At 40.3% G+C, this 40,594-nt stretch carries 34 protein-coding genes and 1 pseudogene (1 of these 35 running past the window's edge); 20 read left to right on the plus strand and 15 right to left on the minus strand.

What is annotated here, in order from left to right; genetic code table 11:
• Window positions 1–535: the 5' portion of a pirin family protein gene (locus FTV11_RS07975; RefSeq protein WP_180007676.1), read on the minus strand. Its footprint begins 317 nt before the window's first position; 535 of the gene's 852 nt are visible here — the first part of the coding sequence; the start codon lies at window positions 533–535; its stop codon lies beyond the left edge, outside the window.
• 102 nt (window positions 536–637) lie between these two features.
• Here FTV11_RS07975 and FTV11_RS07980 point away from each other — a divergent pair, with 102 nt between their 5' ends.
• Complete coding sequence (locus FTV11_RS07980) at window positions 638–1,549, plus strand: LysR substrate-binding domain-containing protein (protein ID WP_180007677.1); 912 nt, start codon at window positions 638–640, stop codon at window positions 1,547–1,549.
• Between the two features lie 107 nt (window positions 1,550–1,656).
• On the opposite strand, the gene FTV11_RS07985 is transcribed toward FTV11_RS07980, so the two are convergent.
• The 4 genes from FTV11_RS07985 to FTV11_RS07995 all read right to left on the minus strand — a co-directional run bounded on the left by FTV11_RS07985 (window position 1,657) and on the right by FTV11_RS07995 (window position 5,493).
• The gene (locus FTV11_RS07985) at window positions 1,657–2,613 is read right to left on the minus strand and encodes a TauD/TfdA family dioxygenase (RefSeq protein ID WP_180073766.1); all 957 of its coding nucleotides are present in this window, start codon (window positions 2,611–2,613) and stop codon (window positions 1,657–1,659) included.
• 221 nt (window positions 2,614–2,834) lie between these two features.
• Complete coding sequence (locus FTV11_RS17090) at window positions 2,835–2,969, minus strand: hypothetical protein (RefSeq protein WP_257221407.1); 135 nt, start codon at window positions 2,967–2,969, stop codon at window positions 2,835–2,837.
• Window positions 2,962–4,173 (minus strand): MFS transporter, encoded by a 1,212-nt coding sequence (locus FTV11_RS07990; protein WP_180007678.1) that lies wholly within the window; start codon window positions 4,171–4,173, stop codon window positions 2,962–2,964. Before FTV11_RS07990 ends, FTV11_RS17090 begins: the two co-directional genes overlap by 8 nt.
• Before the next feature lie 243 nt (window positions 4,174–4,416).
• Entirely contained in the window at window positions 4,417–5,493 is a 1,077-nt protein-coding gene (locus FTV11_RS07995) for an OmpW family protein (RefSeq protein ID WP_180007679.1), read from the minus strand.
• Between the two features lie 444 nt (window positions 5,494–5,937).
• Between FTV11_RS07995 and FTV11_RS08000 the strand changes: the two genes are divergently transcribed.
• Window positions 5,938–6,117 carry a hypothetical protein gene (locus tag FTV11_RS08000; RefSeq protein WP_078190224.1) on the plus strand — a complete coding sequence of 60 codons (180 nt, stop codon included), beginning with the start codon at window positions 5,938–5,940 and terminating at the stop codon, window positions 6,115–6,117.
• A gap of 60 nt (window positions 6,118–6,177) precedes the next feature.
• Here the strand turns inward: FTV11_RS08000 and FTV11_RS08005 are convergent.
• Together FTV11_RS08005 and FTV11_RS08010 are read right to left on the minus strand one after the other, a co-directional pair.
• Window positions 6,178–7,637 (minus strand): annotated as a pseudogene (locus FTV11_RS08005) (diguanylate cyclase domain-containing protein).
• A gap of 198 nt (window positions 7,638–7,835) precedes the next feature.
• On the minus strand, window positions 7,836–8,624 hold the full coding sequence (locus FTV11_RS08010; RefSeq protein ID WP_180073767.1) for a hypothetical protein: 789 nt from the start codon (window positions 8,622–8,624) through the stop codon (window positions 7,836–7,838).
• A 295-nt stretch (window positions 8,625–8,919) separates the two neighbouring features.
• Between FTV11_RS08010 and uvrB the strand changes: the two genes are divergently transcribed.
• The 7 genes from uvrB (at window position 8,920) to FTV11_RS17095 (ending at window position 18,067) form a co-directional block, all read left to right on the plus strand.
• Complete coding sequence (gene uvrB, locus FTV11_RS08015; protein WP_180073768.1) at window positions 8,920–10,941, plus strand: excinuclease ABC subunit UvrB; 2,022 nt, start codon at window positions 8,920–8,922, stop codon at window positions 10,939–10,941.
• A 155-nt stretch (window positions 10,942–11,096) separates the two neighbouring features.
• A complete protein-coding gene (locus FTV11_RS08020; protein ID WP_180073769.1) occupies window positions 11,097–11,693 on the plus strand; it encodes a lipocalin family protein in 597 nt (198 codons plus the stop codon).
• A 127-nt stretch (window positions 11,694–11,820) separates the two neighbouring features.
• Entirely contained in the window at window positions 11,821–12,753 is a 933-nt protein-coding gene (gene rarD, locus FTV11_RS08025) for an EamA family transporter RarD (RefSeq protein ID WP_180073770.1), read from the plus strand.
• Window positions 12,754–12,971: 218 nt separating this feature from the next.
• Window positions 12,972–14,651: a hypothetical protein gene (locus FTV11_RS08030; RefSeq protein ID WP_180073771.1), complete on the plus strand. Its 1,680-nt coding sequence runs from the start codon at window positions 12,972–12,974 to the stop codon at window positions 14,649–14,651.
• 711 nt (window positions 14,652–15,362) lie between these two features.
• Window positions 15,363–16,820 (plus strand): glyceraldehyde-3-phosphate dehydrogenase, encoded by a 1,458-nt coding sequence (locus tag FTV11_RS08035; protein WP_180073772.1) that lies wholly within the window; start codon window positions 15,363–15,365, stop codon window positions 16,818–16,820.
• 210 nt (window positions 16,821–17,030) lie between these two features.
• Window positions 17,031–17,405: a helix-turn-helix domain-containing protein gene (locus FTV11_RS08040; protein WP_125278388.1), complete on the plus strand. Its 375-nt coding sequence runs from the start codon at window positions 17,031–17,033 to the stop codon at window positions 17,403–17,405.
• A gap of 29 nt (window positions 17,406–17,434) precedes the next feature.
• The gene (locus FTV11_RS17095; protein ID WP_257218977.1) at window positions 17,435–18,067 is read left to right on the plus strand and encodes a hypothetical protein; all 633 of its coding nucleotides are present in this window, start codon (window positions 17,435–17,437) and stop codon (window positions 18,065–18,067) included.
• 50 nt (window positions 18,068–18,117) lie between these two features.
• On the opposite strand, the gene FTV11_RS08050 is transcribed toward FTV11_RS17095, so the two are convergent.
• Entirely contained in the window at window positions 18,118–19,314 is a 1,197-nt protein-coding gene (locus tag FTV11_RS08050) for an MFS transporter (protein ID WP_180073773.1), read from the minus strand.
• A 266-nt stretch (window positions 19,315–19,580) separates the two neighbouring features.
• Between FTV11_RS08050 and cgtA the strand changes: the two genes are divergently transcribed.
• The 3 genes from cgtA to FTV11_RS08065 all read left to right on the plus strand — a co-directional run bounded on the left by cgtA (window position 19,581) and on the right by FTV11_RS08065 (window position 22,579).
• The gene (cgtA, locus tag FTV11_RS08055; protein ID WP_078190204.1) at window positions 19,581–20,795 is read left to right on the plus strand and encodes an Obg family GTPase CgtA; all 1,215 of its coding nucleotides are present in this window, start codon (window positions 19,581–19,583) and stop codon (window positions 20,793–20,795) included.
• 40 nt (window positions 20,796–20,835) lie between these two features.
• Window positions 20,836–21,969, plus strand: a complete 1,134-nt coding sequence (proB, locus tag FTV11_RS08060) for a glutamate 5-kinase (RefSeq protein ID WP_078190202.1) — start codon at window positions 20,836–20,838, stop codon at window positions 21,967–21,969.
• Between the two features lie 91 nt (window positions 21,970–22,060).
• Entirely contained in the window at window positions 22,061–22,579 is a 519-nt protein-coding gene (locus FTV11_RS08065) for a GNAT family N-acetyltransferase (RefSeq protein WP_180073774.1), read from the plus strand.
• A gap of 57 nt (window positions 22,580–22,636) precedes the next feature.
• Here FTV11_RS08065 and arsH read toward each other — a convergent pair whose 3' ends face one another.
• The 6 genes from arsH to FTV11_RS08095 all read right to left on the minus strand — a co-directional run bounded on the left by arsH (window position 22,637) and on the right by FTV11_RS08095 (window position 28,379).
• Window positions 22,637–23,341, minus strand: coding sequence for an arsenical resistance protein ArsH (arsH, locus tag FTV11_RS08070; RefSeq protein WP_180026316.1), 705 nt, complete (start codon window positions 23,339–23,341; stop codon window positions 22,637–22,639).
• A gap of 1 nt (window position 23,342) precedes the next feature.
• A complete protein-coding gene (arsB, locus tag FTV11_RS08075; RefSeq protein ID WP_180073775.1) occupies window positions 23,343–24,383 on the minus strand; it encodes an ACR3 family arsenite efflux transporter in 1,041 nt (346 codons plus the stop codon).
• Window positions 24,383–24,856, minus strand: a complete 474-nt coding sequence (locus tag FTV11_RS08080; RefSeq protein WP_180026314.1) for an arsenate reductase ArsC — start codon at window positions 24,854–24,856, stop codon at window positions 24,383–24,385. The genes arsB and FTV11_RS08080 overlap by 1 nt, the downstream gene beginning before the upstream one ends.
• Complete coding sequence (locus tag FTV11_RS08085) at window positions 24,853–25,182, minus strand: metalloregulator ArsR/SmtB family transcription factor (RefSeq protein ID WP_180026313.1); 330 nt, start codon at window positions 25,180–25,182, stop codon at window positions 24,853–24,855. The genes FTV11_RS08080 and FTV11_RS08085 overlap by 4 nt, the downstream gene beginning before the upstream one ends.
• 113 nt (window positions 25,183–25,295) lie before the next feature.
• Window positions 25,296–27,413, minus strand: a complete 2,118-nt coding sequence (locus FTV11_RS08090) for a TonB-dependent receptor family protein (RefSeq protein WP_373685411.1) — start codon at window positions 27,411–27,413, stop codon at window positions 25,296–25,298.
• Between the two features lie 264 nt (window positions 27,414–27,677).
• Window positions 27,678–28,379: an SIMPL domain-containing protein gene (locus tag FTV11_RS08095; RefSeq protein ID WP_180026311.1), complete on the minus strand. Its 702-nt coding sequence runs from the start codon at window positions 28,377–28,379 to the stop codon at window positions 27,678–27,680.
• A gap of 484 nt (window positions 28,380–28,863) precedes the next feature.
• Here FTV11_RS08095 and FTV11_RS08100 point away from each other — a divergent pair, with 484 nt between their 5' ends.
• Window positions 28,864–30,237 (plus strand): diaminobutyrate--2-oxoglutarate transaminase, encoded by a 1,374-nt coding sequence (locus FTV11_RS08100; RefSeq protein WP_180073776.1) that lies wholly within the window; start codon window positions 28,864–28,866, stop codon window positions 30,235–30,237.
• Window positions 30,238–30,239: 2 nt separating this feature from the next.
• Window positions 30,240–31,772, plus strand: a complete 1,533-nt coding sequence (locus FTV11_RS08105; RefSeq protein ID WP_180073777.1) for an aspartate aminotransferase family protein — start codon at window positions 30,240–30,242, stop codon at window positions 31,770–31,772.
• Window positions 31,773–32,131: 359 nt separating this feature from the next.
• Here the strand turns inward: FTV11_RS08105 and FTV11_RS08110 are convergent, their stop codons facing one another.
• Window positions 32,132–33,184 carry a Rieske 2Fe-2S domain-containing protein gene (locus tag FTV11_RS08110; protein ID WP_180073778.1) on the minus strand — a complete coding sequence of 351 codons (1,053 nt, stop codon included), beginning with the start codon at window positions 33,182–33,184 and terminating at the stop codon, window positions 32,132–32,134.
• Between the two features lie 411 nt (window positions 33,185–33,595).
• On the opposite strand from FTV11_RS08110, the gene FTV11_RS08115 reads away from it, so the two are divergent.
• From FTV11_RS08115 to FTV11_RS08140, 6 genes are all read left to right on the plus strand, one after another.
• A complete protein-coding gene (locus FTV11_RS08115; protein WP_180022798.1) occupies window positions 33,596–34,624 on the plus strand; it encodes a substrate-binding domain-containing protein in 1,029 nt (342 codons plus the stop codon).
• A 99-nt stretch (window positions 34,625–34,723) separates the two neighbouring features.
• Window positions 34,724–36,103, plus strand: a complete 1,380-nt coding sequence (pstC, locus tag FTV11_RS08120; RefSeq protein ID WP_168379200.1) for a phosphate ABC transporter permease subunit PstC — start codon at window positions 34,724–34,726, stop codon at window positions 36,101–36,103.
• Window positions 36,100–37,491, plus strand: coding sequence for a phosphate ABC transporter permease PstA (gene pstA, locus FTV11_RS08125; protein ID WP_180073779.1), 1,392 nt, complete (start codon window positions 36,100–36,102; stop codon window positions 37,489–37,491). The genes pstC and pstA overlap by 4 nt, the downstream gene beginning before the upstream one ends.
• A 13-nt stretch (window positions 37,492–37,504) precedes the next feature.
• Window positions 37,505–38,428 carry a phosphate ABC transporter ATP-binding protein PstB gene (pstB, locus tag FTV11_RS08130; RefSeq protein WP_218950494.1) on the plus strand — a complete coding sequence of 308 codons (924 nt, stop codon included), beginning with the start codon at window positions 37,505–37,507 and terminating at the stop codon, window positions 38,426–38,428.
• A gap of 189 nt (window positions 38,429–38,617) precedes the next feature.
• Window positions 38,618–39,580, plus strand: a complete 963-nt coding sequence (sohB, locus tag FTV11_RS08135) for a protease SohB (RefSeq protein ID WP_078190186.1) — start codon at window positions 38,618–38,620, stop codon at window positions 39,578–39,580.
• Window positions 39,581–39,685: 105 nt separating this feature from the next.
• A complete protein-coding gene (locus FTV11_RS08140) occupies window positions 39,686–40,111 on the plus strand; it encodes a hypothetical protein (protein ID WP_252725857.1) in 426 nt (141 codons plus the stop codon).
• Window positions 40,112–40,594 lie beyond the last annotated feature (483 nt).

Consider the following 40,594-nt stretch of genomic DNA (forward strand, 5'->3'; position numbering starts at 1 on the left):
GGCTAAAGGTTTCAGCGGCGCCCAATGTATCTTCAAATTGGCCAGCAATGACGCGTACCACGCCTGCATTTTGTGCAAGCTTTACTTCAGCAATATTGGCTGTTGTCAGTTCTTGATAGCGAGGTTCAGTCATTTTGGCATGACTAGGTAAATTGACCCAAAGTTGTACCATGTCTAAATTTCCGCCAGTTTTGGCAAAATCTTTAGAATGGTGTTCTTCATGCATAATGCCTCGACCCGCAGTCATCCATTGCACTTCGTCTTTGGCAATGCTGCCGTGATTTCCTTTAGAGTCAAAATGCTCCAATTCACCTTCATAAACAATGGTCACTGTTTCAAAGCCACGGTGTGGATGTGATCCAACACCACGTTGATGGTGACTTGGAGAGAAATGATATTGGCCGGTATAGCCCATAACGAGGAATGGACTGGTTTGATTGCCCATTTCTTGCATAGGGAGCATAGAGTTTGTTGGGAAGCCATCGCCCACCCAAGTCCTACGATCACTATGATAAACACGTTTGATTGAATTCATAATTCAGCCCTCAATTTAATGCTTCTGTGATCTATTATTGAGGTATAGTGAGGGAATGACAGGGCGAAAAACTCAACAGATTATTCTAAAAATGAAACAATCATGCAAAATTTAAATGACTATTACTACTTCGTGCAAGTGGTGAAATACCAAGGTTATACCAAAGCCAGTGAAGCATTGGGTATTACAAAGTCTAAACTATCACGCCGTATTACAGAATTAGAGACCCGTTTGGGTGTACGTCTGATTCAACGTAATACGCGAAAATTTACTGTGACTGAAATAGGACAACAGTTCTATTTACACTGCTTAAAAATTTTAGAGGAAGTCAGCGAAACGGAAAACTTTGTGCTCAGTACGTTGAACGATCAACTCTGTGGCCAAATTAAAATCTCTTGTCCTGTGGCTTTGGTGGAAATGCCTGTTGCAAAAATGGTCACCGATTTTATGCAGCAATATCCTGAGGTCAGTGTGCATCTCATGGCGACCAATCATCGGGTTGATGTCATTGAGGAAGGCGTAGATTTAGCAATTCGTGTTCGTAATATGCCTTTAATGGATAGTGATTTGATCGTTCGAGATTTAGATGCTTGGGATCATGTTTTGGTGGCATCGCCACAACTTTTCTTCGAGCGTGAAATACCACAGCAATTGGCTGAGATTCAAAATTTTCCGTGTATTGGTTTTGATCGGCCTAAACATTTTTGGGATTTCCGACATCGTGAAAAAAGTGAAACTCAACAAATTGAATTTCATCCACGCTTAAGAACTGACAGTTTTAGTGCGATGATTTCTGCTGCTCTTTCTGGCGTGGGAATCGCTTCTTTGCCCAAAGTGTTTGTACGTGATGCTTTAAAAAGTGGTGAGTTAATTGAACTGTTTCCTGAATGGCAATTGCCGCAAGGGGCAATTCATGTTGCATACGCGACACGACAAGGCATGCTGCCGGGTGTGCGTGCGATGTTAGATCATTTAATTTCAGGTTTTAAGGCATTAGATATAGATCATCCGTAATTTGAGCAGTGTTCTTATTGTTTTAAAATTTTAATTATTTGGAGTTATTGCTTAAACACGGATTTTACTGGGTTATTTATTTTTTATTGTTGGCATGAAGTTCAACATTAGTATGGTCGTCCTCCTGCTAGGCTAATTCGCTTTAATAAGCGGCGTTGGTCTGAAGGGAAAGGGCGGCGTGAGTGTAAAGTGGCTTGGTTATCCCAAAATACAATGTCACCTTCTTCCCATTGATGTTCATATCGAAACTCAGGTTTCAATAAATGTTCACGTAAGGATGCAATCAATTCACTGCCTGACTGATCATCGTAGTGAACCAATTCCACTTCAGATCGTTCATTTAACCACAGACCTTTACGGCCACTTTCTGGATGGGTACGTACAAGCGGATGTGGATAGGCATGTCCAACAATCGGTTGGTCTTTGAAACGGTAAAGAGGTGTAGCGCCATATCCCGTTGTGCCTTTATTATTTTTGGCACGGACAAATGGGTTATAGGTAATGAGTTGAAGTTCGTCTAAATGTTTTTGTGTCGCTTCATCTAAAGCTTCATAGGCTTTAATGGTGTTATACCATGAGGTTTGTCCACCGTCTTGCGGTAGTTCAATGGCATAGAGTAATGAGCCAAAAGATGGCAGCGGAGTCCACTGATGATCTGCATGCGCAGCCAATTCACCATGTCCAGTATAGTCACCTTTGCCGACTGCATTTGAAACGGGTACCACGTCTGGTGGTGTACCGGTATCATCTTGTGACGCTAGCACAGGAATATCTGCACCAGGACGGAAAATTGAACCGAAGTAGCTTGCAAACGCGAGATACTGTAAATCATCTAGACTTTGATGTTTAAAAATTAAAATCAAGTGTTCTGCCAGTGCTTGTTTTAAACGGTAGATGGTTTCCCCAGACTGTGCTTTACGCGCATCTAAACCATAAACCACAGCCCCCAAAGCTTGGTCATGTTGCGCTTCAATACGAATTTCATTGCCATCTTGAAATTGTTCTGCTTGATGCCAACGTGGAGCATCATGGATGGCTTGCGAAAGTTGAGTTAATGCAGTCATTTCATAAGTTCTCAAATTGTTCTTTATTGAGACTTAATCTATGGAAGAAAGCACAGGATGGAAAATTAAAAAATAAGCTAAGTTTATGAAAAAACGTATTATTAATACTAATATGCTGAAAATGCAGCTTTTATTGAATCGTGTAGTAAATAGCTAAAAAACTGCTGTTGTAGTGTTGATAAAACAGCAGTTTGAATTGGAATTAAGGTTTCTATGCGTCTTTAATGTGCACAAAACGCTTGGTTAAAGTATTCGAATAATTCAGGCGTTTGGCTCCATAAGCCGATGGATAAAGCCAACAAGGCCAGAATACTGATAGCAATACTGAGTCGGAACCATAATGTTGAATTAGTCATGAATGACACTTTCCTCATTAACCATGAAATGTACCAATACCCCAAAAATACTCAGGACAATCGAAAAAATCCAAATGGCATCATAGTTACCGGTCATATCGTGGTTCACACCACCCAACCAGCCACCAAAAAATGAACCGACTTGGTGTGTAAAGAACACGATACCGCTGAGCATACTGAGATATTTAACGCCAAACATATTGGCCACAATACCGTTGGTGAGTGGTACGGTAGAAAGCCATAATAGTCCCATAATGACGCCAAATGCATAGATTGTCCATGTGCTTAAAGGCAGCAAAAGAAAGGAAATAATGGCAATGCCACGTAAACCATACAGTCCCATCAACAGCTTTGGTTTGGAATATTTGCCACCGAGCCAACCAGCTGTGTAGGTGCCGACAATATTAAATAGTCCAACGAGCGCGAGGAAAATAGTGCCCGTAGTGGCATTAAAGCCATGATCGATTAAATATCCCGGAAGATGGATGCCAATAAACACCACTTGGAAGCCACAGACAAAGAAACCGAGTGCTAGAAACCAAAAGGGTTTATGCTCCCAAGCCAATTGCAAAATTTGTTTAAAAGTCAGAGAGGCTTCATGCGTATTAGTTGCATTTGGTGCAACATACATTGGTGCTTTTAGCATCCAAGCTAAAGGAATAATAAGCGCAATTAAAATGGCGCTGACCACCAAAGCCGAAGACCAACCCAATTTTTGCAATAGCAGTAATGTAGAGGGCAGCATAATGAACTGACCAAAAGAACCTGCTGCACTGGCAATACCCATGGCTAAACTACGTTTGTCTGGATGCGCTGCACGTCCTACGGCAGAAAGTAATACTGGAAATGATGTGGCTGAGAGAGCCAAACCCAGGATTAAACCTGCGCTTAAATTAAGAAGTAAACCGGTAGAGCTGATGGCCATGAGTAATAGCCCTAGGGCATATAATGCACCCCCGACGGCGACCACGATCTTACTGCCATATTTATCTGCAAAAGCCCCAGTAATTGGCTGTACAGCACCCCAAATTAAGTTTTGCATGGCAATGGCAAGGCTAAAAACGTTATGTCCCCAACCAAATTCATCACTCATCGGCACGAGATAGAGGCCAAATGCATGACGCACCCCTAAAGACAATGCCAAAATAATAGCACTGCCAATGAGCATGTAAATCAGGGGCTTTGAGAAACGAGTATCAGACATACAGCAGGCTACATTCTTTAAATTTAATCCAATGGTATTCGAATAAACGCAGAGTTGCGATTAAATTTAATTCACCAAACAATAAATTTTTTTTATAGGTAACTATGGATGAATAAAGGAAATTGACACAGCAGAAATTCAAAAGTGTCTAAATGAGATTGAAAAGATATCTCAGAATAAAAGACCATATGTAGCCTAATAAAAAAGACGGCTGTAGCCGTCTTTTTATATTTAGGTTATTAATTAGAAACGCATACCGATACCTGCATACGCAAGAATTGGATTTACTTCAATATCGGCTTTAGATTTGATCAGTTCACCATGTGTCGCATCTGTAACGGTAATGGTGGTTTCATTCTGTAGGTGTGCATAGCTGACAGAACCTACAGCAAACCATTTGTCGTTGAAGTCATAAGTAAAACCAGCTGTCACAACAGGAGCAAAAGCATCAGAAGCTTCTAACTCAACTTTTGGCTTAGCTTTACTTGGTTTACCGTCAAGTGCGGCACCAGCATTGCCTTCTTTAATATTGGCAATCATATGTCCAGCAGCAATCAGGTCTTTTTCTGTACGTGGATTAATTTCTAGTTCATTAAAGTATGCATACATTACGCCTAGACCCACATAGGGACGGAATTTATTGACGCCAGTTTTACCGAAGTGATATTGGATTTCTGCAGCGGGGGTCCATGCACGAGCAGATGCCGCTGGGCCGTAGGCTTCTAAATCTGTAATCAGCAAACTATTCTTCATTGCGATTTCAGGTAGGTCGATAATACCTAACTCAGGTGTCGCAATAGCTGCAAATGGCGCATAAATTTTTCCTTTGCCGTTTAGGTCTACCTCAGGTGGGATACCGGCTTTCATTTCTAAAGAAATGTTATCAGTAAAGAAATAGTTGGTCATGATGCCTAGTGTGGTTACATCATCGGCTTCAAGGCCAGTACCTTGGTTATCCCAACTTTGTAGGCCATTAATTTCAGCAGTACCGCTTAGCCCTGCTGGTAAGGTACTCGTACCTAATTTATCGAGCAAACCGACAAACCAAGTAGAAATGTTTGGATCCATAGCAGGATCCATATTGGCTTTTACTGCGTCAATTGAAATATCACCAACTTTGGCTGTTTCACCATTTTTTACTGATGTATCAACATGGAATGGTTGTGCTTTACCTTGTGGCATAACATGTAGAGCACCAACAGAGACAGAAAAACGTTTGAAGCCATCGCCATCTTTTAAACTAAAATATGGTGAGTCTGCATGACTGAGCATAGGTAGGGCAGCCATAGAAGCAGCAATGCACAATACACTTTTTTTCATTTTAAAGGACTCCATGTCCGTAAATTGATAATAATTTTTCTAAGTGCTCATTATTCAAAATTAGTGCGTAAAAAATGTTATAGAAAACAAGAATAAACGTAATAATCCTGTAACATTTTTGATGATTTGTATTATTTGAGGGCTTTAATTAGGTATTTGTGTAAAAAAATCGAACTTTTTTGAAATTTAGAAATGCTTCTATCTATTTGTAAATACTCAATATTTATTGACATAAATGACAGTACTTTGGTTGGTTTGGGTCAATAAAATAGTTTAAAACGACCATATTCAAAGCACTTTTTTGTGCTGTTGTCCTCTATAGATATAAAAATTCATAGCTAATCATTGGGTCTTTATATGCCAATCGAGGCTAATCACTCAAAGCCTTTTACACCAAAACCATTTTTTTTGTACAATAGCGCCAGATTCAATTGAGTTATTCGTATGAGTACGCAAAACCCTCCCAAGAAAAAGGCTTTAGTCAATTTGCCTTTTCCGATTAAAAAAGCTGAAGATAATGCTTCGGATGAAATCTTTGAAGATATGCGTCCAAAACCTCAGCGTTATGCTGACCGTACTTGGATGCCACCACGCGGTACACGTCGTTCGATGGGTAAGCGTTAAGAGATTTAAATAAAAAAGCCATGGTTCAAACCATGGCTTTTTTATTGCAAATTATTGATGTTAATTACGTATTTCAGACTGAATTCTGCGGTCTTTATTGAGATAATACTTTTTCTTCTGATGATACATGTCCAAATCGGCACGTTTAAGCATATCGTCCATCCGCTCATTCAGCCCATTGGTGGCACAGCCAATCGAGATACTCATCGGTTGATTAGAATAAAATTGGTTATCGACCAATAACAACTCATTCAAACTTTGTAAGCAGTTTTGCAGCGCTGCATCATCTGCACCCGGTAATAGAATGACAAATTCATCACCGCCAATGCGCGAAGCAGAATAGGGCGTATGCTGAATAAGTTGGTTTAAAATGTTGCCCAGACGTCTGAGGATACTGTCACCAGCATCGTGCCCAATACTGTCATTGAGTTCTTTTAGTCCATTTAAATCAATAAAAATACAAGAAACAGGACGTAATTGATTGCGTTCGAGACGATTGAGTTCTGCGATATAAAATGAACGGTTATAGAGTTTGGTCAGGACGTCATGTTTACCTAAATATTCAAGATAATTTTCAGCCTTTTTACGTGCGGTAATATCAGTCAGAGCAACCTGCACGGTGCTCCAGTCGTCGAGATAATCAGGAAATACAGTAAATTGTAGTAAGACGTGGCGAATACTGCCATCAAGTGCATAATTTATAGCTTCACGTTGATGATGTAAATTACCATTCCAAAGTTCAATCAACTGTTCTTTAAATGTTTGAAGCATCTCTTTGGCAAATACTTTATGTACATTTTTGAGCAATATTTCTTTGTTCGGAGCGCCAAACAAATCAAGGGTGGCCTGATTAACATCAACGATCAGTATTTCCTTGATACACTCTTGTACAAAATCGGGGTGAACATCCAAAAATGTCACAAAATCTTCTATACCTAAAGCGCGAAGTTGATCTAATTTTATTTTAATCCGGCTGAAATCTTCTACCCAAAGTGAGGTTGGCGAATAATGGAAACGCGCTTCTGCTAAATGACGACTTTGTTCTTGTAAACGGCAAGCTTCGGTATAAGACGTGATATCTTCAGTTGTAATTAAAACAGCTGATAAATCCTGCTCATGATTTGGTAGGACGATGCCTTTGAGTTGAATGTCTAAACGTTGCCCACTGAGCGGTATAGTTCACGGCAGAATGGGAAAAATGTGTTTCACCATTCCATAATGCAACCAATTCTCTAATATGTGTTTGACACATCTCCGCCTGAAAAACTAAATCAAGGTTTTGACATAAATGTTCAATATTACGCGCTTGATACAGTTCTAACGTTTTTGTGTTGACCTGTAAGATTTTTATTTTTCTTGCACATTGCAGAATACGTGATTCATCTTGTTGAAGAAAAGTGGAGAGATCCTGCACACCTTGCTGACGCCAGAGATCAAATTGTTTTTTGACTTCACTGTAATCTTCAAGCCACATGGCAATGGGGGATAGCTCAAAAAAAAGGAGAATCTAGCATGTCTATTTTATGTGCTCGTCATTCTTCATGATAATTACAGCATGTAGTATAAGACGAAAAAAATGATATTAAAATAATGTGATATGTAAAATAAGTTTTATTTTTAATGTGACTTAAGTCACTAAAAACCATTAAACAACCGTAGAAAAAAAGCCAATATAAATATTGGCTTTTTGGATGCTTTAACTGTGGTGAAAAGAGCCTTTAGCGGTTGGCTTTACGGGCTTTATTTTCAGGCTTTGGTGCAGCGATTTCACGTTCAGCTTTCCAAACATCAATGAAATCTTTTTCATTGATATTATAAAGTTCAAGTAGGGCTAAAATAACGCCGCCAAACATCATCGGGCCTTCAGAGTTGCTTTGAAATTCAAATATTTTCCCATTCAGCGCATGCAAAATATCTTCAATTTCAAAAATACGGTCACGACCATTACTGTCTGTTGGGTACATTTGGGTATTCAGGACAATTTTCGCAAGACTTTTTTCATTATCCGTTAAGGCCAGTACATCGACCAACTCATCTGTTGAAGGCGCGAAAATAACCGAATCTCGATAAATCGTATGTAAAAGTTTCGAGGTCAGTTTGGGTAATGCTTTTTCAACAAATGGACGGAAAGAAATTGGAAAAATCACATTGCTGGAAATGCCCTTAAACATCGGGGCAATTTCTTCAACTTTATAGCCAGCGACACCACAACCGATCGAGGTAATGAAGTATTTAGTCTTCGGATGATTCTTGGTGTAGATTTTAAAATCATCGACATAGTGTTGAATTTGCGACAACGGCATTTGTTGTAAATGCTCATTCATGGTTGGAATAGCAAAACTTTGACCTGCCCATCCACGACCAATACCATTCATTGCGCCAAAATGCTCTAGTGCGGTACGCGCTGCACCGCCAGCATGTTGACCTGCCATATTGCTGCCAAAAACAAAAATGGTATCTTCAGCTAAGTTTTTAACAATACTTTCGTCATGATATTGATAAGTCATAAAGTTTGATCTGTGGCGTCCTTTTGTCCATGTTGCAGGTGAAATTTACCTAGGTCAAGTATCAATAAGGGATAAATGAACGCTTTATTCTTGAGTTTTTTTAGAGCCAAGAGTTTCCTCAAGAAAAACATGCGAAATCAGGCGAATTATTTTTCAAACATGAGAAAAATCTATGGGTTTATGTTGAATTATAATTTTACAGTCCGTACACGCCTCTGGTATTTACATAAATTTAGCGTTGTTTTGTGCAACTTTGCCCTCATAATAAAGCCATATAAAACTGTTGAAGAAGAGTGTGATGCAGGAACAGCCTTTTGAACTGGTAACACAATATCAGCCGGCAGGTGATCAGCCTCAAGCGATTGAGAAATTGGTGAAGGGGATTGAAAAAGGAATGCATGATCAGTTGCTCTTAGGGGTAACAGGTTCAGGTAAAACCTATACCATGGCAAATGTGATAGCACGCACGCAACGTCCAACGATTATTATGGCGCATAATAAAACTTTGGCTGCGCAGCTTTATGGCGAGTTTAAAGCCTTCTTTCCGCATAATGCCGTGGAATACTTCGTCAGTTATTATGACTATTATCAACCCGAAGCCTATGTGCCATCTTCAGATACTTTTATTGAAAAAGATTCATCGATTAATGATCACATTGACCAAATGCGTCTTTCGGCAACACGGGCATTATTAGAGCGACGTGATGCAATTATCGTAGCGTCAGTTTCAGCTATTTATGGTCTGGGTGATCCCAATGCTTATATGAGTATGCTTCTGCATATCGTGGAAGGTGATCGTATCAGCCGTGATGACATCATTCGTCGTTTGGTGGAAATGCAATACACCCGAAATGAACTCGAATTTTTACGGGGCACATACCGTATTCGTGGTGAAATTATTGATATTTTTCCTGCTGAATCTGATCAAAATGCCATTCGAATAGAGTTATTTGATGATGAAGTTGATTCAGTTCGATGGTTTGATCCATTGACAGGCAGAATGGTGCGTAAAGTGCCACGGATTACGATTTACCCAAAAAGCCATTATGTAACACCTAAAGATAATTTACAGCGTGCAATTGGAACGATTCGTGAAGAACTCGCAGAACGACTAGGATTCTTTCGTGCAAATGATAAATTACTCGAAGCACAGCGTATCGAACAACGTACACGTTATGATTTAGAGATGATGCAGCAGCTTGGCTATACCAACGGTATTGAAAACTATTCACGCCACTTGTCTGGCCGTCCTTCTGGTGAAGCACCTCCGACTTTGTTTGATTATGTACCTGATGATGCTTTATTAATCATTGATGAATCGCACGTTACCGTTCCGCAAATTGGGGCTATGTATAAAGGTGACCGTTCACGTAAAGAAAATTTGGTCAATTACGGTTTTCGTTTACCAAGTGCGCTTGATAACCGCCCAATGAAATTTGAAGAATGGGAGCGGATTATTCCTTCGACGATTTATGTCAGTGCAACGCCTGCACATTATGAAATGGAAAAGTCTGAACAAGTCGTTGAGCAAGTGGTTCGACCCACAGGTTTGGTCGACCCTGAAATTGAAATTCGTCCAGTGTTAACGCAAGTGGATGATGTATTGTCAGAAATTAATAATCGTAAAAGCTTAAATGAGCGTGTATTGGTTACGACATTAACCAAACGTATGGCAGAAGATTTAACTTCATATTTGAAAGAATATGGTATTAAGGTCGCTTATTTACATTCTGATATTGACACTGTTGAACGAACTAAAATTATTCATGAATTGCGTTCAGGTGTATACGATGCAATCGTTGGGATTAACTTACTGCGCGAAGGCTTAGATATGCCTGAAGTGTCTCTAGTAGCCATTTTAGATGCAGACAAAGAAGGTTTCTTACGTTCTGAGCGTTCTTTGATTCAAACCATTGGACGTGCAGCGCGTAACTTAAACGGTAAAGCAATTTTATATGCAGATCGTATGACCGACTCCATGCAAAAGGCTATTGATGAAACGGATCGTCGTCGTAATTTACAGATCGCATTTAATCTTGAGCATGGCATTACGCCACGCAGTGCAGTGCGTCAAAACGTCAATGATATTGATACTGGTGAAGTGCTGACAGATGATGAAATCGATGCAAAAATTTCAGATCAGGCTAAGGCATTAACTGCAGATGAAAGTCATTTGATGTCTGATCCAAAACTTTTAGCAAAACATATGAACAAGCTGGAAAAAGAAATGCTAAAAGCGTCTAAGGATTTACAGTTCGAACAAGCCGCTCGATTACGCGATGAAATCTTGCGTTTAAAAGCACAGATGATTTCATAATTTTGTTAGACAAGATGCGGAATATTGTCTGAATGACATACATAATTCAGACAAGAAAATGATTTTTAGAGCAATTTTTTCCGCTAGAGTAAAAACACGAGAGAAAGAATTACTTAATTTTCATCGAATGTTTTGCATCGAAATGAGGCATAAAAATGACAACAACGAATCTTCCGAAAGCTGGTTTTAAACTCGCAAAAATTGCACTTGGTGCAGCAGTGTTAATTGGTTTGGGTGCAGCCACAATGGCCTATGCACAGGCGAAACCGTTACAGACTGTGGAAAAAGTCGAGCTCGATCGTTATTTAGGTATGTGGTATGAAGTAGCTCGTAAGCCTATGGTTTTTCAAAAAAGCTGTGACCGTGATGTGATTGCGGTTTACACGCTAAATGAAAATGGCAACATTAATGTAAATAATCGCTGTGTATCTAAAGATGGTACCAAGAAGCAATCAATAGGCGAGGCATTTGTACAAAATGCACCGTTTAACTCGAAATTAAAAGTTAGTTTCTTACCAGAAGCCATTCGTTGGTTGCCTGTGGGGCGTGGTGATTATTGGGTACTCAAAGCCGATGAAGACTATCAAACAGTTTTGGTGGGTGAGCCACGTCGTAAATATATGTGGGTTCTTTCTCGTTCGGCTCATCCAGATCAGGAAGTGATTCAGGAATATTTAAATTATGCGCAATCTGTTGGTTATGATTTATCAGATATTATTCATACCAAGCAGACAGTGAAACCTAAAACCTAAATATTTGAACAAATGCTAAAAAACCATGCCTGTGCATGGTTTTTTATTTGCTAGAATGTCCAGATGAAAAGCTTGATTCATCAAGCAAAATATCAAATTTATGGTGTATTTTGGACTGGAGTGGAAGATGTATAAAGGCGTTGCATTGTCTGTATTGGCATCGGTCACTTTTGGTATTTTGTATTTCTTTACCATCTTTTTAAAACCTCTAGATAGCGAGCAAACATTTGCATGGCGCATGTTAGCGACCTTGCCATTTTTAACTTTATTTATGTGGTGGATGAAAGATTTAAACAAAGTTAGTGAAATTTTTTGGCGTGTGGTCAAGCAACCGATCTTTCTCATTTGGTTAATCATTAGTTCATTTTTATGTACTACACAGCTTTGGTTGTTTTTGTGGGGACCAATTAATGGCCGAGGGCTAGAAGTATCTTTAGGGTATTTTCTATTGCCCTTAGTGATGGTTCTGGTTGGATGTGTACTGTATAAAGAAAAGCTGTCTAAATGGCAGATGGCTGCCGTGGCATTGGCAATTTTAGGGGTCGGCCACGAAATTTGGCGTATTGGCAGTATCGCGTGGGAAACTGTCTATGTCGCTGTGGCTTATCCAATTTATTTCTTTTTTCGTCGTACCTTTAAAACCGATCATTTGGGTGGTTTTTGGTGGGATCTTTGCTTAATTCTGCCTGTAGCATTTTATTTAGGATTTATTCATAGCGATAGTTTAGCGCTGATGTCGTTATTCCCGCATCTGATTTTGGCGGTTTTAGGACTTGGTTTTCTGAGTGCGCTTGGCTTAGGTAGCTATATGTTGGCGAGTCGTTATCTGCCATTTGTGATTTTTGGTTTGTTGAGTTATTTAGAACCTGTGTTGTTAGCATTTGCATCGATCGCATTGGGAGAGCGAGTAGAAGCCGAAGAATGGCTGACCTATATTCCAATTTGGGGTGCAGTGTTGTTATTGGTGATAGAAGGCATCTTGCATCTGTTTAAACAAAAGCAAAATGAACGTGCGTTAGCTAAAAATGTAAAAGCGTTAAATGATCGAATCGATTCTTAGACTGAAAATATTGGTACGATAAATTGATCAGTTCACAATTAACACTTGCTGTTTTTTAAGAAAATCTTAAACTTAGAAAACTAAAACACGCCATGATTCAATTCATTGTTTAGGAAGAACAGTATTGAATGATGGTGTACAAAAATATTTATTTTAGATAAAAATAAACTGAAATCGATAAAAGATTGATTAAAAAACCAAGATACAGGAAGCAGTCAGTGGTTGTCCCATTTCATCTAAGCGCTAAACTTTTACAGCTAGAGCCTGTGTTGGATCAGCATTGGCGGAGTATTGTGTCTGAAGTATGCACTGATCTTGATCAATCCAATTTAGCGCAGATACAGCAGGTGTTATTGCCAAAAGGTATTCGTTGGGAGTCTTCATCACGGTCGTATCAACTTGATGTGCCGATGAATTTGGGCATGTTGATGAAAGTATTAAAATATGATGTCATGCGTGAGCATGCACAGTATTTGGCAACACAGCTCGAAGAACTTCGAACATTGACAATGAGTATTCAAGTTGCGCAAAAATTAGAAGAAAACCTAGCCTATATCAATAAAATAGATGCCGAAGAAGATTTTGAATTACAGCATGAAAAAAACGTATTACATCGGCATTTCATTTTAAATGCTGCACAAATCATCCGTGAAATGGATTTGATTGCGCCGAGTGATGCACGTGAACTCACTGCCCAGCAAGTCAAAATTTTCTTGATCGAAATTTTCTTAAAGTCACATATGTTGGGGCAATTTTTTGATGCCACTATCCCGAAATCGTCTGAGATTTGGCAACATCCGATTTTTAAATACTATTTAAAGCGTGAACAAAAAACGAGATATTTACAAATCGTACAAACATCTGAGTTTATTTATATTTTGTCGCCTGATTTAGATTGGACGACGCACTATTCCGCTACACGGTTTTTATCGACAAAGCACAATGACGCTTTAGCAGACGACGTTTTTGATGGGGTGGCCATAGATTTAACTACTGCTTTAGAGAATCAGCAAATAGAACAATTAAAAATTCAAGTGTCAAAGCTAGCATCCATTGCAGGTTTTATACATTTAGATCTACAAAATTTAATGCAGCAACTCCATATACGGGTAGATAAGCATCTACTTTTGATGCTGCATGTAGAGGATGCCACTCAACAATTGGCGACGGTTTTACCTGCTTTTGAGCAGCAGTTCAATGAATTGATTTTGAAGCCATTACATCAGACTGTTCAATTTCAACTAAGTGAGCAGATACAGCATGATTTTGTCTTTTTTCATTGCATGCAAATATCTCAAAAGCTCATCACGAGTCTAAATGTCTTGAGTAGTTGCCCTAAGTTTGAGGCAAGTTTGGAGTTGAAACGACTGCGACTTCAACTACAGGCTTGGCAAGTACTGTTGTTGAAACGGTGTACGCACATTTTTAATGTTCAAAACGAAGATGAGTGGGAGTTTCATCATCATCAGTCACAGCAAATTCATACGGCGCTGAAGGCGCTCTTGCAGTCGGTCGATGATCAACAGAAGATCTTTGCTACAGAAGCAACTGTAGAAAATATGGGTACCCATGGCGCGCATGTTGGATTTTCCAAACGCATGACGAAAACAGGGGATTATGAAAGCCTTGAAGCCGATGCTTTAAAAGCGCAGCAGCAAAAAAAACGACAAACTTATATGCAGGTTTTAATGTTGCTGAAGGAACATGCGTCACAGCTCGTCAATCTCGATTTTGAGCCATGTGAAAATGCCTTAAACGTGCGATCTTTTAGTGATCAGAGATATTTTGCGATTAGTGCTGGAGAGAATAGTTTAAATGCACTTCCGAAAATATTAGAGCTGAGTGCAAATTTCTTTGATTTTAATCTGGAAAAGTTTGCTGAGAATCTGAAAAATTAACAGAATTTTAAATATTGATCTGACTTTAAAACTAATGTTAGGCAGTAACATTAGAGGCGTAATTTGATTCAAATAAAAGAACGATACGCGGTAATGTCATCCGCAATTGTCTGAGATAAGGTTACTTCTAATAAAAAATGTTTTTGCGATACTTTGAATAAATTGACGGTAGTGAACGAGTTTTGCGGTGAGGAGCATTGCTCCGCAAGATTGTTTCCTTACGAAGCATGCTTCTCATTTTGCCAAATGAGAAACAACGTTTCGTAAGAGTACCTCCAGCTGAAGGCTAAACCCTTGATTCAAACCTCAGATGTAAGACTCCGTCGAATAGTTTTAAAAATCATTTAAAAATGTGAAATTATTATTACGAGCTTAACATCAGTAAAAATACTATAAATTGAGCAAAATAAAAAAACAGCACAATTTGAAAAATATAAATATTCGTTCATCTTTGAGCTAAATGTGCTGAGATCTGGTTGATAAAACTACATTTGAAATTTTGTGACAAAAATCTGCGAAAAAGCCGGTTTTTCAACTTTCGGCTATAAAATCATAATACTAATCATGATTATTTTGAAAATTGATAGTGAATATATAACAAAATAACCTTGTCCAAATCTGCTTTTAGATTCATTAATTTTCAGTTTTCCATTACAATTGTGGGGTTTTGAAATTTATGCTTAGATTTACAATTAATTAGAGGACGTATCTGTGAGCAAAGACACTATCGTTGCCCTACATGCAGAGCACCAAGGTCGCTGGAAAAACCGTGAAGAAATCGCGGAACGTATGATTGCCCTAGTGGGTCAGTTATATCGTGAAAAAAACATCGTAGCTACAGTATACGGTCGTTCTTTAATTAACCGTTCGGTTATCCAAATTCTTAAAGCGCATCGTCGTACTCGCGTACTTGACGTTGAACTTTCAGTTGTGAACACTTTCCCAATTCTTGAAGCTTTAGCGAAAATCGAAAACATCGGTACTGCTGAAATTGATCTTGGCAAACTTGCTGTTGAGTTCAAAGAAAAAGGCGGTGATGTTGACGCATTCGTTGCTGACGCTGTTAAATCACTTGAAGGCAATGCAACTAACGTTGAAAACCGTGATGTTGTACTTTACGGTTTCGGTCGTATTGGTCGTATCCTTGCACGTTTGATGATCAGCCAATCTGGTTTAGGCCGTGGTCTTAACCTTAAAGCAATCGTTGTTCGTAAATCATCTGACGGTGACTTAGAAAAACGTGCGTCTTTGTTACGTCGTGACTCTATTCATGGTCCATTCGCAGGTACGATTTCTGTTGATGAAGAAAACGAAGCAATCATTGCTAACGGTAACTTCATCAAAGTGATCTATGCGTCTAACCCATCTGAAGTTGATTACACTGCTTACGGTATTAACAATGCACTTGTAATCGATAACACAGGTAAATGGCGTGATTCTGAAGGTCTTGCACAGCACCTTAAATGCGCTGGCGCTGCACGTGTAATTCTAACTGCACCTGGTAAAGGTGACATGAAGAACGTTGTATACGGTGTGAACCAAGCTGACATCCTTGATGAAGATCAAATCATCTCTGCTGCAAGCTGTACAACAAACGCGATCACACCAACACTTAAAGTGTTAAATGACAAGTACACAGTGATCAATGGTCACGTTGAAACAGTTCACTCGTTCACAAACGACCAAAACTTGATCGACAACTACCATAAAGCTGACCGTCGTGGTCGTGCTGCTACTTTAAACATGGTAATCACTGAAACTGGTGCTGCTAAAGCTGTTGCTAAAGCACTTCCTGCTCTTCAAGGTAAATTGACTGGTAACTCAGTACGTGTACCTACTCCAAACGTATCTCTTGCAATTTTGAACCTTACTTTAGGTCAAGATGTTGATCGTGAAGAAGTGAATGAATACATTCGCCAAATTTCAATCAACTCTAACCTTCAAGGTCAAATCGGTTATACAAACTCAACTGAAGTTGTATCGTCTGACTTTATCGGTTCACGTACCGCAGGTGTATTTGACGCTCAAGCGACAATCACTTCTGGTAACCGTTTAACTGCTTATGTTTGGTACGATAACGAAGTAGGTTATAGCTGCCAAGTATTGCGTATTGCTGAGCAAATGGGCGGCGTAAGCTATCCAAAAGTTCCTGCTGAAACTAATGCTTAATTAGTTCGCGCTGTAAAAAAAGGGCCTCATTTGAGGCTCTTTTTTATTGTGGAAAATAAAGTTGGCCAATCAGCTTAATAAAATCATATACATTAATTGATGGAAAATTCACCTTGATACGCTCATATGAATCTGTTAGCTTACAAATGGTAAGTACATTAAAAATAGTAAGTAATAACTAAAAACCGTGATCAAGAAAGGAACTCTTCAATGACCAAGTATGCAATCAGTCCATTGTTGGGACAGGTGCTATCTAATGAATGCCCATCCCGTGAAATACTGGAACATCTCACCAATAAATGGTCAGTGCTAGTATTGCGCTGTTTAAGTGAAGGTGTACATCGCTTTAGTGAGCTGAAACAGCGAATTGAAGGGGTCAGTGAAAAAATGCTGGCGCAAACCTTAAAAATGCTGGAGCAAGATGGTTTTATTTTAAGAACGGTGTATCCGGTTGTGCCACCCAAAGTGGAATATCAATTGACCATTACCGGTTCGCAAGCAGCAGAAAAAATAAACTATTTGATTGGCTGGGTAGAGCGCAGTTTGCCAGAGATTTTGGAAAATAAAGAGCGTGTTACTAAATAAAAATTAAATTGCTTTTGGGGAAGCAATAGATGAAAAAATCAGAAAATTTGATTGCGACAGTGTTAGCAGTCTACGCAATTATCTTAACCTTATGCATCGCTATTTATGCAATTTTTAAAAGTTTAGAAGTTGATATTACTTTAGCGACAAATCTTTTGCTTTGGTCGGCGGGGATATTTGCTCCAATAGCGGTCTTAATGACTTACACGAATTGGCGAGAGCAAAAAGGCAGTGAATTAATTGCTGCTCAATCTAAAGATTTAATAATTTATTTAAAGGAATATAAAGCTCAAACTAATAAGCTTCTAGCGCTTGTACTTAATAACTATTTAAATGAATTAGATAATGAAATGATAAAAAAATTTTTAGGTCCTAAAATCGAGCCATGTGAAATCAGAAGGATATGGGGTTCTTTAAGTCCCCTAAGGCAAAATATAAATGATGCTTTGAGTTTTATAAATTTTAATCAAGATAATAAAAAATTAGGAAAACTGATCGACGAATATCGTGAGCTTGCTAGCAAAATTGACTCGCATATATATGGAATAAATAATGAGGAAATCTATCATCAGTTTTTTAGGATAGCATTTTCTGAAAAACTTGATGAATTGATTGAGGAGATGTACGAATATGCGTTATATCGAAAAACATTAAATTTTTAATTAGTAATGAGAAAAGGAATAAACCATTCGATTTATTCCTCATAAAACACTTAATTTTTAACCATCTTATTAAAATCCCACCGATCAATCAGTAAAATTCCAATCGAAAAAACCAAAGCTAGAATCACACAACCCATCCAACCAAAATGCTGCCAGGCATATACTGCACCGAGTGAACCTATAGCTGCACCAGTAAAGTAAATCGTCATATACACCGCATTAATTCGCGAACGGGATTTAAGATCAATCCGATAGACCAAATTTTGATTGAGCACGTGAAATGCTGTTAAACCAAAATATGCCATGAGTACGCCAATCGCATAAATCACGATATTTTGCTGGGCAAAAAATAGAGGGATAGTTGAGAAAAACATCAAAGCAATACAGAGTTTTGCTACAAAGTTTTCTCTACCTTGTCCCACAATTTTACCCGACCAACTTGATGAATAAATCCCGATCACACCAAGCAAGCCAAACAGACCAATTTCAAAATCAGTAAAGTAATATGGCGCACTGCCTAAGACAAAAGTCATAGAGGTAAAAATCATCGACAAAATACCAAAACCCAAAGCACCAGCACAGGCACGACGAATCAGATGTGGATTATTTTGAGCAATGATAAACAACGAGCGGTAAATTCCTATCATTGTTAAACCTGCTTGCGGCGTCGTGTTCGGAAGTTTTTTCCACATGATCATCGCAAAACCTAAAGTGATGATACCACTGGTGAAATACACAGCATTCCAGGACCAATAGGTCGATACAAAGCCTGCAAATGTTCGCGATAAAATGATGCCCATGACCAAGCCGCTCATGAGTTTACCTACAGTGGCTGCGCTGGATTCGGGTGGGCTAATACTCGATGCAAAAGGAATTAGGACTTGTGCCGAAATTGCGCCAAACGTCGCACAAAGGGTAAATAGATACAGCGTGCTTAAGTTGCTACTTAACGATAATAAAATCTGAGAAAGAGCAGCAAAGACCATTAAGCTAACAATGAGTTTGCGCTTATTTAAAAAGTCACCTAGTGGGACCAAGCGCATTAAACCTAAAACATAGCCAATTTGTGCAATCACTACAGTCAAACCAGCTTCACTGGTGCTAATGCCTAAACCTTTTTCAATCGAATAGATAAGCGGTTGATTAAAATATGCTGATCCTGCGCATAGACCACAAGCAAGTGCCATCAATAAAACAAATTGTGATGACAATGGACTGATAGTATTCCTTTCCTTAGGATTTGACATAACAAAAACTCTGATTGCAAGAATTGCACTATATGAAGATGTTACGACAAGCAGAAATAACAAAAAACAACCAACTTAGCGTTGCGAGCTATATGTACATCAGACGATCAATTCAAGCTGGATTGTAATTTTAAAATTTTGATACAAGCTCAAAAAAAATCTGCTTGAAATGCATGATCTTCATGGAATAGTGAATAAATATAGTCGAGAAATTCTTTCAAATATGGCAGAATAGGCGGTTTTAAAGTTTTTAGAGGATTGGCAATATGCGCTTTGTTGATGAAGCAGTCATTACCGTAGAGGCTGGCGACGGTGGCAATGGCGTAGCCAGTTTTCGCCGTGAAAAGTTCGTACCATTTGGTGGTCCAGATGGTGGTGATGGTGGTCGTGGCGGTAACGTATACGTTCAAGCCGACAACGACACAAGTACCCTAGTAGATTATCGTTATACACGTAAATTCCGTGCAGAACGTGCTAAAAATGGTCGTGGAGCGAACTGCTCAGGCCGTGGCGGTGAAGATACCGTATTGCTCGTTCCAGTGGGCACAACAATTGTAGATACAGAATCTGGCGATATCATCGGCGACTTAGTGGCTGACGGTCAGCGTGTGTTAGTGGCAGCAGGTGGTGAAGGTGGTTTGGGTAATACTCACTTCAAATCTTCAACCAACCGTTCTCCACGTAAATGTACACACGGCTCAAAAGGCGAATATCGTGAAATTCGTCTTGAATTAAAAGTACTCGCAGACGTTGGTTTGTTGGGTATGCCAAATGCAGGTAAATCAACCTTTATCCGTGCAGTTTCAGCAGCAAAACCAAAAGTTGCAGATTATCCATTTACCACTATGGTGCCAAACCTAGGTGTGGTTGATGCCGATAGTCACCGCTCATTTGTAATGGCGGATATTCCGGGTCTAATCGAAGGTGCTGCAGAAGGTGCAGGTCTAGGTATTCGATTCCTGAAACACTTGGCACGTACACGTATTTTATTACACATCGTAGATGTTCAACCGATTGATGGTTCTGACCCTGCGTACAATGCAAAAGCAATTTTGGAAGAGTTGAAAAAATTCTCCCCAACGCTTTCAAAATTACCTGTTGTATTGGTACTCAATAAAGTAGACCAATTGGCGGCTGAAACGCGTGATGAATGGTGTGATCACATTCTCGAAGAGTTGCAGTGGAAAGGCCCTGTATTCAAAACTTCAGGTTTAACGTTTGAAGGTACTAAAGACGTTGTGTACTACCTGATGGATCAAATTGAAGAACAGCGCGAACGCGAAACTGAAGATCCTGAATATGCAGCAGAAGTTAAAGCGTTCCGTGATCAGCTTGAAGCTGAAACACGTGAGCAAACGCTTGCTGCGAAAGAAGCATATCGTGAAATGCGTCGTCAACAACGTCTGGCAGGTCAAGGTGAAGACTTTGATGATGAATTTGAAGACGGTGATGATGAGGCAGAATCGTACTACGTACGTTAATTGCTGAATAAGTGTCAAAGCAAACAAGTCTGAGGACAAGATGATAGAAGTGGTAGATGGGCAACGTCAGCTCAAGGGTTGTAAACGTATCGTTGTTAAAATCGGATCATCACTACTCACAGCAAACGGAAAAGGGTTAGATCTGGATGCAATCTCGCATTGGGCGGGACAAATTGCAGAACTACACAATGCAGGACACGAGATCATTCTTGTGTCTTCCGGTGCTGTGGCTGAAGGGATGGTTCGTATGAATTTGGACAACCGACCCACAGATCTACCCAGTCTACAGGCTTGTGCTGCCATTGGACAAATGGGCTTAATTCATACTTGGTCTAGCGTATTAGAACAACGTTCGATTCGCACAGCACAAGTTTTGTTAACGCATGATGACTTGGCAGACCGTCGTCGCTATTTGAACTCTTGTGATGCTTTGCAGCATTTGATTGATTGGCGTGTGATTCCTGTGATCAATGAAAATGACACAGTGTCGACTGACGAAATCCGCTTTGGCGATAACGATACTTTGGCTGCGATGGTGGCTGGACAGGTTCATGCAGACCTCTTGGTGATTCTAACTGACCAAGAAGGCATGTTTGACTCTGACCCTCGTTCCAATCCAGATGCAAAACTGTTCCATACAGTACGCGCAATGGATGAATCATTATTCGATATGGCTGGCGGCGGCGGTAAATTCGGTCGTGGTGGTATGTTGACCAAAGTTCGTGCGGCACGTTTGGCAGCCAAGTCAGGTTGCCCAACAGTCATTGCGAGCGGCGATAGCGACAATGTGCTTTCACGTGTGATGGCCGGTGAATTACTCGGTACCTTATTCATTACGGATAATGACCGTGTCACAGCCCATCAACAATGGTTAGCTGCACATTTACAAACAGCTGGACGTTTGGTGATTGATGATGGTGCAGTCAAAGCCATTCGTGATAATCACCGCAGTTTATTACCTGTCGGTGTGAAAGCAGTTGAAGGGCATTTTGAACGTGGTGATGTGGTGGAATGTGTCGATACACAAGGTCATCGTGTTGCCGTTGGTCGTGTAAACTTCAGTTCACGTTCGGCAGAAATCGTCAAAGGTTTGGCCTCCGATAAAGTTCATCAAGTTTTAGGGGAAGCCCGATCACTTGAAATGATCCATCGCAATCATATGTCAATTTACTAAATTGAAAGATCAAAATCCTGCTTCCGAGCGGGATTTTTTATGGCATGTCATTTGAATATAGCGATAAAAATAGTAATAAGAGGAGAAGAATATGAGCGAAATTCAATATTTAAACATTCAAGATCTAAAAGATGAGCAGGCTCAACTGTGTGAATTATTGGCACAATGCGTGCAAGATGGTGCATCACTGGGTTTTTTAGCTAAAGAATCTAAGTCGCACTATGATGAATATTGGTCTGCTGTGACAAAGGATATTCAAAAGCATAAAACCTTTTTGTGGGCGGCGCTACAAAGCGGTGAAATTGTGGGCACAGTACAATTGGTTCGTGCCACCAAAGCCAATGCACTGCATCCTGCTGAGATTGAAAAACTTATGGTGCATCCAAAGGCACGTCAAAAAGGCATTGCTCATCAACTATTCACACTTGCAGAAGATCAAGCAAAACATTTGAACTTGAAATTACTTGTACTTGATACGCGTACAGGCGATGTCTCTGAAAAGCTATATGAAAAATTTAACTTTATAAAAGCTGGGATCATTCCGCAATTTGCATTGAGCCATACAGGTACAATAGATTCAACGACGTTATTTTATAAATTATTAGTTTAAGTTGAAACGGATGGATATTTTAGACCAAAACTCCTGTACAGATGCAGGAGTTTTTCATTAAAGGTTCTTTTGATTAACTCGTTTAGAGAGTTCTTCCGCACTTTCAACTCGTTCAGAATAGCGATCTGTGAGGTAGGCAGATTGACCACGTGTGAGTAGGGTAAATTTGTATAATTCCTCCATCACATCGACAATGCGAATGTAATAGGAGGAAGGTTTCATGCGATCATTTTCATCAAACTCTAAAAATGCTTTTGCAACGGAAGATTGATTTGGAATCGTGATCATCCGCATCCAACGCCCAAGGATGCGCATTTGGTTAACAGCATTGAAGGATTGAGAACCGCCACTGACTTGCATTAACGCCAGCGTTTTACCTTGAGTAGCACGAATGGCACCTGCCGCTAAAGGAATCCAATCAATTTGTGCTTTCAATATAGAGCTCATCGCACCATGTCGTTCTGGCGAACACCAAACCATGCCTTCTGACCATGTAAGCAATTCATGTAATTCCTGAACTTTGGGATGTGATGTTTCAGCATCTTCAGGCAGAGGAAGACCTTTAGGATGAAAGATTTTGACTTCTGCACCAAAATGTTCAAGGATTCGACCCGCCTCCAATACCGTTAAACGGCTAAATGAGCGTTCACGGTTAGAGCCATATAGCAGCAGAATGCGTGGCGGATGTTCAAGTGCTTTAGCTTGAACTTGTTCAAAACGCGGTGTTTCAAGTAGATCTAGTTGAATATTGGGGAGCTTCATTTTAGTTCTCTTTATACCATTTGCATTTTAACCATAGCGATACACTCACTAATGCAATAAGCACAGGCACTTCAACCAATGGGCCAATAATCGTGGTAAATGCAATCGGAGATGCAATGCCAAAGGTGGCGATGGCAACAGCGAGGGCAAGTTCAAAATTATTACCCGCTGCGGTAAAGGATATGGCAGTGGTTTTGGCGTAATTATTACCCATCCATTTGCTCATCAAAAAGCTAATGAAAAACATCACCACAAAGTAGATCGTGAGGGGAATGCCAATACGCAGTACATCCATTGGAAGGCTCAAGACATCTGCACCTTTGAGGCTAAACATCACCACAATGGTAAAGAGTAATGCCATTAAACTGATGGGGCTGATTTTGGGTATAAATTGATTTTTATACCAAGCCAGACCTTTTTGTTTTACCAATATGGCACGCGTCAGGAAACCGAGCAGGAAGGGAATACCTAGATACACCAATACTGCATGTGTGATGGTCCAAAAGCTGACTTGGATCACTTGTGCTTCTATACCAAAATAAGGCGGTAAAAAACTCAAAAAGAACCATGCGTAGGTATTAAAAAATGCAATTTGGAAAATACTGTTAAAGGCCACTAAAGCCGCTACGTATTGGTTATCCCCACAAGCGAGATCATTCCAAACCAGAACCATTGCAATGCAACGTGCTAAACCAATCAGAATCAAACCGGTCATGTATTCAGGGTAGTGTTGTAAAAACACGATCGCCAAAATAAACATCAGGCAAGGTGCGATTAACCAATTTTGAACCAGTGATAGGTATAAGGTACGTTTATCTTTAAACACTTCAGGCAGCGCTTTGTAATCCACTTTGGCCAAAGGCGGATACATCATCAGGATTAAACCAATGGCAATCGCAATATTGACATCACCGATATTGAGTTGATTTAAAGCTCTTGAAGCACTTGGAATATAGACGCCAATCGCAATGCCTAGCCCCATTGCGATAAAAATCCATAGCGTTAGATTGCGGTCTAGAAATGACAGTTTTGCAGCAGCCATTATTGGATCTCTGAAATTTTTTGGATTTCTAGGTTGAGTTCTTCACGACTTAATTGCGTAAAATCGAGTGCAAATAAAGCATCTAAACGGCGGTTAATATGCGCCACGGTATCAAGAAATGCTGCAAGTTTTATTTCATCTACAAGCTCTAAATGGGAAGGATCTTCTAAGCCCCAGTGGGCTTTGATGGCAGAGCCTAAGTAAATTGGGCAAGCTTCTTGAGCGGCAGAACCACAGACGGTAATTACCACATCGGGTTGGTATTGTTCACATGCTGCGATGGTTTTACTCGACAAACCCTCAGTCGGTAGATTGAGGTTTTGTAGGGTTTTCAAGGTAAACGGGTGGACTTGTCCTGAAGGTTTACTGCCTGCGCTATAGGCACGGAAACCTTCAGGGGTACGCTGGTTAAAAAGAACTTCGGATAAAATGCTGCGGCAGCTATTGCCAGTACATAGAAATAAAAAATTCATAGGGTGTCACACAATGTTGTCGTGTTTTTTGGGAAATTCAAATCGAGGTCTTTAAATCGTTCTTGGTGACGCATGACATCAATTATTTGTGTACACCAAGTAGGCAGTGCAGGGTGAATGGAGTAATAAACCCATTGACCTTTACGCTGATCACTCAGCACACCTGATGAACGCAGTAAAGCCAAATGACGTGAAATTTTGGGTTGGCTTAATTCAAGGTACTCAGTGAGTTCACAGACGCAGAGTTCACCTTTACATGCCAACAGCATGATGATGTTCAGACGAGTCTCATCTGCAAGTAATTTGAAAAATTCAGTCTGTTCCATGTTTATCTGCTTATATGGATTTACATATATCTTCACATATGAATATGTGGATGTCCATATGTATTGTTCAATAAAAATCCCACACGAGGTGGGATTTTGATATTTAGACCAGTTTAAAAGTCGAATGAAGTTTGTAAAAAGAAAGTACGTGGCTGACCAATATATTTACCACCGGTTGCATCTGATGAACGGGTGAAATACTGTTTATCAAATACATTCTTGATGCCAGCGGCAACTTTAACCCCTTGCAGCGAACCGCCAAAGTCATAGCCTGTACGTACAGCAAAAGTTGAATAGCCTGGAATATCGCCCAATTTACCATTTGCCGTTTCTTCAGTTTGGTAGATGCCAGAATCTTGGTTACCTGGGGCACGCTGTTTAGATTGTGCATACATGTCGGCATTGATTGACCAAGCATCATATTTATAGCCTAAGCCAAAGTTTGCGACATTTTGTGAGTAGAATGGCAAATCTTTACCTTTAAAGTTACCTGCTTCAGCAACCGCTTTGGTATAGGTGTAATTACCATAGGCTTTTAAGCCTTCGAGATTTTCAGCTAAATGTCCAAAGTCATAGCTAAAACCGGTTTCGATCCCTTTATGACTTGTAGCACCGAGGTCAGTCCAAATGCCATTGTTTGCAGCATCACGTTCTAAAATCAGTTCTTTGTCAAAATCTAGATAAAACGCAGTCAATTCAGCACTCAAACCATTGCCTAAATATTTGGTACCAATTTCATAGTTATAAGATTTTTCAGGATGTAAGCCATCTAAGGTGGTGACCGCTGTAGTGCCTTGCGTTGTTGCTAATTGGTTATATTGCTGTGGACCAAAAGAGACACCGGCATTGGCAAAGAAATTCCAATGGCCTGTTGCTTTATACAGGATAGCTAAACTTGGCAAAAATTCATCTGATTGGATTGATGGATGAACAGTATTTTGTAATACGCCATTTTTATAGGCACTAAAACTGTTTTGCGTATCAATCGATTCAAAACGAACGCCGGGTGTAATATTCCATTTACCCAGTTCTATACGGTTATCGATATAAGCAGCGTGTGCTTTGGTGCCACCCGCACTACGGGTACGTGCTATAAACTGACCAGGTTCTGCATCTGCTGCGTATTCAGTACGGCCTGCGAACTCGGTGCTCTCTTCGTCCATATAACGGTAACCGACAGTCACTTCATTCAGCGTACTTCCTAAGCTATAGCTACGTGAATAACGTGGCTCAATGGCAAAGACTTTATAATCACGTGGTGAGGTATCTAAGCGATGATTGCCATTGGCTAAAGTAGATTCAAGGTTGCTGGTACGGAATGAATCGATGTAATAACTTAAAAGTTCAAAGTTGTTCGTGTCGTCTTTATGTGTATAACGTAGGGATACATCTGAACGACGGCCAGTGAAAAAGTCACGATAATGCGACGTTTGATATGGATTTACTTCGAATTCAGCAGCGCTTAAACCTTCAGGCATTTCACCTGTACCATCGTAATGATGGAAATTTAATGCGATTTTATCCTGATCAGTGATGTCATAAGCGGTTTTTAACATGACATCATCAATGTCATTTTTATTGTTCGCTTCACGATAACCGTTGCCTTTAGTACCTGAATAAAGCAAGGCAAGACCTAAACCATTATCAAATGTTCCACCAACAAACAGACTAGGACTTAATTTTACCTGATCCGTACCAGTTGCATATTCAGAGTTTAATGCCACGGCACCTTTAAAGTCTTCAGGAATGCTACGTGTGGCAAAGTTGATAATACCGCCGACATTTTGTGGCCCAAAACGAACAGAACCTGCACCACGGACTACATCAACAGATTCTATATTTCCTAACGAAACAGGCGCCATCGAAAGTTGTGGTTGGCCATACGGTACAAATGACATTGGTATGCCATCGATCAACACGGTTGAACGTGGAGAGAGGCGAGAGGTTAATCCTCGAACGCCAATATTTAATGAAACATCGCTACCGCCAGTACCATTATTTTCTTGAACCTGAACGCCGGGAACTTGGCGTAACGCATCTTTTAGTGATGTTGCTGCGCTTTCGTTTAATCGTTTACGGTCAATGATGGTCCGCGCACCGGCATGCTTTTGCACCTTTTTTTCATTGGCGTTTTCTAGCCAGTTCCCTTGAGTTTCAATGGTGATGGTCGGTAAAACATCTGCTTGCGCTGCCTCTGTATTTTCAGCAGCAGAAGCCATAGTGGCAACCATGCTTATACCTACGGCAATACTCAGCGGTAAAAGCGGGAAATTTTGAAGCTTTGGAGATTTTTTGCTTGAACTATACATAAAAGTGTGAGCAATGGAGAGAGAGCGCGTATCATAATCTTGCGTGCGATAAATTTAAATAAGGATGATTATCATTTAAAACTATGAATATGATTAAGCTAATAGACTTTTAATTTAAATAAAGAATAGGTGTAATTTATAGTCAAAAAAACCGCGCTAAAGCACGGTTTCTTAAAATGAATTTAATTATTTGAACTGGATAGAGCCATTTGCACTGACCGTGATTTTAGATTCACCACCTGCCATTTCTTGTTCAGGAATAGCATCGGCACTTGCAGCTTTCATCATCGCCATACGCGGAACTGGCTGACCACCATAATTGCTGGCATTTAAATTAATATTAACCAAGTTGTAGCCTGATTTATTCCATGCCTGAGCGAGCGATTGGGCACGTTGTTGAAAGTTTTTGGATACTTCAACCATCAGTTCATTTTCAACTTTTTTTCGCTGTGCATCTGACACACTAAAGCTGATGGATTGAGTTTGGAAATTTTGTTGTAACTCGCTCACCAATTGGCTAGCTGCTTTAAAGTCTGTACTTTCTAAACGCACTTCGGCACGACCACGCCATTCTTTCAATTTACGACTGTCATTGTCATAAATCGGGTAGGTGCTTTGAGATCCCGTTTCGATTTTTACCGCAGGGTATTTACGGGCTGTGTTCACCGCTTGGGTCATCAATTGGTTGATTTGGGTAGCAAGTTCAGCCGGTTGTTTATTTGACTTTTCAATATATAAAACGGCATGCATTTGGTCGTTCGACACTTGGCGAGTGGCATCCGCCTGAATGTTCACGATGTTGTAATTGAGTGGGTCGGCTGCTTGAGTTGCTGCTGCCAAACCTAGACCGGATGCTAATAAAACAGTAGATAAGATAATTTTACGCATTGTTATGACCTATTCTTCTTTCAGAATGACTAATTTAGCTTATGCTCTTATCTTAAAAGGGGATTGTGATGGATTAAAGGAAAATCTGTGGTGGGATTGTAAATCTTTCAAGAAAAATAAATGCAGTGCTTGATGAATATTGCTTCAAATAATCAATACTTAATTGCGTAAATGTTTGAAGATTACAATAATCATTCATAAATTGTAAAAAAGCATAAAATAAAAAGGTTTTCTTTGTTTTGTCACACTGTAAGATGATAATTCAGGTTATCCATGGCATAGATCTGTTTTTTCTCTAAATTATCTTTTTATTTGATCATAAAAGTGATTTATTTTATTGAAAAAGTCTGTATCATCCGCCGTCTAGTTAGCCATTACACAAAGAGCTCTTAAAACTAACTAGAAACTCATAAAGCACCGAGTCAAAGGACCGCAAGTCACCCGACTTATTTCTTTCAACCCATATCAGAGATGGTAATTCGATATGAGCGTTTCTTCTGTAAACCCTGCCACTAATTCTACTAACGAATACTATTTGACTCGCCAAAGCCAGATGGAATCCAATGTTCGTAGCTATCCGCGTAAACTTCCACTTGCGATAGCAAAAGCTTTAGGTTGTTGGGTTACCGATGTTGAAGGTACAAAGTACCTCGATTGTTTAGCTGGGGCAGGAACATTGGCATTAGGCCATAATCATCCTGCGGTAATTCAAAGTATCCAAGATACACTTGCAAGTGGCCTCCCATTGCATACTTTGGATTTAACAACGCCTTTAAAAGATGCTTTTACTGAAGCACTACTTGAGCAATTACCTGGTGGTAAAGAAGAGTATTGTCTACAGTTCTGTGGCCCGTCTGGTGCAGATGGTACAGAAGCAGCAATTAAATTAGCAAAAACTTACACTGGTCGTAGTTCAGTAATCAGCTTCTCAGGTGGTTACCATGGTATGACTCACGGTTCTTTAGCAATGACAGGTAACTTGTCTGCTAAAAATGCTGTGAACGGCTTAATGCCGGGTGTTCAATTTATGCCGTATCCGCATGAATACCGTTGCCCATTAGGCATTGGTGGTGAAGCGGGTGTTGATGCATTAACGTATTATTTCGAAAACTTCATTGAAGACGTAGAAAGCGGTGTAACGAAACCTGCAGCTGTAATCTTGGAAGCAATCCAAGGCGAAGGCGGTGTAGTGACTGCACCTGTAAAATGGTTAAAGAAAATCCGCGAAGTGACTGAAAAGCACAACATCGTGTTGATTCTTGATGAAGTACAAGCAGGCTTTGCACGTTCAGGTAAAATGTTTGCCTTTGAACATGCGGGTATCGAACCTGATGTTGTGGTGATGTCTAAAGCAGTTGGTGGTAGTTTACCGCTTGCTGTGCTTGGTATTAAACGTAAGTTTGATGCTTGGCAACCCGCAGGTCACACGGGGACATTCCGTGGTAACCAACTTGCAATGGGTACAGGTCTTGCAACCATCAAAACCATCAAAGAACAAAACTTGGCTCAAAATGCACAAGAGCGTGGTGATTTCTTACAAGCTGAAATTAAAAAATTAGCTGTAGAATTCCCATGTATTGGTAACGTGCGTGGTCGTGGTTTGATGATTGGTGTTGAGATTGTTGATGAACGTCAAAAAGCAGATCACATGGGTTCTTTACCAGGTGATTCTCAATTGGCAGCAGCAATTCAAGCAGCATGTTTCAACAACAAATTGTTGTTAGAAAAAGGTGGTCGTAACGGTACAGTCATTCGTTTACTTTGCCCATTGATCATTAACCAAGCTGAATGTGAAGAAGTGATCGTTCGCTTCAAGAAAGCACTTGCTGAAGCACTTGTTGCAACTCGAGGCGCGTAATAATGGTTGATTTTGCAGAACATCGTAAAGCGTTATTCTGCAATGATGCACAATCCATTGCTGACTACCAGTCAGCAATGGGCGAAGCGGTAAAAGCCGTTTCTGCATGGTTGCAAAATGACAAAATGTACACCGGCGGCAGCATTAAAGAGCTTCGCAGTGCAATTGCATTCAATCCTTCAAAAGAAGGTATGGGTGTACAAAAATCACTAGACCGTATGGTTGAGCTCTTCTTAAACAAAAGCTTAAAAGTGCATCATCCGCATTCTTTAGCGCATTTGCATTGCCCAACAATGGTAACAAGCCAAATCGCTGAAGTGCTCATTAACGCGACTAACCAATCAATGGACTCATGGGATCAAAGCCCTGCAGGTTCATTGATGGAAGTTCAGTTAATTGACTGGCTTCGCCAAAAAGTTGGCTATGGTGCAGGTCAAGCAGGTGTATTCACCTCTGGCGGTACGCAGTCAAACTTGATGGGCGTTTTGCTTGCACGTGATGCATGTATTGCTAAAAACTGGAAAGACGAAAACGGCAATCCGTGGTCTGTTCAGCGTGATGGCGTACCATCTGATGCTATGCGTAACGTCAAAGTTATTTGTTCTGAAAATGCGCACTTCTCTGTGCAAAAGAACATGGCGATGATGGGCATGGGCTTCCAATCTGTCGTGACTGTTCCTGTAGATGCTAACGCACGCATGGATATGGATGCGCTTGAGAAAACCATGGCTCACCTTCAAGCTGAAGGCAAAATCGTGGCATGTGTAGTTGCAACTGCGGGTACAACCGATGCAGGCGCAATTGACCCATTGAAAGAAGTTCGTGAAATCACCAACAAATATGGCGCGTGGATGCATATCGATGCAGCATGGGGCGGTGCACTGATTCTTTCAAATGACTATCGTTCAATGTTAGACGGTATTGAACTGTCTGACTCGGTAACGCTTGATTTCCATAAGCATTACTTCCAAACGATTTCATGTGGCGCATTCTTGCTTAAAGATGAAGCGAACTATCGTTTCATGCATTATGAAGCTGAGTACTTAAACTCTGCTTATGATGAAGAGCATGGCGTACCTAACCTAGTATCTAAGTCATTACAAACAACTCGCCGTTTTGACGCGTTGAAATTGTGGATGACTGTTGAAGCACTAGGTGAAGAGCTTTATGGTTCAATGATCGATCACGGTGTTGCTTTAACCCGTGATGTTGCAGCATATATTGATGCAACAGATGGTTTAGAAATGTTGGTTGATCCACAATTCGCTTCTGTATTGTTCCGTGTAATTCCTGAAGGTTACCCAGCAGAATTACTCGATACACTTAACCAGAACGTTGCTGACGAATTGTTTGCTCGTGGTGAAGCGAATATTGGTGTAACTAAAGTAGGTCAAGTTCAATCATTGAAAATGACGACTTTAAGCCCAGTAGCGACTTTAGACAACGTGAAGAATTTGCTTGCTCTTGTGCTAGCGGAAGCGGATCGTATCAAAGGCCCAATCGCTGATGGTACATATACACCTGCAATTGACTAATTGTCATTTTGTGATTGTAGAAGAAGGGGCTCGTAAGAGCTCCTTTTTTTTAAAAAAATGAAAAGGTGCTTAATTTATTACATCACCACAATTTTTCATTGAGTGATGATAGTTTACTGCGTAGGCAGATTGTTACTTTGAGGGATCAAAGTATCTAAAATCCTTCTCAGGGAAAAGTTACATCCATGTGACCATTACCTTATAGTGACATCCCTGTCGCCAGTCGCGATATTCATTGATGTTTATCATTTGATGAATAAGATACCACAATATTTATAACCAATATAAGGCTTGTAAAGGAGTTTCCCTCTCCTTGTAGGAGAGGGTTAGGGTGAGGTGAATGCAATACGATATTGATGTTATGCTGCAAACAATGGACTAAAACCTTTTTTACGCAATAATTTGCGGTACATGCTGGAACTGCGGTCCGCCGGGAAATGCGCTTCGATGCTTAAATCCAAAGGCAAATATTCAGGCTTTTGTGATTCAGAGACTAATCGGTCTTCCTCAAATATTTTCAGGTTAAAGTCGTAAGCATCTTCGACAGGTAAGTCCTTGTCATAATTACGGCAAATGGGAGCAAATAGACGTGTGGAGCGGGCAGTCATAGGCGAGGCCGCGTTCATAATCACTTGCTTGCTGTCGTTTGGAAAATGAATGGTCAGCGTTGCGGTAAAAGGTAGATGAATCTCAAAATGCCGTAGCCATTGAAAGCCATCTTGTCCCCGCTGTTCTAAACCAATCGGGTAGCGCCCAACACTGCTCCAGTAATCTGCATTAAATCCTGTTTCTGTCTCAAAGGTTTTATAGTCAGGCACTTCTACATTTTCAGGGTCGCCAAACGTATCGGGATGTACCCAAGCAAAATGCGCGACATCAATGAAGCCTTCAAGCTGCCGGCCTGCAAAACATTGAAAATCGACCGTTGGGCACACCAATTGCTGAAACTCGGCTTCATCCCAATATGGTATTGCAGGGATATTCGGCGCAGTATCTTTAGCGGCAGTAAGTGAGCACCATATCAGTCCATAACGCTCAACAGCAGCATAAGTACGCAAGTTAAAGCGAGGTGAAATTTTGTGCTCAGGATGTGCAGGGATGCGATTGCAATGACCGTGTTCACCAAAGCGTAAACCATGATAGCGGCAGACCACGCCTAGACCATCATTTTTACCTAAACTTAGGGGTACGCCGCGGTGTGGGCAGGCATCTTTAGCGACAATCAGTTCTTCTCCCATTTTATAGATGACGAGCGGCATATCTAAAAGCATGGTGCCATAAGGTTGTTCTGTAATGTCTCGAGCGAGTGCAATGGGATACCAATATTCTGCAAGTAAGTGCCAGTCATGTTTTTCAAAAGTCATATGCACAGGCAAGTCCGGATTAAATGTCGCAATGGCTTTACTGGTCATTTTAGGCTCTGTTTTTATGTAAACTTGCATATTGAGCGAACTAAAAATGTAATGAAATTTCAATTATTGGAATATGAGTGAATAAAAAATCGAACATGCAAATCTGCATCATTCTATAAAAGAGGGGGAAATTTAAAAAAGAAAATAAGACAAAAGATGACAAGGACATGAATTCTTACGAATAACAAAGTAGAAATAAATAAGACCAATACTTTGAAAAATTTCATTACATATTGAAAAATAAAGAATTATATTTAAATCAATATGCAATCATCAATTATCATAAAAGCGTCATAAAGATGTAACCTAACTGTCATACTCTAAAATCAAAATGCAGATATCGAAAAAGTACAAGACTTTAAAAACAAAAGTGGCGTACTCCAATAAATGCATCAATTAAGAGAGATGAGAATGCGCTTAAATCATATCGCACTTGCTATGGTACTCACTACTGGGGCAACAGTCGCTACAACTGCAAATGCAGCTCGTGACACGATCCAAATTGCTGGTTCTTCAACTGTACTGCCTTATGCAAGTATTGTTGCAGAAGAGTTTGGTAATACATTCCCACAATTTAAAGCACCTGTCGTTGGTTCAGGCGGTACTTCGGGTGGTTTGAAACAATTCTGTAATGGTGTTGGCGACAACACAATTGACGTTGCAAATGCATCTCGTAAAATTAAAGATACTGAATTGGCTGCATGTAAAAAAGCCGGCGTTAACCAAATCTTAGAAATTAAAGTTGGATATGACGGTATCGTATTTGCGTCAAATGCGAAAAAAGCGGCTTTTAAACTTCGCCCACAGCATGTATTTGCTGCACTCGCTGCGGAACTACCATCAAAAGGTAAATTGGTTCCAAACCCATACACTCGTTGGAATCAAATCGACCCAACTTTACCAAATGAAGCAATCACTTTAGTTATTCCTGCATCAAACCACGGTACACGTGAAGTGTTCCAAGAAAAAATGGTTGATGCTGGCTGTGAAACTTATGAAGCTTTCGCAAAATTAGATAAAGATGCTCAGAAAAAAGCATGTTCAACTTTCCGTAAAGATGGTCGTGTGATTGAAATTGCAGGCGACTATACAGAAACATTGGCACGTTTAAAAACATCTCCTAATGCGGTTGGTGTATTCGGTCTAGGTTTCTATGACCAAAACCGTGACAAGCTACGTGTGGCAACAGTAAACAACGTTGCACCTTCTGAGAAGACGATTTTAAATGGTTCATACCCAGTATCTCGTCCATTGTTCTTCTACGTAAAAGGCGAGCACTTAAAATCAATTAAAGGCTTAAAAGAGTTCACAGAATTCTTCCTCAGTAAAAAAGTATCAGGTAAAGGTTCTAAGCTAGAAAAAGCAGGCTTAATTTCAATGTCTGATAAAGATCGCGCTGCAGTTCTTGCAAACTTTAAAGCTGGTAAAGCAGTTAAATAATTGGATTGAAACAGCCAATGGCAGGATTGACCTGCCATTGGCTTTTTGCAAAGAAACAGTTTTTTCAAGAAGGGCTTTTGAAAAAACAGTGGAGATTACATGAATCTGCTACTTATTGGTGTGTTGCTCGCAATTATTGCAATCGCTTATCAAGTTGGACTGACCAAAAGTCGCAAACTTGCAGGTAAAGGCAATAACTCAGCAATGTTGCATTCACGACCGGGCTATTATGGTGTTTTGGTCGCTTTATGGTGTGGGATTCCCGCTTTTTTAATCTTGATTGTTTGGAACTTGGTTGAACCGAGTATTTTTCAACATGTTATTTTAAATAATGTCCCTGAAAATATTCGTTTAAGTTTAGATCCTGCAAGCACGAGCGTAATGGTTGACCGCGTTCAAGCGATTGCTTCTGGTTTTGGGGTGAGTGATACGCCAGCTGCATATGAACTTGCAGCAGCAGAACAATTAAAGAAAATTGAAAACATTGGCTCATATGCAAAATTGGCCATTGTGATTTGTGCGGCATTGATTGGTTTAGTCATGGCTAAACGCCGCATCGCAGAAAAATATCGTGCACGTAACCAAGTCGAAAAAGTCATTAATATCGCATTGGCACTGTGTTCGGGTGTCGCAATCCTGACAACAGTTGGCATTGTGATGTCGATGTTCAGTGAAGCCATGCGTTTCTTTAGTTTTGTCAGTCCACTAGATTTCTTCTTAGGCACTGAATGGAACCCCGGTTTTAGTACATCAGGGAATGCTGAAGGTAGTTATGGTTTGCTGCCACTCCTTTGGGGCACACTCATGGTTAGTGGAATTGCGCTATTGGTTGCTGTTCCAGTTGGTCTGATGATTGCGATTTACTTGGCTGAATATGCCAAGCCAAGTTTCCGTGCTTGGGCAAAACCGGCCATTGAAGTTCTCGCAGGTATTCCAACGATTGTTTACGGTGTATTTGCCTTAATGATTATTGGACCTTTTGCAAAACAGCTCGGCGCGTATATTGGACTCGATATTAATGCAACCAGTGCTTTAACAGCAGGCTTTGTGATGGGGATTATGATTATCCCATTCGTTTCATCATTATCTGACGACATCATTACTCAAGTGCCTCGCGCGCTTCGTGATGGTTCACTTGGTTTGGGTGCTACAAAATCAGAAACCATTCGCCAAGTGGTGATTCCAGCAGCATTGCCGGGCATCATCGGTGCATTCTTATTGGCTGCATCTCGTGCAATTGGTGAAACCATGATTGTGGTGCTTGCAGCAGGGAACAGTCCTTTACTGCATATCAACCCACTCGAAGCGGTATCTACAGTCACCATTACCATCGTAAACCAATTAACAGGTGATACAGACTTTGCGAGTCCTCAAGCATTGGTCGCTTTTGCACTCGGTTTAACACTGTTTGTGATTACTTTAGGTCTGAATATTGTTGCACTGTACATTGTGCGTAAATACCGTGAGCAATACGAATGAGTACGACGAATACATCAAATATGGATCAAAATTTTGATCCGCACGCAGCCGCAGAGTTTCGTGAAAAACGTAAGAAAATCATTGAAAACTCATTGGCAAAAAGACACCGTAAAGAAAATACCTTCCGTGTCTTGGGCTTTAGTGCAGTAGTGACTGGCTTATTGTTCGTCGTGCTATTGTTTGGCAGTATTTTAGCCAAAGGCTTACCAGCATTCTGGCAAAGCTCGATGACGGTGCCTGTGTTTTTTGATCCAAGCATTGTCAATATAGGTGCGAAACCGGTTCAAAAAGAAGGTGAATCTCCTGCACAGTTCCAAGAGCGTTATATTGCTTGGCAAACAGAAATGGGCATGGTGGATTGGGATGCGCTGATTGTGAATGGGATCATCGCAAAAGATCCAGCGATTGCCTCACAACGTGATGATCTCAACAGTTTATATACAAGTTCAGAAGCTTATCGCTTACGTGACATGGTAATGGCAGATCCGTCATTGATTGGTCAAAAACAAGATTTTAAAATCCTTGCAGATGCCAATGTCGATGTCTGGTTGGCTGGTAATATTGACCGCAGCTTGCCTGATGAACAGCAACAATTGAGCCCAGAAGTACGCCAACTTGCAGATAAACTTAAAGCTGATGGTGTTATTACTAACTCATTTAATACTGAAATATTTAAGAATCCAGACTCTCGTAGCTCACCTGCAACTTCAGGTTTAGCAGGGGCGTTTATGGGTTCACTCTTTATGATGCTGATCGTGATCATTATTTCGATTCCAATCGGTGTAGCATCCGCAATTTACTTAGAAGAATTTGCACCTAAAAACTGGATTACCGATGTTGTCGAAGTCAACATTAACAACCTAGCAGCGGTTCCTTCGATTGTGTTTGGTTTGCTTGGTGCTGCGATCTTTATTGGTTGGATGCACATGCCGCTTTCGGCACCTGTGGTTGGTGGTTTAGTCTTGAGTTTGATGACACTTCCAACGGTCATTATTACTACACGTGCTTCACTAAAAGCTGTTCCGCCATCGATTCGTCAAGCTGCTTTAGGTTTGGGTGCTTCACGTTTACAAACAGTATTTCACCATGTCTTGCCATTGGCATTACCGGGTATCTTAACTGGTGCCATTATTGGTGTTGCGCAAGCGCTAGGTGAAACTGCTCCATTATTATTGATTGGTATGAGTGCCTTTGTGGCAAGTGTACCAGCCACTCCTTTAGATCAATCCACTGCATTACCAGTACAAATTTTCCTTTGGCAAGGTAACGAACTACGTAACTTCTTTGAAGGGCGTACCGCAGCAGCAATCATTGTACTTCTTGCTCTCATGATCGGCTTAAACAGTTTAGCCATCTGGTTACGTAAGAAATTTGAAGTACGCTGGTAATTGAGGGCATTATATGAATAGCATCGTTACAACTGAAAAGAATTCCTTAGATCAGGATAAGTCCGTGAATCCAGAACAAACACAATTTACCTCTGCTCAGGGCAGCCAAAAACAAACCAATACTGCGTTTGTGTCACAGTTCGATACGCAATCTAGCGCGAAAAAAGATGCGAAATCGAGCAATGTGAAAATCAGTACCAATGATGTGCATGTGTACTATGGTGAATCTGAAGCGATTAAAGGCATTGATCTGAACATTTATGAAAATGAAGTGATTGCTTTTATTGGACCATCTGGTTGTGGTAAGTCAACTTTCCTACGTACGCTTAACCGTATGAATGACACGATTGATACTTGTCGTGTGACAGGGCAAGTGCTTATGGATAATCAAGACATTTATGATCCAAATCTTGATGTGGTATTACTGCGTGCCCAAGTAGGTATGGTTTTCCAAAAGCCGAACCCATTTCCAAAGTCAATTTTTGACAATGTCGCTTATGGTCCTAAATTGCATGGATTGGCACGTGACAAATACGACATGGAAGAAATTGTTGAAAATAGCCTGCGTAAAGCAGGTCTTTGGGATGAAGTGAAAGATCGTTTGAGCCAACCAGGTACGGGGCTTTCAGGTGGTCAGCAGCAACGTCTATGTATTGCGCGAACCATTGCAGTTAGTCCTGAAGTAATTTTGATGGATGAGCCTTGTTCAGCACTTGACCCGATTGCAACCGCAAAAGTAGAAGAACTCATCACTGAACTGTCAGCGCAATATACCATTGCGATTGTGACGCACTCGATGCAACAAGCAGCACGTGTATCTGACCGTACTGCATATTTCCATTTGGGTGATTTGATTGAAGTGAATTCCACTGAAAAAGTCTTTACTCAACCGGATCATCAATTGACTGAAGCGTATATTACCGGGCGTTTTGGCTAATCTAGTCTGTCTAAAAAAGAGCCGAAAGGCTCTTTTTTTATGAAGTCAATAATTAGGTCAAAAAGTCTTGATAAAAATAAAATGCTCAATTTGGCTCAATGAGAATTATTTTCAAAAAATAGATTGAATTTTTGTGATGCAACCCACATGTTATACAACATAAATATGAATTAAATGAGTTTCAATTTTATGCTATTTCATAATCCCAAGTTGCCTGCGGAAATTCGTGTAAGCCATTTAAATGCACGTATTAATGAACAACGAAAAAAAATTGCGCAAACGACTGCATCTAAACTTGAGCTGCTGCAACTAAGCCAACAATTATCAAAAGAAGCGCGCGCACGTAAAAAGAATAACCAAAAAATTTATGTAATCGATTTTAATGGTGATACCGCTGCATCTGCGGTAACGAGTCTACGTGAAGAAATTACCCTGATCTTAGCGACAGCAAAAGCAGGACGTGACCGCGTGGTTTTACGTTTAGAAAGTCCAGGCGGGATGGTGCATGGCTATGGTCTGGCCGCTGCACAATTGGTACGTTTACGTGATGCTGGATTTAACTTAACCATTTGCGTGGATAAAGTTGCTGCAAGCGGTGGCTATATGATGGCCTGCATTGCAAATGAGATCGTTTCAGCACCATTTGCCGTGGTGGGTTCGATTGGTGTAGTTGCACAAGTGCCGAACTTTAACCGTTTATTGAAAGAAAAACATATCGATTTTGAACTGTATACCGCGGGTCAGTTCAAACGTACCGTAACTATGTTTGGTGAAAATACTGCTGAAGGTAAAGCCAAATTTGAAGAAGAGTTACAGCAAACCCATAACTTGTTTAAACACTTTGTTGAAAAATACCGTCCTCAGCTCAATGTCGATAAAGTTGCCACAGGTGAGCATTGGTATGGTCAAGATGCCATTGATCTTAATCTAGTCGATAAATTGCAAACGTCAGATGAATATCTGTTAAGTCTCATGCCACAACATGATGTATATATGATTGAAACCCGCAAAAAACCAACACTTGGTGAGAAGTTGGGCTTACAAGCAGCGCAAATTGCGGACTCATTGGTTCCTGCAGTCATGTCTAAAGTGATGGAGTCATTGAGCAAAGCCAATTCGAGCCTCGTGCAGTTGCGTGACCCTAAACTCTAAAATTGTTTTTGTTATGAAGCATTTAAAGCCCACTTCGGTGAGCTTTTTTTATGCTAAACGATGCTGTTGTGATAGATTGCGTTGCGTACATAGATATTGATGATAATGATGTCTAATTTTCTGTTTATTTTAGGTGGTGTCATTTGCCTAATGGTTTGGCCTTGGCTATATTTGCTGCATTTTCAAAGTGTGAAAAAATCTGTGCTGAAACAGTATGCTGCGCTGTTTGGCCCAGCAGCAACACTGTTGGCAGGCTATATTTATTGTTCATCACTACAGGTAGATGTTCGCTCTGAAGCCTGCGGCACTGTTGTGGCCTATCAGAGTTATATGAGTAGCGGAAATATAAATAAAAGACAGCCTTTTGAGCGGGTTGAAATTTTAGTGAATCATACAAAATATACACGGCATTTTCGTATAGATGATGATCTACAAAAAATGCCAGCGGGAGCAAAAGCGTGCTTTCAGTATTATGACCGAAAATTGAATCCGCAAATGTCAGATTCAATCTTAATTCAATGGACTGCTTAAATATTTAACTGATGTTACGCAGTAACACCAGAAGTGCAATTTGATTCAAATAAAACAACGATACGCGGTAACGTCATCCGCAAGTGTTTGAGACAGGGCTGCTTCTAATCAAAAATGTTTTTGCGATACTTTGAATACGTAGACGCGAGCGAACGAGTTTTGCGGTGAGGAGCATTGCTCCGCAAGATGGTTTCCTTGCGAAGCTTCGCTTCTCATTTTGCCGAATGAGAAACATCGTTTCGTAAAAGTACCTCCAGCCGAAGGCTAATCCCGTTATTCAATTCCTAGATGTAAGACTCCGTCGAATAGACTTAAAAATCATTTTTAAAATGAGAAATTACTTCTAGGTGCGTAACAGAGGTGGATCAGGAAATTTGAACAACACTTATAAGTGATATTTTGCTCCCCAAATGATGTTATAAACATCAATATATGGAGTATTTTATGGCACGTAGACCAAGAAGAAATCATTCAAACGACTTT

Origin of the sequence: Acinetobacter sp. YH12231 (assembly GCF_013417755.1) — a bacterium.
Taxonomy (GTDB): domain Bacteria; phylum Pseudomonadota; class Gammaproteobacteria; order Pseudomonadales; family Moraxellaceae; genus Acinetobacter; species Acinetobacter amyesii.

Excerpts from the sequence above, each read along its gene's own strand:
- FTV11_RS08105 (WP_180073777.1), top strand. The coding sequence starts at position 30,240 with ATGGTTGATTTTGCAGAACATCGTAAAGCGTTATTCTGCAATGATGCA.
- FTV11_RS07995 (WP_180007679.1), bottom strand. The coding sequence starts at position 5,493 with ATGAAAAAAAGTGTATTGTGCATTGCTGCTTCTATGGCTGCCCTACCT.
- pstA (WP_180073779.1), top strand. The coding sequence starts at position 36,100 with ATGAGTACGACGAATACATCAAATATGGATCAAAATTTTGATCCGCAC.
- rarD (WP_180073770.1), top strand. The coding sequence starts at position 11,821 with ATGTATAAAGGCGTTGCATTGTCTGTATTGGCATCGGTCACTTTTGGT.
- FTV11_RS08095 (WP_180026311.1), bottom strand. The coding sequence starts at position 28,379 with ATGCGTAAAATTATCTTATCTACTGTTTTATTAGCATCCGGTCTAGGT.
- FTV11_RS08080 (WP_180026314.1), bottom strand. The coding sequence starts at position 24,856 with ATGAATTTTTTATTTCTATGTACTGGCAATAGCTGCCGCAGCATTTTA.
- FTV11_RS08100 (WP_180073776.1), top strand. The coding sequence starts at position 28,864 with ATGAGCGTTTCTTCTGTAAACCCTGCCACTAATTCTACTAACGAATAC.
- pstB (WP_218950494.1), top strand. The coding sequence starts at position 37,505 with ATGAATAGCATCGTTACAACTGAAAAGAATTCCTTAGATCAGGATAAG.
- pstC (WP_168379200.1), top strand. The coding sequence starts at position 34,724 with ATGAATCTGCTACTTATTGGTGTGTTGCTCGCAATTATTGCAATCGCT.
- FTV11_RS08050 (WP_180073773.1), bottom strand. The coding sequence starts at position 19,314 with ATGTCAAATCCTAAGGAAAGGAATACTATCAGTCCATTGTCATCACAA.
- cgtA (WP_078190204.1), top strand. The coding sequence starts at position 19,581 with ATGCGCTTTGTTGATGAAGCAGTCATTACCGTAGAGGCTGGCGACGGT.
- FTV11_RS08140 (WP_252725857.1), top strand. The coding sequence starts at position 39,686 with ATGATGTCTAATTTTCTGTTTATTTTAGGTGGTGTCATTTGCCTAATG.
- FTV11_RS08000 (WP_078190224.1), top strand. The coding sequence starts at position 5,938 with ATGAGTACGCAAAACCCTCCCAAGAAAAAGGCTTTAGTCAATTTGCCT.
- arsB (WP_180073775.1), bottom strand. The coding sequence starts at position 24,383 with ATGGCTGCTGCAAAACTGTCATTTCTAGACCGCAATCTAACGCTATGG.
- sohB (WP_078190186.1), top strand. The coding sequence starts at position 38,618 with ATGCTATTTCATAATCCCAAGTTGCCTGCGGAAATTCGTGTAAGCCAT.
- FTV11_RS08085 (WP_180026313.1), bottom strand. The coding sequence starts at position 25,182 with ATGGAACAGACTGAATTTTTCAAATTACTTGCAGATGAGACTCGTCTG.
- FTV11_RS08065 (WP_180073774.1), top strand. The coding sequence starts at position 22,061 with ATGAGCGAAATTCAATATTTAAACATTCAAGATCTAAAAGATGAGCAG.
- FTV11_RS07985 (WP_180073766.1), bottom strand. The coding sequence starts at position 2,613 with ATGACTGCATTAACTCAACTTTCGCAAGCCATCCATGATGCTCCACGT.
- FTV11_RS17095 (WP_257218977.1), top strand. The coding sequence starts at position 17,435 with ATGAAAAAATCAGAAAATTTGATTGCGACAGTGTTAGCAGTCTACGCA.
- FTV11_RS07990 (WP_180007678.1), bottom strand. The coding sequence starts at position 4,173 with ATGTCTGATACTCGTTTCTCAAAGCCCCTGATTTACATGCTCATTGGC.
- proB (WP_078190202.1), top strand. The coding sequence starts at position 20,836 with ATGATAGAAGTGGTAGATGGGCAACGTCAGCTCAAGGGTTGTAAACGT.
- FTV11_RS08020 (WP_180073769.1), top strand. The coding sequence starts at position 11,097 with ATGACAACAACGAATCTTCCGAAAGCTGGTTTTAAACTCGCAAAAATT.
- FTV11_RS08040 (WP_125278388.1), top strand. The coding sequence starts at position 17,031 with ATGACCAAGTATGCAATCAGTCCATTGTTGGGACAGGTGCTATCTAAT.
- FTV11_RS08090 (WP_373685411.1), bottom strand. The coding sequence starts at position 27,413 with ATGGTTGCCACTATGGCTTCTGCTGCTGAAAATACAGAGGCAGCGCAA.
- FTV11_RS07980 (WP_180007677.1), top strand. The coding sequence starts at position 638 with ATGCAAAATTTAAATGACTATTACTACTTCGTGCAAGTGGTGAAATAC.
- FTV11_RS08010 (WP_180073767.1), bottom strand. The coding sequence starts at position 8,624 with ATGACTTATCAATATCATGACGAAAGTATTGTTAAAAACTTAGCTGAA.
- FTV11_RS08110 (WP_180073778.1), bottom strand. The coding sequence starts at position 33,184 with ATGACCAGTAAAGCCATTGCGACATTTAATCCGGACTTGCCTGTGCAT.
- FTV11_RS08115 (WP_180022798.1), top strand. The coding sequence starts at position 33,596 with ATGCGCTTAAATCATATCGCACTTGCTATGGTACTCACTACTGGGGCA.
- arsH (WP_180026316.1), bottom strand. The coding sequence starts at position 23,341 with ATGAAGCTCCCCAATATTCAACTAGATCTACTTGAAACACCGCGTTTT.
- FTV11_RS17090 (WP_257221407.1), bottom strand. The coding sequence starts at position 2,969 with ATGACTAATTCAACATTATGGTTCCGACTCAGTATTGCTATCAGTATT.